The organism is Mesorhizobium sp. M0047 (genome assembly GCF_040323315.1).
GTDB lineage: Bacteria > Pseudomonadota > Alphaproteobacteria > Rhizobiales > Rhizobiaceae > Mesorhizobium.
This window is the reverse complement of record NZ_JAMYUW010000030.1, coordinates 1-57,427: the sequence shown is the minus strand read 5'-3', so window position 1 is coordinate 57,427 and position 57,427 is coordinate 1. Positions and strand designations below refer to the sequence as shown.

At 62.9% G+C, this 57,427-nt stretch carries 49 protein-coding genes (1 of these 49 cut by a window edge); 27 read left to right on the top strand and 22 right to left on the bottom strand.

The window, feature by feature from the left end:
* Positions 1-133: the beginning of a primosomal protein N' gene (locus NKJ89_RS24630; protein WP_352606317.1), read on the bottom strand. It extends 2,051 nt beyond the left edge of the window; the window shows 133 of its 2,184 coding nt (coding positions 1-133); it begins with the start codon at positions 131-133; its stop codon lies off the left edge, out of view.
* Between the two features lie 90 nt (positions 134-223).
* Between NKJ89_RS24630 and fsa the strand changes: the two genes are divergently transcribed.
* Positions 224-880, top strand: a complete 657-nt coding sequence (gene fsa / locus NKJ89_RS24625; RefSeq protein ID WP_023762502.1) for a fructose-6-phosphate aldolase — start codon at positions 224-226, stop codon at positions 878-880.
* A gap of 76 nt (positions 881-956) precedes the next feature.
* On the opposite strand, the gene NKJ89_RS24620 is transcribed toward fsa, so the two are convergent.
* The 3 genes from NKJ89_RS24620 to leuS form a co-directional block, all read right to left on the bottom strand.
* Positions 957-3,635, bottom strand: a complete 2,679-nt coding sequence (locus tag NKJ89_RS24620; RefSeq protein ID WP_352606315.1) for a DNA translocase FtsK — start codon at positions 3,633-3,635, stop codon at positions 957-959.
* Positions 3,636-3,926: 291 nt separating this feature from the next.
* Positions 3,927-4,505 carry an LPS assembly lipoprotein LptE gene (locus NKJ89_RS24615; protein ID WP_352606313.1) on the bottom strand — a complete coding sequence of 193 codons (579 nt, stop codon included), beginning with the start codon at positions 4,503-4,505 and terminating at the stop codon, positions 3,927-3,929.
* Complete coding sequence (gene leuS / locus NKJ89_RS24610; protein ID WP_352606312.1) at positions 4,492-7,116, bottom strand: leucine--tRNA ligase; 2,625 nt, start codon at positions 7,114-7,116, stop codon at positions 4,492-4,494. The genes NKJ89_RS24615 and leuS overlap by 14 nt, the downstream gene beginning before the upstream one ends.
* A 155-nt stretch (positions 7,117-7,271) precedes the next feature.
* On the opposite strand from leuS, the gene NKJ89_RS24605 reads away from it, so the two are divergent.
* The 5 genes from NKJ89_RS24605 to NKJ89_RS24585 all read left to right on the top strand — a co-directional run bounded on the left by NKJ89_RS24605 (position 7,272) and on the right by NKJ89_RS24585 (position 10,412).
* Positions 7,272-7,934, top strand: a complete 663-nt coding sequence (locus NKJ89_RS24605) for a YggS family pyridoxal phosphate-dependent enzyme (protein ID WP_352606310.1) — start codon at positions 7,272-7,274, stop codon at positions 7,932-7,934.
* A gap of 89 nt (positions 7,935-8,023) precedes the next feature.
* Positions 8,024-8,278, top strand: coding sequence for a type II toxin-antitoxin system Phd/YefM family antitoxin (locus NKJ89_RS24600; protein ID WP_023762507.1), 255 nt, complete (start codon positions 8,024-8,026; stop codon positions 8,276-8,278).
* A complete protein-coding gene (locus NKJ89_RS24595) occupies positions 8,278-8,679 on the top strand; it encodes a type II toxin-antitoxin system VapC family toxin (protein WP_352606308.1) in 402 nt (133 codons plus the stop codon). Before NKJ89_RS24600 ends, NKJ89_RS24595 begins: the two co-directional genes overlap by 1 nt.
* 148 nt (positions 8,680-8,827) lie before the next feature.
* Positions 8,828-9,247, top strand: a complete 420-nt coding sequence (locus NKJ89_RS24590) for a hypothetical protein (protein ID WP_352606306.1) — start codon at positions 8,828-8,830, stop codon at positions 9,245-9,247.
* Positions 9,248-9,362: 115 nt separating this feature from the next.
* On the top strand, positions 9,363-10,412 hold the full coding sequence (locus NKJ89_RS24585) for an aldo/keto reductase (RefSeq protein WP_352606305.1): 1,050 nt from the start codon (positions 9,363-9,365) through the stop codon (positions 10,410-10,412).
* A 48-nt stretch (positions 10,413-10,460) separates the two neighbouring features.
* Here the strand turns inward: NKJ89_RS24585 and NKJ89_RS24580 are convergent, their stop codons facing one another.
* The gene (locus tag NKJ89_RS24580; RefSeq protein ID WP_352606303.1) at positions 10,461-11,369 is read right to left on the bottom strand and encodes a LysR family transcriptional regulator; all 909 of its coding nucleotides are present in this window, start codon (positions 11,367-11,369) and stop codon (positions 10,461-10,463) included.
* Positions 11,370-11,488: 119 nt separating this feature from the next.
* On the opposite strand from NKJ89_RS24580, the gene NKJ89_RS24575 reads away from it, so the two are divergent.
* Together NKJ89_RS24575 and NKJ89_RS24570 are read left to right on the top strand one after the other, a co-directional pair.
* Positions 11,489-12,670 (top strand): MFS transporter, encoded by a 1,182-nt coding sequence (locus tag NKJ89_RS24575; protein ID WP_352606301.1) that lies wholly within the window; start codon positions 11,489-11,491, stop codon positions 12,668-12,670.
* Between the two features lie 56 nt (positions 12,671-12,726).
* Positions 12,727-13,761, top strand: a complete 1,035-nt coding sequence (locus NKJ89_RS24570; protein ID WP_352606299.1) for an aldo/keto reductase — start codon at positions 12,727-12,729, stop codon at positions 13,759-13,761.
* 34 nt (positions 13,762-13,795) lie between these two features.
* Here NKJ89_RS24570 and NKJ89_RS24565 read toward each other — a convergent pair whose 3' ends face one another.
* Positions 13,796-14,068 carry an usg protein gene (locus NKJ89_RS24565; RefSeq protein ID WP_031261216.1) on the bottom strand — a complete coding sequence of 91 codons (273 nt, stop codon included), beginning with the start codon at positions 14,066-14,068 and terminating at the stop codon, positions 13,796-13,798.
* Between the two features lie 315 nt (positions 14,069-14,383).
* On the opposite strand from NKJ89_RS24565, the gene acs reads away from it, so the two are divergent.
* Positions 14,384-16,339 carry an acetate--CoA ligase gene (gene acs / locus NKJ89_RS24560; protein ID WP_023762516.1) on the top strand — a complete coding sequence of 652 codons (1,956 nt, stop codon included), beginning with the start codon at positions 14,384-14,386 and terminating at the stop codon, positions 16,337-16,339.
* A 77-nt stretch (positions 16,340-16,416) separates the two neighbouring features.
* Here the strand turns inward: acs and NKJ89_RS24555 are convergent, their stop codons facing one another.
* The 3 genes from NKJ89_RS24555 to NKJ89_RS24545 form a co-directional block, all read right to left on the bottom strand.
* Positions 16,417-17,685, bottom strand: a complete 1,269-nt coding sequence (locus NKJ89_RS24555) for a class I SAM-dependent methyltransferase (RefSeq protein WP_023762517.1) — start codon at positions 17,683-17,685, stop codon at positions 16,417-16,419.
* Between the two features lie 356 nt (positions 17,686-18,041).
* Positions 18,042-19,520, bottom strand: coding sequence for a pilus assembly protein TadG-related protein (locus NKJ89_RS24550; protein ID WP_352606297.1), 1,479 nt, complete (start codon positions 19,518-19,520; stop codon positions 18,042-18,044).
* 329 nt (positions 19,521-19,849) lie between these two features.
* Entirely contained in the window at positions 19,850-20,719 is an 870-nt protein-coding gene (locus NKJ89_RS24545) for a transglutaminase-like domain-containing protein (protein WP_023762519.1), read from the bottom strand.
* Positions 20,720-22,070: 1,351 nt separating this feature from the next.
* Here NKJ89_RS24545 and NKJ89_RS24540 point away from each other — a divergent pair.
* Positions 22,071-23,246 (top strand): coiled-coil domain-containing protein, encoded by a 1,176-nt coding sequence (locus NKJ89_RS24540; protein WP_352606295.1) that lies wholly within the window; start codon positions 22,071-22,073, stop codon positions 23,244-23,246.
* 1,072 nt (positions 23,247-24,318) lie between these two features.
* Positions 24,319-24,984: an HAD-IA family hydrolase gene (locus NKJ89_RS24535; protein WP_352606293.1), complete on the top strand. Its 666-nt coding sequence runs from the start codon at positions 24,319-24,321 to the stop codon at positions 24,982-24,984.
* Between the two features lie 141 nt (positions 24,985-25,125).
* Here NKJ89_RS24535 and NKJ89_RS24530 read toward each other — a convergent pair whose 3' ends face one another.
* Entirely contained in the window at positions 25,126-25,347 is a 222-nt protein-coding gene (locus NKJ89_RS24530; protein WP_023762523.1) for a DUF1674 domain-containing protein, read from the bottom strand.
* Between the two features lie 105 nt (positions 25,348-25,452).
* Here NKJ89_RS24530 and htpX point away from each other — a divergent pair, with 105 nt between their 5' ends.
* From htpX to NKJ89_RS24515, 3 genes are all read left to right on the top strand, one after another.
* Positions 25,453-26,469: a zinc metalloprotease HtpX gene (gene htpX / locus NKJ89_RS24525; RefSeq protein ID WP_352487326.1), complete on the top strand. Its 1,017-nt coding sequence runs from the start codon at positions 25,453-25,455 to the stop codon at positions 26,467-26,469.
* Entirely contained in the window at positions 26,460-27,854 is a 1,395-nt protein-coding gene (locus NKJ89_RS24520) for an RsmB/NOP family class I SAM-dependent RNA methyltransferase (RefSeq protein ID WP_352606363.1), read from the top strand. Before htpX ends, NKJ89_RS24520 begins: the two co-directional genes overlap by 10 nt.
* A 148-nt stretch (positions 27,855-28,002) precedes the next feature.
* A complete protein-coding gene (locus NKJ89_RS24515; protein WP_352606291.1) occupies positions 28,003-29,727 on the top strand; it encodes a heparinase II/III family protein in 1,725 nt (574 codons plus the stop codon).
* 28 nt (positions 29,728-29,755) lie between these two features.
* Here NKJ89_RS24515 and NKJ89_RS24510 read toward each other — a convergent pair whose 3' ends face one another.
* A complete protein-coding gene (locus tag NKJ89_RS24510) occupies positions 29,756-30,064 on the bottom strand; it encodes a putative quinol monooxygenase (RefSeq protein ID WP_352606289.1) in 309 nt (102 codons plus the stop codon).
* 140 nt (positions 30,065-30,204) lie between these two features.
* Between NKJ89_RS24510 and purH the strand changes: the two genes are divergently transcribed.
* The gene (gene purH / locus NKJ89_RS24505) at positions 30,205-31,821 is read left to right on the top strand and encodes a bifunctional phosphoribosylaminoimidazolecarboxamide formyltransferase/IMP cyclohydrolase (RefSeq protein WP_352606287.1); all 1,617 of its coding nucleotides are present in this window, start codon (positions 30,205-30,207) and stop codon (positions 31,819-31,821) included.
* A 42-nt stretch (positions 31,822-31,863) separates the two neighbouring features.
* Here purH and NKJ89_RS24500 read toward each other — a convergent pair whose 3' ends face one another.
* The gene (locus tag NKJ89_RS24500) at positions 31,864-33,240 is read right to left on the bottom strand and encodes an MFS transporter (RefSeq protein WP_352606361.1); all 1,377 of its coding nucleotides are present in this window, start codon (positions 33,238-33,240) and stop codon (positions 31,864-31,866) included.
* A gap of 182 nt (positions 33,241-33,422) precedes the next feature.
* Entirely contained in the window at positions 33,423-38,237 is a 4,815-nt protein-coding gene (locus NKJ89_RS24495; RefSeq protein ID WP_352606285.1) for an NAD-glutamate dehydrogenase, read from the bottom strand.
* 135 nt (positions 38,238-38,372) lie between these two features.
* On the opposite strand from NKJ89_RS24495, the gene NKJ89_RS24490 reads away from it, so the two are divergent.
* Positions 38,373-38,936, top strand: a complete 564-nt coding sequence (locus NKJ89_RS24490) for a peroxidase-related enzyme (protein ID WP_352606283.1) — start codon at positions 38,373-38,375, stop codon at positions 38,934-38,936.
* A gap of 122 nt (positions 38,937-39,058) precedes the next feature.
* A complete protein-coding gene (locus tag NKJ89_RS24485; protein WP_352606281.1) occupies positions 39,059-39,382 on the top strand; it encodes a YciI family protein in 324 nt (107 codons plus the stop codon).
* Between the two features lie 4 nt (positions 39,383-39,386).
* Here NKJ89_RS24485 and NKJ89_RS24480 read toward each other — a convergent pair whose 3' ends face one another.
* Positions 39,387-40,001, bottom strand: coding sequence for a LysE family translocator (locus NKJ89_RS24480; protein ID WP_352606279.1), 615 nt, complete (start codon positions 39,999-40,001; stop codon positions 39,387-39,389).
* Between the two features lie 423 nt (positions 40,002-40,424).
* Between NKJ89_RS24480 and NKJ89_RS24475 the strand changes: the two genes are divergently transcribed.
* Positions 40,425-41,051: a DUF1062 domain-containing protein gene (locus NKJ89_RS24475; protein ID WP_352606277.1), complete on the top strand. Its 627-nt coding sequence runs from the start codon at positions 40,425-40,427 to the stop codon at positions 41,049-41,051.
* Between the two features lie 61 nt (positions 41,052-41,112).
* On the opposite strand, the gene typA is transcribed toward NKJ89_RS24475, so the two are convergent.
* Complete coding sequence (gene typA, locus NKJ89_RS24470) at positions 41,113-42,942, bottom strand: translational GTPase TypA (protein WP_352487331.1); 1,830 nt, start codon at positions 42,940-42,942, stop codon at positions 41,113-41,115.
* Positions 42,943-43,139: 197 nt separating this feature from the next.
* On the opposite strand from typA, the gene NKJ89_RS24465 reads away from it, so the two are divergent.
* Complete coding sequence (locus NKJ89_RS24465) at positions 43,140-43,421, top strand: hypothetical protein (RefSeq protein WP_352606275.1); 282 nt, start codon at positions 43,140-43,142, stop codon at positions 43,419-43,421.
* A gap of 92 nt (positions 43,422-43,513) precedes the next feature.
* Here NKJ89_RS24465 and NKJ89_RS24460 read toward each other — a convergent pair whose 3' ends face one another.
* Positions 43,514-45,088: an alkaline phosphatase D family protein gene (locus NKJ89_RS24460; RefSeq protein WP_352606273.1), complete on the bottom strand. Its 1,575-nt coding sequence runs from the start codon at positions 45,086-45,088 to the stop codon at positions 43,514-43,516.
* Between the two features lie 270 nt (positions 45,089-45,358).
* Positions 45,359-46,642 (bottom strand): MFS transporter, encoded by a 1,284-nt coding sequence (locus NKJ89_RS24455; protein ID WP_352606271.1) that lies wholly within the window; start codon positions 46,640-46,642, stop codon positions 45,359-45,361.
* A gap of 74 nt (positions 46,643-46,716) precedes the next feature.
* On the opposite strand from NKJ89_RS24455, the gene NKJ89_RS24450 reads away from it, so the two are divergent.
* Together NKJ89_RS24450 and NKJ89_RS24445 are read left to right on the top strand one after the other, a co-directional pair.
* A complete protein-coding gene (locus tag NKJ89_RS24450; protein WP_352606269.1) occupies positions 46,717-47,334 on the top strand; it encodes a TetR/AcrR family transcriptional regulator in 618 nt (205 codons plus the stop codon).
* 43 nt (positions 47,335-47,377) lie between these two features.
* Complete coding sequence (locus tag NKJ89_RS24445; protein ID WP_023760852.1) at positions 47,378-47,971, top strand: hypothetical protein; 594 nt, start codon at positions 47,378-47,380, stop codon at positions 47,969-47,971.
* A gap of 154 nt (positions 47,972-48,125) precedes the next feature.
* Here the strand turns inward: NKJ89_RS24445 and ppa are convergent, their stop codons facing one another.
* From ppa to NKJ89_RS24420, 5 genes are all read right to left on the bottom strand, one after another.
* Positions 48,126-48,659 carry an inorganic diphosphatase gene (gene ppa, locus NKJ89_RS24440; protein ID WP_023760853.1) on the bottom strand — a complete coding sequence of 178 codons (534 nt, stop codon included), beginning with the start codon at positions 48,657-48,659 and terminating at the stop codon, positions 48,126-48,128.
* 115 nt (positions 48,660-48,774) lie between these two features.
* Complete coding sequence (locus NKJ89_RS24435) at positions 48,775-49,281, bottom strand: GNAT family N-acetyltransferase (RefSeq protein WP_023760854.1); 507 nt, start codon at positions 49,279-49,281, stop codon at positions 48,775-48,777.
* A 117-nt stretch (positions 49,282-49,398) separates the two neighbouring features.
* Positions 49,399-50,037 (bottom strand): TPM domain-containing protein, encoded by a 639-nt coding sequence (locus tag NKJ89_RS24430; RefSeq protein WP_352606267.1) that lies wholly within the window; start codon positions 50,035-50,037, stop codon positions 49,399-49,401.
* An 8-nt stretch (positions 50,038-50,045) separates the two neighbouring features.
* Positions 50,046-50,888, bottom strand: a complete 843-nt coding sequence (locus NKJ89_RS24425) for a TPM domain-containing protein (RefSeq protein WP_352606265.1) — start codon at positions 50,886-50,888, stop codon at positions 50,046-50,048.
* A gap of 177 nt (positions 50,889-51,065) precedes the next feature.
* Positions 51,066-51,704, bottom strand: coding sequence for a LemA family protein (locus tag NKJ89_RS24420; protein ID WP_352606263.1), 639 nt, complete (start codon positions 51,702-51,704; stop codon positions 51,066-51,068).
* Between the two features lie 161 nt (positions 51,705-51,865).
* Here NKJ89_RS24420 and NKJ89_RS24415 point away from each other — a divergent pair, with 161 nt between their 5' ends.
* From NKJ89_RS24415 to NKJ89_RS24390, 6 genes are all read left to right on the top strand, one after another.
* On the top strand, positions 51,866-52,117 hold the full coding sequence (locus NKJ89_RS24415) for a hypothetical protein (RefSeq protein WP_023760858.1): 252 nt from the start codon (positions 51,866-51,868) through the stop codon (positions 52,115-52,117).
* Positions 52,118-52,130: 13 nt separating this feature from the next.
* On the top strand, positions 52,131-53,015 hold the full coding sequence (gene pdxY, locus NKJ89_RS24410) for a pyridoxal kinase PdxY (RefSeq protein WP_352606261.1): 885 nt from the start codon (positions 52,131-52,133) through the stop codon (positions 53,013-53,015).
* Positions 53,012-53,824, top strand: coding sequence for a DUF429 domain-containing protein (locus NKJ89_RS24405; RefSeq protein WP_352606259.1), 813 nt, complete (start codon positions 53,012-53,014; stop codon positions 53,822-53,824). The genes pdxY and NKJ89_RS24405 overlap by 4 nt, the downstream gene beginning before the upstream one ends.
* Positions 53,825-53,972: 148 nt before the next feature.
* Complete coding sequence (locus NKJ89_RS24400) at positions 53,973-54,617, top strand: carbonic anhydrase (protein ID WP_023760861.1); 645 nt, start codon at positions 53,973-53,975, stop codon at positions 54,615-54,617.
* Positions 54,614-55,045 carry a nuclear transport factor 2 family protein gene (locus NKJ89_RS24395; RefSeq protein ID WP_352606257.1) on the top strand — a complete coding sequence of 144 codons (432 nt, stop codon included), beginning with the start codon at positions 54,614-54,616 and terminating at the stop codon, positions 55,043-55,045. Before NKJ89_RS24400 ends, NKJ89_RS24395 begins: the two co-directional genes overlap by 4 nt.
* 97 nt (positions 55,046-55,142) lie before the next feature.
* On the top strand, positions 55,143-57,197 hold the full coding sequence (locus NKJ89_RS24390; protein WP_352606255.1) for a M3 family metallopeptidase: 2,055 nt from the start codon (positions 55,143-55,145) through the stop codon (positions 57,195-57,197).
* Positions 57,198-57,427: the final 230 nt, after the last annotated feature.

The following is a 57,427-nucleotide window of genomic DNA, read 5'->3' as shown; positions in this document are numbered from 1 at the left end:
GGCCGAGCGGCACGCGCACGATCGAGCCCGGCACCACGTGCATGCCGGTGGGCACGGCATAGGTGTAGGGGCGTTCGGCGGGCATCGGCACCAGCACCGGTGCGGCTGCGACAAAGGGCGAATCTTCGATCATGAGGCGTGACCTTGCCCTGACTTTGGTCTAGATCAAAGGCCGACCCCGAATGTGCATGGCATGCACATAAAAATCTTCAGGAGACCTGCCATGAAATTTTTTGTCGACACCGCCGATATCAAGGATATCCGTGAGCTGAACGATCTGGGACTGCTCGATGGCGTTACCACCAACCCGTCGCTGATCCTGAAATCCGGCGGCAAGATCTCCGAGGTCACCAAGCAGATCTGCGACATCGTCGAAGGGCCGGTGTCGGCGGAAGTGGTGGCCACCGAATTCAAGGCCATGATGGCGGAGGCCGAGACGTTGGCCAAGATCGCGCCCAATGTCTGCATCAAGGTGCCGCTGACGCTCGACGGGCTGAAGGCCTGCAAGACGATCCGCACCCAGATGAACCGTATGGTCAACGTCACGCTGTGCTTCTCGGCCAACCAGGCACTGCTGGCGGCCAAGGCCGGCGCTTCCTTCATTTCGCCCTTCGTCGGCCGTGTCGACGACACCGGCGCGGACGGCATGGAGCTGATCCAGGAGATCCGGCAGATCTACGAAAATTACGATTTCCAGACCGAGATCCTCGTCGCTTCGGTCCGCACGGTGAACCATGTCAAGCAGGCAGCCCTGATCGGCGCCGACGTTGTTACCGCGCCGCCGGCGACCCTGAAGGCGCTGGTCAACCATCCGTTGACCGACAAGGGCCTCGCCGCCTTCCTCGCCGATTGGGCCAAGACCGGCCAGAAGATCGGCTGAGCGATCCGATATCCGATACGAAAAAAGGCCGGGCATCCGGCCTTTTTTATGCGCCGCAGCTTGAAGCGACGGCCGATCAATCCGTGCCGTCATCGTCAGGCGCGGTTGCCGACGGGCGCCGCCCCATGATGATTTCGCGTTTACCGACATGGTTGGGTGCGCCGACCAACCCTTCCTTTTCCATGCGTTCGACCAGGGATGCGGCGCGGTTGTAACCGACGCCCAGGCGGCGCTGGATGTATGACGTCGAACACTTCTTGTCGCGCACCACCACCTTGACCGCCTCGTCGTAGATGGAATCACTGTCTTCGGCTGCAGCCGATCCCTTGTCGAAGACCGCGCCCTGGTCGGCTTCGACTTCTTCCTCATCCTCGTCGGCTGTCACGGTTTCCAGATATTCAGGCCGGCCCTGCGCCTTCAGATGTGCCACGACGTGCTCGACCTCCGCATCTGAAACGAAGGGACCATGCACGCGGGAAATGCGCCCCCCACCCATCATGTGCAACATGTCGCCCTGGCCGAGGAGCTGTTCGGCGCCCTGCTCGCCAAGGATGGTGCGGCTGTCGATCTTGGACGTCACCTGGAAGGAAATCCGGGTCGGGAAATTGGCCTTGATGGTGCCTGTGATGACATCGACGGAAGGGCGCTGCGTTGCCATGATCAGGTGAATGCCGGCAGCGCGCGCCATCTGCGCCAGACGCTGGATGGCGCCTTCGATCTCCTTGCCGGCGACCATCATCAGGTCGGCCATCTCGTCGACGATGACGACGATGTAGGGCATCGGCGCAAGATCGATTTCCTGCTGTTCGAAAAGCGGCTCGCCGGTGCCCTTTTCGAAACCGGTCTGCACCGTCATGACGACGGTCTCGCCCTTGTCGCGGGCAGCGGCCGCACGCTCATTGTAGCCATCGATGTTGCGCACACCGAGCCGAGCCATCTTGCGATAGCGGTCCTCCATTTCGCGCACCGCCCACTTTAGCGCGGTGACGGCTTTCTTGGGGTCCGTGACTACGGGCGTCAGAAGATGCGGAATGCCGTCATAAACGGAGAGTTCGAGCATCTTGGGATCGACCATGATCAGCCGGCATTCCTCCGGCTTCAGCCGGTAGAGCAACGACAGGATCATGGTGTTGATGGCAACCGACTTGCCGGATCCGGTGGTTCCGGCCACGAGCAGGTGAGGCATCTTCGCCAGTTCGGCGATGACCGGTTCACCGCCGATCGTCTTGCCCAGGCAAAGCGCCAACTTGCAGCTGGTCCTGCGGAAGCCCTCCGATTCGATCAATTCGCGAAAATAGACGGTTTCGCGCGTCTCGTTCGGAAGCTCGATGCCGATGACGTTGCGACCAGGCACGACGGCGACGCGCGCCGAAATCGCCGACATGGAGCGGGCGATATCATCGGCAAGCCCGATGACACGGGAAGATTTTACTCCCGGCGCCGGCTCGAACTCATAGAGCGTAACGACCGGGCCCGGGCGAACGTGAATGATCTCGCCGCGCACACCGAAATCCTCGAGCACGCTTTCCAACAGATCAGCGTTCTGCTCGAGCCGCTCCTGCGACATGTAGAAGCCTTGCCCCTCCGGGGGCTGCTGCAACAGCTCTTCCGAAGGAAGCTCATAAAGGTCGCCCGCCGTTGACAGCACAATATTCCCGGCCCTTGGCAAGCGCGGAGAGCGAGCAGCGGCGGCCCTGACAGTGACATCCACGCCGGCCGGCGCAGGAACGGCATCGCTTTTAGCAGCGAGGATTGCGGCAGCGTCGGCTCGGGGCGGAATGCCCGCAGATACGTCAGGCTGGACGACGGCCTGGTTCGAGTTAGCCGGCAAAACGTCCGGTAACGACTTCGATGTCTGACCTGGAAGCCATTCGATGACGCGAAACAGCGAGGTGGCATCGGTCACCATCGGCGAGCGGTTGTCGAGCCGCTCACGGGCGATGACAGGCGCTGCGACGACCGGTGCCGGCGAGGTTGGGCTGGCCTGCCGGGCCTGTGACGAAACATCGACCAGATAGGGCGCCATAGCCTCGAAGAACGCGTGATCCGAAAGATAGGGCCAGCGCAGTTTTTCGGCAGTGGCCGGTTTGATCGGCGCGCCCGGAGCGGCAGCCCCGCGCGCGGAAGCTCGTCCCGTTGCTGCCGTCACCGGAGCTACGATACCCTCCTTCTCTCTGGCCCGTCCCGGAAGAGCGAGAGCCGCAGCCGGCGTTGATGGTCTTTGCGTGGCGGCGCCGCGGCCTGCCAGCGGCTGGGAGGCCGGGGTTTTCACCGAGGCCGGCAACGCCAGCAGCGAGGGCGCGGAGGATGCCTCATCGACCATGGCTTGCGCGACTGTTTGCGGCGTGGGGAGCACGTCTGCATCGCCTTGCTCGACAAGACGCTCGTGCTGCGGGCGTTGCTTCTTGGCTTCATAGTCTGGTGTGCGGGTGAAACGCACGTTGGGCGCGAGGAAGAAGTATTCCTGCCAGGCAGGACTTTCGATATCACCGTTTTTCAAGGACGCGTTGCTCGCCTCCGCGCCCCTTGGCTCCATATAGGGCCGCCTGTTGCCGCCGAGATCGACAATCGGCACGGAATAGCCGACCTGGTGTGTGCCGGGCTGCCGGCCATCCAGTCCCTTGTGGGCCGGACGATCATGATCGCCTGTCGCGGCTGAAGACGTTCGCTGCCCGCCCTTGTCGCACTTCACCTCGGGATCATCGGGCGATGCTGCCTTCAACAAATTGACCCGGGAAAAACGCCTGGCTTCCATTCTCAAGACTCACTCTGAATTGCCTTCCGAGCAATAGGGAGCGAGTGGTTAACAGTTGCTTCCCGAATGGATCGCCGACGATCCTTGGACAGCAAAATCGTCGTGACAGCCTCTGCGAACGACGCAACCGAATCGTCATCTCACAGCGCACGCCGCTGGCGCGACCTGCCCGCTGTGCTGGGGCGGCTGATGGCGTCTCTTCGCGGCGATGCAGGATGTCTCTATCCGGGAACCTGATCGTGATCTCACGATCATCCCACCATGCTCGAGCCGCTAGAATGACAGGCCGTGCTAGCTGGCCCTGGCGTGCCTGACCAGATCCTGGGCGATGGACAATTGCAGCGCTTCGGCCAGTTCGCGCGCGGCTCGATTCTCGGCGTCGATCTGCGCCCGGTACGCGGCGAACTCCTGACGCGGCCTGTCGAAGGACGAGGTGATCGAACGCTTGCCGGATGCGATCACCACACCGGTCTTCACATCGGACAGCGTATAGTTGCCAGTCAGCGTCACGGAACCGGCGGTCGGTTCGTCCTCGTTGGTCCCAACCTGCACAAGTGCCGCGGATTCGACGGCTTCGGTCACGCCGAGATTGAGCGAATAGGCCGGTGAGGCCGGCTCGCCGGCACCTCGTCCAAACCCGAAAATCAGATTGTTGCGCACCTGCTGGGCATAACGCGAGTTGACCGGCTTGATGGCGATCGAAGCCAGTTCGGCATTGGCGCTCGCCTGCGAACCCGACAGCGACGCGCTCGAATAGAGCGGCCGCACGGTGCAGGCCGAGACAAGCGCGAGCGAGCCGACCAGGCCGGCGAACGCGATATGGCGCAGCACATGGCTCAGCCCTGTCTTTTCCCGATCAGGCAACGACATTGACGATCCTCTGCGGCACGATGATCACCTTGCGCGGAGCCTTTCCTTCGAGCGCTTTCTGCACGAAGTCGAGAGCCAATACCGCTTTTTCGACCGCACCTTGGTCCGCGTCGCGGGCAATTGTCAAATCTCCCCGCTTCTTGCCGTTGACCTGCACCGGATAGGTGACTTCGTTGTCGACGACCAGCGCCGGATCGAACGCCGGCCACGGCCGTTCGGCAACCAGATCGGTGCCGCTGAGCGTTTCCCAGCACTCCTCTGCCAGATGCGGCATGACCGGTGCGATCAGATGCACGAGAATCTCCACGGCCTGCCGGCAGGCACCCTTGAGTGCTGCATCAGCCTTGCCTTCGGCCACCTCGTTGAGCGGCGAGGTCAGCGCGTTGGCCAGTTCGTACATGCGGGCGATGGCGCGGTTGAAAGCCAGCTTCTCGATATCCTCACCGACCGCCTTCAGGATCTTGTGCGCGGCCTTGGAAACCACAGCGGCCTCGTCGCTGCCAGCCGCCGCGGGCTCGATGCCGGCCAACGTTTCGGCCGCCGTCGACACCAGGCGCCAGATGCGCTGGATGAAGCGATGCGCGCCGGCGGCGCCATCGTCGGTCCATTCAACGTCGCGCTCTGGCGGTGAATCCGACAGCATGAACCAGCGCGCTGTGTCGGCGCCATAGCCATCGGTGATGTCTTCCGGACTGACCGTGTTCTTCTTCGACTTCGACATCTTTTCGAGCGGGCCGATCGTCGCCGTCTCGCCTGTAGAGATCTCGATGGCGCGGCGCTTGCCGTCAACGTCTTCCAGCCGAATCTCGGTGGGCGCCAGCCAGCGGCCATTCGATGCCGAGCCGACGCGATAGGTCTCGTGCACCACCATGCCTTGCGTGAACAGCCCTTTGAACGGCTCGGCCAGATCGACATGACCGGCCTCGCGCATGGCACGGGTGAAGAAGCGGGAATAGAGCAAGTGCAGGATCGCGTGCTCGATGCCGCCAATATACTGGTCGACAGGCAGCCATTCATTGGCCGCCTTGGGATCAGTCGGTTCATGCGCCCAGGGTGCTGTGAAGCGCGCGAAATACCAGGACGAATCGACGAAGGTGTCCATCGTGTCGGTTTCGCGCCGCGCATCTCTACCGCATTGCGGGCATTTCACATGCCGCCATGTCGGATGCCGGTCGAGCGGATTGCCCGGCCGGTCGAAATCGACATCGTCGGGTAACTTGACCGGCAGGTCGGCTTTCGGGACCGGCACCACGCCGCAATCCTCGCAATGGATCATCGGGATCGGGCAGCCCCAGTAGCGCTGGCGCGAAATGCCCCAGTCGCGCAGGCGGAAATTCACCTTGCGCTCCGCCATCGGCCGGTTGCCGATGGTCTTCTGTTCCAGTAGCTTCGCCACCTCGTCGAAAGCCTGATCCGGCTTCATGCCGTCGAGGAAGCGCGAGTTGATCATCACGCCATCGTCGACAAAGGCTTGATCGATGATCTGGAAGCTTGCCGGATTCTCGCCTTCCGGCATCACCACCGGGATCACCGGCAGGCCGTATTTGTTGGCGAAGTCGAGGTCGCGCTGGTCGCCGGACGGACAGCCGAAGATGGCGCCGGTGCCGTATTCCATCAGCACGAAATTGGCGACATAGACAGGCAGCTTCCAACTGTCGTCAAACGGATGGACGACGCGGATACCGGTGTCAAAGCCCTTCTTCTCAGCCGTCTCAAGCGCCGCCACCGAGGTGCCCATATGGCTGATATCCTCGATGAACTTCGCCAGCGCCGGATTGCCTTCCGCAGCCTTCTTGGCCAGCGGATGATCGGCGGCGACAGCCATGAAGGAAGCGCCGAAGATGGTGTCGGGCCGTGTCGTATAGACTTCCAGCTCATGCTCGCCACCGACAGCATCTGCCAGCGGCCAACGGATCAGCAGGCCTTCCGAGCGGCCGATCCAGTTCTGCTGCATCAGCTTCACTTTTTCCGGCCATTCCTCGAGGCCGTCGAGCGAATCCAGCAGATCCTGCGCAAAATCGGTGATCTTGAAGAACCACTGCGTCAGTTCGCGCTGTTCGACCAGCGCGCCCGAACGCCAGCCGCGCCCGTCGATGACCTGCTCGTTGGCGAGCACGGTCATGTCCTCCGGATCCCAGTTGACCTTGGAGGATTTGCGCGTCACCAGCCCCTTCTCGACGAAATCGAGGAACAGCATCTGCTGGCGATGGTAGTAGTCGACGTCGCAGGTGGCGAATTCGCGCGCCCAGTCCAGCGACAGGCCCATGACCTTGAGTTGCTCGCGCATGGTGGCGATGTTTTGATAGGTCCATTCCTTGGGATGGACCTTGTTCTGCATCGCCGCGTTCTCGGCCGGCATGCCGAACGCGTCCCAGCCCATCGGGTGCAGCACATTGAAACCCTTGGCCCGCTTGTAGCGTGCCACGACGTCACCCATCGTGTAGTTGCGGGTGTGGCCGATATGGATACGCCCCGACGGATAAGGGAACATCTCCAGCACGTAGTATTTCGGGCGCGGATCGTCATTTTGCGCTTCGAACAGCTTCTTGGCGTCCCAGGCCTTCTGCCATTTGGGCTCTGACGCGCGCGGATTGTATCGTTCGGTTGCCATGGGATTATTTTCACTTAAAAGCATGCGCGAACTGCGGGCAACGGCTCGGCAGTTCAGGGAATGTGGTCCGGGTGTTCACCATGGTTTGGCAAACCCGTCAACCATATGGGTATCGCGTCTGACAAAAACGCGGGCCAAATCAGCAGGATTTGCATATGGGCGACGCCGTTCAGCAGTTTTTCACGGTCAAGGCCAGGATTGCCGCGGCGGAACAAGAGGCTGGCCGCCAGGCTGGAGCGGTGACGCTGGTCGCCGTTTCCAAGACTTTTGACGCCGCCGACATCCGCCCGATCATCGAGGCCGGCCAGCGCGTCTTCGGCGAAAACCGGGTGCAGGAAGCGCAAGGCAAATGGCCGGCGCTGAAGGAGGCATTTGCGGATATCGAACTGCATCTGATCGGCCCGCTGCAGTCGAACAAGGCGAAGGAGGCGGTGACGTTGTTCGATGTCATCGAGACGGTCGATCGCGAGAAGATCGCCGCCGAACTTGCCAAGGAGATCGCCAGGCAAAGCCATGCGCCAAGGCTTTATGTCCAGGTCAACACCGGCTCCGAGCCGCAGAAGGCCGGCATCGAGCCGCGCCAGGCCGTCGCCTTCGTCGCCCGCTGCCGCGATGTGCACGGGCTCGCCATCGAGGGCCTGATGTGCATTCCGCCAGCTGACGAAAATCCGGGTCCGCACTTTGCCCTGCTGGAGAAGCTTGGCCGAGAGGCTGGCGTCGCGAAGCTGTCGATGGGCATGTCCGGCGACTACGAGACTGCGATCGCCTTCGGCGCCACCAGTGTCAGGGTCGGTTCCGCGATCTTCGGCATTCGATAGCCATTGATAGTTGCAGTTCGAGTGCGGCATTTTTTGCTGCCTCACCGCAACAATGCTATATCTAGCCAAGCTAGCTAGGAAGCATTCTCATGAACTGGCATCTTCAGGACGCAAAGAACAATTTTTCCAAGGTGGTTCAACGCGCGCGCAGCGAGGGACCGCAGACGGTGACCCTGCGCGGCGAGCGCGCGGCAGTGGTGCTCTCTGCGGAAGACTACGACCGCTTGGCCGGAAAGAAGAAAAGCCTTGCTGAGTATCTTTTGACTGGCCCGGTCTGGGACGATGATTTCGCCGAGGAGGTCAACCGTCGCTCGGATACGATGATTCGGGATGTCGACCTCTGATGTACCTGCTCGACACGAACATCGTTTCGGACGTGCAGAGGCGGCTACCCAAGCCGACTGAATGGCTTACTTCGGTGGATCCGACATCGGTGAGCCTCAGCGTCATTACCCTTGGCGAGATCGAGCGTGAGATCGTCAAGCTACGCAAGGTCGACTCCGAAAAGGCAACGCGCCTCGATTTGTGGCTACGGGAGCTGCGGCGGGATAACGCCGACCGCATTCTTGCCGTTACGGAAGATGTCGCGTTGGCCTGGGGGCGCATCACTGCTGGTCGTACAAGGGGCAGCGCCGACACGCTCATCGCGGCAACCGCGCTTGTCCATGACCTCATTCTCGTGACCCGCAATGTTGCCGACTTTGATAATACCGGCGTGACGGTCTTCAATCCCTGGGTGATCTGACCCGTCCCACATTGCCACAAACCCCGGAGGTTGGATGCGGCAGCCGCGTCACAGCATCGCATTGCGATGCCGCGCCCCCTCCCTACCTCCGTCGGAGACCCTGAGCGACCGTCATGGCCGTTCCTTTGCAATGTCGAAGGAGGGCATCATGAACAACGAACACCTTTCCCACAAACAACCCCGTGACCGGCCTCACAACCGGCATGTCTCCGACCGGCTGCATCCAGATATCTATGGTGCGATGGCTGGACTTGCCGGATGGTACGCACTGTCCGCCTGGGCAGGCTTCGGCGGCAGCAGCTACGCCGATTATCTTCTCGTCGTCATGACCGGCTTCCTTGTTATGGCGGTGGCGTTGCCGGCCGTCGCCGGGCATGTCTGGTATCGGCACCGCCCGTGGACACCCGCGAGCATCGGCAGCTTCGAGGATTGGATCGCCGGCGAATTCGATCTCGGCCAGGGCAACCGCGTTGCCTCCAAGAGAGCGCTGCTCGAAATTCTGCTGCCGCTTGCCGCCGTCGCCTTCGGCATGACAGCCTTCGCGATCGTGGCGCTACTGGCCAGCTGACCGTCGGGCACGTCCAGGCATTGGCCAGATGAGAAATTCTTTGGGCCAACACTAGAAACGAAACGTACCGTTCCTATTTGTTTTGTGTCATCACAAACTCTCTGGAGCCTCCACCATGCGTTATAACCAGCTTGGAAATACGGGGATGTTCGTCTCCGAACTCTGCCTCGGCACCATGACCTTCGGTGCTGCCGGCGAAAATGCCCAATGGGGCCTGATCGCCAGCCTCGATCAGAAGGGCGTCAACGAGATCGTTGCCCGGTCGCTCGCCGCCGGCGTCAATTTCTTCGACACCGCCGACGTCTACTCCTTCGGCGCGTCCGAACGGCTGCTCGGGCAGTCGCTCAGGGACCTTGGTGTCGACAGACAGAATGTAGTCATCGCCACCAAGGTGCACGGCGCCATGGGCGAAGGCCCCAACCAGCGCGGCTCGTCGCGCGGCCACATCATGGATTCGGTCGACGCCAGTCTCGAGCGGCTGCAGCTCGACCATATCGATCTCTATCAGCTGCACGGCACCGACACCGTGACGCCGATCGACGAGACGCTGCGGGCGCTGGACGATCTCGTTGCAAGCGGCAAGGTTCGCTATGCCGGTGTCTCTAACTGGCAGGCCTGGCGCATCGCCAAGGCGCTCGGCATCGCCGACCGCAAGGGTTTTGCTCGCTTCGAGACCGTCCAGTCGTATTACTCGATAGCCGGTCGCGACCTTGAACGCGAGATCGTGCCGCTGCTCAATGAGGAGAAGCTCGGCCTGATGGTGTGGTCGCCGATGGCCGGCGGACTGCTGTCGGGTAAATACGGGCCCGGCGCACCGGGCAATGGCGAAGGGCGCCGCGCTTCCTTCAACTTCCCACCGGTCAACGAGGACCGCGCCTGGGCGGCTGTGGCCGTCATGCGCGAGATCGCCAAAAAGCATGACGTGAGTGTCGCGACAGTCGCGCTGGGCTATGTTCTGGCCAAACCCTTCGTGATGAGCGTCATCATCGGCGCGAGCCGCATGGAGCAGCTGGAGCAGAATCTTGCGGCGACGCAGCTGAGGCTCGACGCCGACGATCTTGTCCGCCTCGATGATGTCAGCGCCTTGCCGGCCGAATATCCCGGCTGGATGCTGGAGCGTCAGGCTGCCGGCCGGCGCCCAGCGCCGTTCACGCCGAAAGCATAACGCGGCCAATGCCGACATCTCGGGAGCCTGTGGGCTCCCGAGCGCCAGTCAGCTCAGCCGAACGCTCTCCACGAGAAAATCGAGAAAGGCGCGCACCCGCGCCGGCAGATGCCGGCCTTGGCCGACATAGACGGCGTGGGTGGCCTCCTCGTCGCCTGGATTGAAATCCTCGAGCAGCGGCACCAGCCGGCCGGCAGCGATATCGGCCGCCACATGCCAGCGGGCCAGCCGGGCGATGCCCGCGCCCGCCAGCGCCATCAGCCGCATTGCCTCGCCATCGCTCACCAGCGTATTGCCGATGATTGGAACCATGATGGAGTTGCCGGCCGCATCGAGAAATGGCCAGCCGTCGAGGTGCCGCACGAAACCGAAGCCCATGCGGTTGTGCCTGTCGAGATCGGTCGGTTTCAGCGGCGTTTCGTGCGTTTCGACGTATGAAGGCGCCGCGACGACGACCACCGGGCTTTGCCCAAGCTTTCGCGCCATCAGCCGTGATTCGCTGAGCGGCCCGGCACGAATGGCGACGTCAGCACGTTCCGCCATCAGGTCGATGACGCTGTCGCTCAGCACCAGATCGACCGAAATCTCGGGATAGCGCTCGAGGAAGCGCGGCAGCAGCGGGATCAGCCTGTGCACTCCGAAGGGAACGTAGCTGTTGACGCGCAGCCGTCCGCGCGGTGCCGCACCCGCCGCGGCCTCCTGCTCGGCCGCCGCCATGTCGGCGAGGATGCGCAGGCCGCTTTCGTAGAACGCGGTGCCTTCCGGCGTCAGTTGCAGTCTTCGCGTCGAACGGCTGACCAGCCGCGCGCCGAGCCGCGCCTCCAGCCGCCCGATCAGCTTGCTGACCGCCGACGGCGTCATCCGCAATGCGCGTGCCGCGGCGGAAAAACTACCGTCCTCGACGACACGCACGAAGACTTCGATCTCGCCGGAGCGATTGATGTCGGGCCTAGCCATCTGTGAATCTATTTCACAGAGAATATGCCCAGGGCAAGTCTGGTTCACAATGCGCTGCGACACGATCTTTCGGGCCGGGGCGCGGGACGGCGCTCGTCGCCATCGAAGTGGAAACCGCCATGCCTCTTGCTCTCTACGCCCTCGCCGCCGGTGCCTTCGGCATCGGTGTCACCGAATTCGTCATCATGGGTCTGCTGCTCGATGTCAGCAAGGATCTCGGCGTCACGATCTCGGCCGCCGGCCAGCTCATTTCCGGCTATGCGCTTGGCGTCGTCATCGGCGCCCCTTTGCTCACCATCGCCACCGGCAGCTGGCCCCGCAAGACCGTGCTTCTGGCACTGATGGCGATCTTCACGCTCGGCAATCTCGCCTGTGCGCTGGCCCCCGACTACTGGACGCTGATGGGCGCCCGCATCATCACCGCCTTTGCCCATGGCACCTTCTTCGGCGTCGGCTCTGTTGTCGCCACCGGACTGGTCGCACCCAACAGGAAGGCCTCGGCGATTGCGCTGATGTTCACCGGCCTGACCATCGCCAACATCCTCGGCGTGCCCTTCGGCACCTGGCTCGGCCAGACCTTTGGCTGGCGCGCGACCTTCTGGGCGGTGACCCTAGTCGGCATGGCGGCTTTCGCCGTTATCCTGGCACTGGTGCCACGCAGCCGGACTGCACCCGAAAAGAGCGACCTGCGCGCCGATCTCGCTGTGTTGCGCCGCACGCCCGTCCTGCTCGGCCTCGCCACCACCGTACTCGGCTATGCCGGTGTCTTCGCCGTCTTCACCTACGTCGCCCCGTTGCTGACCGAGATAAGCGGCTTCAAGGAAGCGGCGGTATCGCCTATCCTGCTCGTCTTCGGTGGCGGTCTCATCGCCGGCAATCTCGCGGGCGGCAAGGTCGCCGACCGCTGGCTGGTGCCCGCCGTGCTCGGCAGTCTCGTGGTGCTGGCCGTGGTGCTCGCCACCATGACCTTCGCCATCCACAGCCAGGTGATGGCAGTGATCTATGTCGGCCTGCTTGGCGTTGCCGCCTTCGCCACCGTGGCACCGCTGCAGATGTGGGTGCTGGACAAGGCGCAAGGTGCGGGCCAGAGCCTCGCCTCGTCGTTCAATATCGCGGCCTTCAATCTCGGCAACGCGGCAGGTGCCTGGCTCGGTGGCGCGGCGATTGCGCATGGCCTTGGCCTTGGTTCGCTGACCTGGGTCGCCGCGCTGCTGCCGCTCGCGGCACTCGCCGTAGCGGGACTGGCGCTGCGTCTCGATCGCCCCGGCACGCTCGGCGCCCCTGCCTCCGTCCAGTCGTGAATATCTGAACCGGATCGCTTTCGACATCCCTCGTCCACATCACCTGGAGCAAGAAAATGGACTATCGACGTCTCGGCGCATCGGGCCTGAAAGTGCCGGCACTCTCGTTTGGCGCGGGAACCTTTGGCGGTTCCGGCCCATTGTTTAGCGCCTGGGGCAACAGCGACGCCAGGGAAGCGCGGCGGCTGATCGACATCTGCCTTGAAGCCGGCGTCAACCTGTTCGACACCGCCGACGTCTATTCGAACGGCGCGTCGGAAGGGGTGCTTGGCGAAGCCATAAAAGGCCGGCGCGATGCCGTGCTAATCTCGACCAAGACCTCGCTGCCGATGGGCGACGGGCCGGCCGACTACGGCTCGTCGCGTTCGCGGCTGATCAAGTCGGTGGACGCCGCGTTGAAACGTCTCGGCACCGACTATATCGACCTTTTGCAGCTACACGCCTTCGATGCCGGCACGCCGGTCGAAGAGGTGCTGTCGACGCTGGACGAACTCGTACGCGCCGGCAAGCTGCGTTATGTCGGCGTCTCCAACTTTTCCGGCTGGCAAGTGATGAAGTCGCTGGGGGAAGCCGACAAGCACGGCTACCCGCGCTATGTCGCACATCAGGTCTACTATTCACTGGTCGGCCGCGACTATGAATGGGAGCTGATGCCGCTCGGCCTCGACCAGGGCGTCGGCGCGTTGGTGTGGAGCCCGCTCGGCTGGGGCCGCCTGACCGGCAAGATCCGCCGTGGTCAGGCTTTGCCGGAAAAGAGCCGGCTGCACGACACGGCAAGCTTCGGGCCACCGGTCGAGGACGAGCATCTCTACCGGATCATGGATGCCCTTGACGCAGTGGCGGAGGAAACCGGCAAGACCGTGCCTCAGATCGCCATCAACTGGCTGCTGCAGCGCCCGACCGTATCGTCTGTGATCATCGGCGCCCGCAACGAGGAACAGTTGCGCCAGAATCTCGGCGCCATTGGCTGGAATTTGACGCCGGAGCAGATGAAAAAGCTCGACGCCGCAAGCGAAGTCACCGCGCCTTACCCGTACTTCCCCTATCGCCGCCAGGAAGGCTTCGCCCGGCTGAACCCGCCGGCGGTTTGAGTTGGTAACCCCTGAACGGCGGCCCCGCCACCGTTTAGTGCAAGACGAACTCGCCATCCACCTTGCGCCATTCATTAGGCGCGATCAGCTTCTGGTGTGTGTAGCTGATCGAATGCAGCGGCCCGTCGAGCTTGGCCTTCCAGAATTCGATGAACTTGATCAGCACCGGAAACGTCGGCGCCAGGTCGTAGTCCTGCCAGATGAAGCTCTGCAATAGATGCGGATGGTCGGGGAAATGATAGAGAATCTTGGCCGTGGTCAGGCCATAGCCTTTGAACATCAGGTCCATTTCGGAATGGTCGCGCATGGCAGTCCTCTTGGGTGGTCTCTGGTTGAGTCTCCTTTCCTCCCAAGGTCAGAGTGTGCGCGCCGTTGCTTAACTGTCTATTGATTTTTCCTGATCGAGAACGGGTTTTCCGCGCGAAAACATGCAGTTAGCAGCGAGCTGATCTGAGTGCTGACAGCCTTGGATAGGGTCCCTGCGGCATCCCGCCGCGCGAATCCAACGTCTAATATTGCGATGACGGACGAACTGGTAATAATGCCGCCGAATTCGCGGCAGCTTTGCCGCGATCCCGCCGGCGTTTCAAGCCGGCGGATCGGTTTGGGAGGGAAGTCCGGAATGTCCGAGGTTCATGTCCATCGCGTCCAGCCGGCGTGGAAGAAAAACGCGCTGATCGACAATGACACCTACCTGAAATGGTATGCCGACAGCGTCAAGAACCCGGACAAGTTCTGGGGCAAGCACGGCAAGCGCATCGACTGGTTCAAGCCTTACAGCAAGGTCAAGAACACCTCCTTTGATGGCAAGGTCTCGATAAAATGGTTCGAGGACGGGCTGACCAACGTCTCGGTCAACTGCATCGACCGGCACCTGAAGAAGCGGGGCAACCAGACCGCCATCATCTGGGAAGGCGACAATCCCTACGACGACAAGAAGATCACCTACAACGAGCTCTACGAGCATGTCTGCCGGCTTGCCAATGTGATGAGGAAGCACGGCGTCAAGAAGGGCGACCGCGTCACCATCTACATGCCGATGATCCCGGAAGCCGCCTATGCGATGCTGGCCTGCACTCGGCTAGGCGCGATCCACTCGATCGTCTTCGGCGGCTTTTCGCCGGACGCGCTGGCCGGTCGCATCGACGATTGCAAGTCGACCTTCGTCATCACCGCCGATGAGGGCCTGCGTGGCGGCAAGCCGATCCCGTTGAAGGACAACGCCGACAAGGCGATCGACATCGCCGCGAAGGCCGGAACGAAAGTCGAAAAGGTGGTGGTCGTGCGCCGCACCGGCGGCAAGACCGGCTGGGTGGCCGGACGCGACGTCTGGTACCATGACGAGGTCGCGACGGTCAGGCCTGAGTGCAAGCCGGAGAAGATGAAGGCCGAGGATCCGCTGTTCATCCTCTATACCTCGGGCTCGACCGGCAAGCCGAAGGGCGTGCTGCATACCACCGCCGGCTACCTCGTCTACGTCTCGATGACGCACCAATATGTCTTCGACTACCATGACGGCGATATCTACTGGTGCACCGCCGACGTCGGCTGGGTGACCGGACACAGCTACATCGTCTACGGCCCGCTCGCCAACGGCGCCACCACGCTGATGTTCGAAGGCGTGCCGAACTATCCGTCGCAGTCGCGCTTCTGGGACGTCATCGACAAGCACAAGGTCAACATCTTCTACACCGCGCCGACGGCGCTGCGCGCGCTGATGGGCGCCGGCGATGCGCATGTCACCAAGACGTCGCGCAAATCGCTGCGTGTGCTGGGTTCGGTCGGCGAGCCGATCAACCCGGAAGCCTGGGAGTGGTATTTCAACGTCGTCGGCAACGGCAAGGTGCCGATCGTCGACACCTGGTGGCAGACCGAGACCGGCGGCATCCTGATCACGCCGCTGCCTGGCGCCACCGATCTCAAGGCAGGTTCGGCGACGCGGCCGTTCTTCGGCGTCAAGCCGCAACTGCTCGACGGCGAAGGCAAGGTGCTGGAGGGTGCCGCAGACGGCAATCTGTGCATCACCGATTCCTGGCCCGGCCAGATGCGCACCGTCTATGGCGATCACGATCGCTTCATCCAGACCTATTTCTCGACCTATAAGGGCAAGTACTTCACCGGCGACGGCTGCCGCCGCGACGCCGACGGCTATTATTGGATCACCGGCCGCGTCGACGACGTCATCAACGTCTCCGGCCATCGCATGGGCACGGCAGAAGTCGAATCGGCGCTCGTCAGTCACGACAAGGTTTCGGAAGCCGCCGTCGTAGGCTATCCGCACGACATCAAGGGCCAGGGCATTTACTGCTACGTCACGCTGATGGCCGGCGAGCAGCCGAGCGAGGAATTGCGCAAGGAGCTCATCGCTCATGTCCGCAAGGAGATCGGTGCCATCGCTTCGCCCGACAAGATCCAGTTCGCGCCCGGCCTGCCCAAGACGCGCTCGGGCAAGATCATGCGCCGCATCCTGCGCAAGATCGCCGAGGATGATTTTTCGGCACTCGGCGACACCTCGACGCTGGCCGACCCAGCCGTCGTCGACGATCTGATCGCCAATCGGCAGAACAAGAAGGCTTGATGCAAACCAGGCCTGCACTTGCACGGTCGATCGGCCGGCCAGCATCGAGGTCGGCGACACGATGCGTGTCCTGTAAGCTACCGGTACAGATCCGCCCGCGTCGGCGGCAGCCCGCTTGGGCCACGCGCGCGCTTGGTGGCGACGGTCTGGAAAATCTGCGCCGAGGCGCGCTCGAAGGTGATCGAACAGCCGGTCAGGTAGAGCAGCCACAGGCGTGCCTTCGGCTCGCCCACCTCGGCGATTGCCTCCGCGAAACGTGCACGCAATCGCTCGGCCCACAACCTGCAGGTGCGGGCATAGTGCTCGCGCAGGTTCTCGACATCGTAGATGAGAAAACCGTGCGCTTCGAGATTGCCGAGCGTCATGCCGATGGTGTCGAGTTCCCCGCCGGGGAAGATGTATTTAATCAGCGCCTTGTATTCCGGCCCCTTGCGCAAGGTCTTTTTCATGTCGCCCTTGCTGCGCCTGGTGATGGCGTGATGCAGGTAGATGCCGCCCGGATTGAGCAGGCGATGAACGGTCGAGAAATAAGCGGCATGGTTGGCAAGGCCGAGATGCTCGAACATGCCGATTGACGATATCTTGTCGAACGAGCCGGAGAGTTCCGTATAGGATTTTATCTCGATGGTGATGCGGTCCTCCAGCCCCTCGGCGCGGATGCGCTCACGGGCAAGACTGGTCTGCGCCTCCGACAGCGAGACACCATGGCCGATGACGCCATAGTTCTTCGCGGCATGGATGAGCATCGCTCCCCAGCCACAGCCGATGTCGAGCAGTCTTTCTCCAGGCTTCAGCCGGAGCTTGCGACAGATGTGGTCGAGCTTGTCGATCTGCGCTTGATCGATGCTGTTGGCGAAATCCTTGAAGTAGCCGCAGCTGTAGACCATGCGCTCGTCGAGGAAGAGCCGATAGAAAGCGTTCGAAATGTCATAGTGATGCTGGATCGCTTCCTGGCTTGAACCGCTGACGAAGGGATTGCGTCCTGAAAGATCGGTCCGCGCCGTCATCTGTTTCCTTGAAAACAGCACTGCCGGCAGGTCCCGCAGGATCGCCAGCTTCGGCAATGTCTTCAACTTCGTCCTGAGTTTGCCTTGCGAGGGCAAGGCGTAGAAATCGAACAGCGATCCCTCTTCGATGTCGACGGTCTTGGATATCCACATTTCGATCAGCGTCGAGAAGGTGGGGTGGCGGACCATCTGCCAGACGATGTCCTGGTCGTTGATGGTGAGCACGGGGCCGGTGACCGGGCCGATCCGTTCGCCGGTCCACAATCTGACCGCGAAGCCTGGCTTCAGCGTCTCGATGATCGTTCGAACGATCCGAGCTGCCTTGTCGGCTGCCTCCATGACAATCCTCCCTCGCTTCTAGCTTGGTCAGGTTGAGTTTGCCCGTCAGACCGGTCGGTCGCAATCCCGCGGAAAACCCGCTGGCGCCTTTTTCAACACGACGCCTTGCCATTTCCCAAATGAGACCCCATCATCTCGGTGTGTTCAACAAATCGAAAGGAGGTGATCCGATGTCGAGTGATTTCGTTTTCCAGAACGTGGCCTCAGCGGATTGCACTTTCGGGAAGCAGTCTTCCCGTTAAGGCGCGAAATGCGCGGCGGGTGACCTGATAGGTCACCGCCTTGGGCCGCGCCACGGACGGAAACACGGAAGGCCGCCGGCTTCGAAAGAAGAGGCGGCCTTTTCCGTTTGCGGACTACTGAGTCAACGCGACCTTTTCGGTGTTGCGGATGATTTCCTGAAAGGCGGCGTCCAATTCCACTTCGGTGGACACGTCGAAGAAATGTCTCTTGGCGGTTGAGGTGTCCTTCGATGAACAGCCCTTCAGCACCGCCTTCGCCTGATCCCGCTCGGTTGCCGACATGTCCTTGTCGTTCAGATCGAAGCCGATGGTGAAAATCTCGATGCCGTCATTTTTCATGTTACCGCACAACGTTTCGGCGTTGCCGCGCGCAAGGTTGCCCTGACTATTGTAGCTGCCCCCGACGCCAGCGAAGGCGGTGTTGAACTGGCCATCGGTCATCAGGATCGCGACCTTGGCGATCTTCTTCGGATCGGCATCCGAGGCGCCTTTGCCGAGACCGGCATTGTTGATCGCAGTGCGCCATTGCGGCGATAGCATATAATAGGTCCACTGGATGGCGATCGCGCCCGCCGTGTAACCATCGGCCCGGAAGTCGTCGATCGAATCCAGCAATGCGCTGGACTCGGCGGTCAGCGGGATCACTTTCGCATCAGGGCACCTGTTCATTCCCCCGCCACCGAGATGATCATCCCGGTTGACCAGGGCGTAATATTTCTTGCCGTTCCCGTCCGCCCGAACCGTGTCCGGGCCGTCGGCGCTCAAATCCGCATCGCCATTTTTGTCCTTGCGCTCCGTGGCGCAATTATCCGGGTGCGGCATCGCCGCGCCAACAATGGAGATGTAGTCGCTGAAGGACGGCAGCAAGTTTTTGCCCGTCTTGGCGACGAGAAGCGAACCGCCGGCGACCGGTGCTAGCTCGGAACTCCCTTGCTTCTCGGCATAGACGTTTTCAGCCAGCTTGCCGGCATTCACGCCAGATGCGTATGGCACAATCGCGACGCGAACGCGGGGGTTCTTCGGATCCTGGTTCCGGAGCATGGTCTGGACGGCGTTTTTCGCAGCTGCTTTCAGATCGCCGATCTTGTCGACGTTGCCCCGCTTCGCCATCGATCCTGTTATGTCGAGCATCATCGCCACTTCGATGGTCTTGTCCGAATAGAGCGCCGTCGTGGAAGCGGCGACGCGTCTCGCATCGCTCATGCCGAAAATCGGGAAGAACAAGGCAACATCGACATGGGCATCCACTTGGACCGTCTTGGCGGTCTTGTCGACGATCAGCCGGTCAAGGACGACCTGGCCAGCTTGTAGAATTCCGGCGGTATCGTTGGCGTCGAGAAAAGCCTTCACCGAATTGTTGGCATCGGCTTCCTTGATGACCCCAGTGGTCAGGTCGCGTGCCGTCGATGTCACCGCGGCGTCGATCACGCCTTGGAGGCTCGATTTGGCATTGTAGAGCTGCGAGATGTTGACCGAAAAGCCCGCAGCCAGCGCCAAGACCGAGGCGCTAAGGCCGAACAGGACTGCGAAATTTCCACCGCGATCCCTGGCGAACCCGCCGACCGCTTGAACAAGACCCCCGTAATTCCGCATCCTACAGCCCCCGCTTGCCTCGGCCTCGTCGCCGTGGACAGGGCAACGCAGGATTGCAGCCGGATGGCGCCGCTACGCCTCATAAGGTGAGGCTCCAACCGCCAACTCTTTGTTTTTGTTTGGCGTTAAGCTGCGCCAAGGTGAACGACCGGTAAACAGAAATCCGCGGGCGGCAGCGATGTTTACGAGCCGCTTACCATGATCAGCTACAGGGATCGCGCAATGCCAGACGACGTCCTGTTGCGGCACAGGGCCTCTGTGCCGAAGCGGACCAGCTGTTCCGAAACCGCCGCAGCACGCGAAATGGTCGGGTCCGACCCTCGCGGCTACTAAGCCAGCATCTGCGCGCTGACGGTCCTGTCGATGCCGCGATAGGGCGGGTTGAACAGATTGCCTTCCTGTTCGTAGGTCCACACCTTGAACAGGCTGAGCCGGTGCGGGCCGAAGCTGTGCAGCAGCGGCACGTCGGTGGCGTCGCGGCCGCGCGCGATGACGACGCGGCCGATCCTCGGCATGTTGTGGCGGGGATCGAATGTGTACCACTTGCCGTCGAGGAACACTTCCAGCCATGCCGAGAAATCCATCGGCGCCGGATCGATCGGCACGCCGATGTCGCCGAGATAGCCGTTCACATAGCGCGCCGGAATGTTCATGCAGCGGCACAGCGTGATCGCCAGATGAGCGTAGTCGCGGCAGACGCCGACGCGCTCCTCATGCGCCTGGGCCGCGGTGCGGGTCGAGCGCGCATAGCCGTAGCCGAACGACAACCGGTTGTGGACATAATCGACGATGGCTTGCACGCGCGCCCAACCAGGCGGGATTTCGCCGAAGAGCTGCCAAGCCAGATCACTTAGATGATCCGTCTCGCAATAGCGGCTGCCCAGGAGATAGCCGAGCACCTCGTCCGGCAGGTCCGCCACCGGCACTTCCCTGGCCACTGTGTTGACCTCGTCCGTCTCGCCGCTGTCCTCGATGACCGCGTCGTAGAGGATGCGAAAGCCGCCAGCGGGCGCGGTGAAGCGGCGGCAGCCATTGCCGTACGGATCGTGGTAGAGCCTGGTCGACACGGCAGGCGATGTCAGCAGCCGCGTCTGCCGCTTGATGTCGGCCTGCCTGTCCTTGTGGATCTCGAGCAGCGAAATCACCGGGGTGGGCGCAGTACATTCGATGGCGATTTCGTAGCCGAGCCGGATCAGCATCGCAGTCCCCCTTCGATTATCGCGGAAAGCAGTTTGTTGGAACGCGACAGAACGCGCTGTGGTTCCCATTGGGACGTCGCCTTTTCAACAAAACAGCCAGCTTGCGAATGGTTCGCCCAGCCATTTCCCTCGTAGGCTATCGGTGGCGAACTTACTGACCAAGACTTAGACCTACTGACCAACGTCGGAATGAGGTCCGCCCGACGGGACACCGCGCCGGCGGTCGAGGTGACCGCGTCGCAATATTTCGAGGAATGTCGCCGACGGCACGAAGAACAAAGTGCCGGTGATGGCGCGGCTGGGTGCCGCTGTTATGAATCTGGGTCGGGCCACTGTTATGAATATGGTGACGGTTGACCGTGGAGTTCTGTGACCTAGCTTAAAGCTCAGGATGGACCGTCCACAGCCGGAAATGATGGAACGGTACGCAAGATTTCTCGGGACGTTGAAATGCTGGAGGGACCTCGAGGCAAGTGACAAGTTCGCGAGCGATCCAAGGCTTGGCCAGCGCCAAGGTGAGGGCCAAAACACAGCTTCACGGGCTTAAGAATACACGCAAGACCGCACGGGCACGCCAATGCCAAATTATCTTGCTGAGATTTACGCAGACGACGCAGAGATTGCCGTACTGGGCGCGATAGCATTACTTGCGTCAGTGGGCATCTATCTTGTGCTCCGGCGCATCGTCATCGGAGTGCAAAGGCGACGTCGCCTAAAACCAGATGCCGACCTGAGCGAAGGCATATCCTATCCTCCCGGGCAGGCTCCTTGGGACTGGCAATGCCCGGTCGACCCTGCGACCGAGCGTGTACCTTCTTCTCAGCTTTCAGATCTCTCAGACACGGCACACCCGAATGTTCGGCCTTCGAATGCCAATTACCAGCAGTTCGGGGTGCGGGTCGAACATTTCGACGCAAGTTCCGAAGCTTGGGCGCGCTCGTCAGTGGCCCGGACCAGTGCTTTTGCTTCCACAACCCCGCAATCCGGCCGACTTGCGACATCCATCAGAGAAATCGCTGATTATGTTTATAGGCAGGCGGCGGTCAATTTTGCCGCTCTAAGCGAACCGGTGTTGTGGATTCTGAGCCGTGCGCCGACACAATTAGCCTTCGCGGAACGCGGGAAGCGAATCAGTGGGTCAGGGTCAGTATGGGACCAATTGCGTCGCAAGGCTGCTCAGTCGGTCAATCCGGCGCATCGCGGTTTGAAGACCACAGCTCAAACGGGACGATCCAGCCTGGATCCCGACCCGGCCATCGCGACGGCTTCACCCTCTCGCGTTCTCAGGCCGATCGGTCTTGTACTCCGTTTGGGCGCCGCAATCTGTCTGGCCGTGCCGCTTGGCTATGCGATGACGAGACAAAACTGGATCGAAAGAGCCCCCGCCATTTCGCCGGCGCAAGGCCACGCCAATCCGGAACCTTCGCGATCCTTCGAGCTTCCGGCGAGTGCTGCTCTAGGCATGCATGGACCAGCGCAGGGAGACGGGCGCACGAGTGTCGAATTGCTTAATCCGGACCTTAAGGCTGCTCGGGCGCAAGTCGGGGCAGCTCGTGCTCAGGCAGCCGCTGCGAAGGAATTGGCCGACCAGGAGCGGCGGGTGGCGGAAGGCGAGCGCGCCAGGAGCGCCGCTCTGCAGAAAGCGCTCCTCGAGTCGAGCAAGCAGATCGACGCGCTGAGGGCAACCATGGCAGCCGCCGACAACGCACGCGAGGAGCGATTGCGCAACGAACTCGCGGCAGCTCGAACCCTTGACGCATTTCGACGCATTGCGGGAGATGCCCGTACGCTGCTGCGCGAGACCGCCAACTATGTTTTTGTGGAGATGCCCGCTGCTCATCTGGAGCGTCAGCGATCGGAGCGGCTGGCGCGCGATTTATCGCGAGCGCGGGCGCAAATTGAACAGCTCGAGATCGAGACCGCCAAGGATCGTGCCAAGGCCAAGGTTTCGCTGGCGCAAGCGAGCGGAATGCTCGATGAGGAGCGCCGGAAGTCTGCGGATCTTCGTGGCGATCTCGCCAAAGTCAAACTGTCCAATGCCGCGCTCGTGAAGCGCGCGGACGCGGCTGAGCGGGGACGGACCGGTGCAGTCACAGCGAGAGAGCGTGCTGAACAGACTGCAGCCGAGACGGCACGGGCTCTGGACCGAGAACGCGCTGCAGCAGTTTCGATCCATGAGGATCTCGACAGAGTTCGCCGCGAGCGCGACGCCGCCCGAGCACTCGTGGCAGGGGTCGCCGACTTGAAGACGGCTCTGGACAAGCAACGTGAAGCCGCTGCTACTCTTGCCCGCGACTTGGCCGCCGCACGCGCCGACAATGACAGGCTCAGGACTGAGCGTCCCAGCGCGCAGATCGAGCCGCCGCTGAGGACGCGTTCTGCCCGCGCAGCAGCCGCGACCGGCCAAGTGAAGGCTGTCAGCCAGAAGACTGCACGCAGCAAGGTTCGCAATCCATCGCGGATGACCAGCGTGCGTTCCATCACACTTCCCTATTCGCTCAGGCCGAGACAAGCGACGTTGGAGTGATTTCCAAAACGACTGCGCGATCCCTCTTTGAGGCCCCGAAGGTCATAGCTACGCCGTAGGCCAGGATGAATCATCTCTTTCGAATTCGTCCTGCTCCCGTCGGCGAGGAGTTCTGTGCGATGCGCTATGTCAGTCCGATCACGCTGCCTGTCGCATTCAATTCGCATTTGATCGGCGCCCGCCGCGTCTCTACGTTGCTTTGCCGTACATAGTCGATGCTGACCTCAATGGGAGCCGAGATCGTATCTGGGCTCAGGCGATGTATGAAACCTGCGCTGCTGACGCGCACGCTGGTCGCACCGAACGGAGCGGCGGCCGACTCGATTGCATCATGGCAGGCGCGAACGACTTTATTCGGGACGCCCGGCCGCGCTACGATTGGACTGACCGTTGATGAATTGTTGCTGTCGCTGGAAGGCTGCAGGGTGGGCGGGAGGCCGAGCGGCTGTCCGCGGTCTGCGGACGGGACGATACTGGCCGTAGTTGGCGCTCCTACGGTCGTTGTAGTGGTACCGGTCTCGCCGTCGTCCGGCGGTGAACTGCCGCTGGGGCTGGGGTCGCCGCCAAGCCCTTTCTGCGGGCCGCCGTTGCGGCCTTCGCTGCGATGGCTGCCAGCGCCATGGCTTCCGCCATCAGTGCCTCCACCATTGTCAGCATGATGGCCGCCAGCGCCTTGCCCTCGGCCGTTCTGGTCGCCGGCTGCAGCGCCTGCGCCAGCTATCGCGATGGAGCAAACGACTGCGAGAAATGCCCAGCTGTATCCACGGTATTGACGCAAGACGACCTCCATAAGTGTGTCGGTCTGACCGTTCCGAGGCATGCAGTCAGAACGGCACAACCGCCGCTGCCCCCAAAAGGCAAACTCGCGAGTAATGCGCCCAGGGAGGCAATTAGGGGAGGAGTCCGGCGTAGCAAGGTCCCGGTTGCGCAATGTTGAGCCGACCTGGAGGAGTTAGCTATTCCAACTTTGCGGAGGGACCATCGAAAAGGTGACCCTCGCGCCTTCCCATAAGGATGCTGCGACGTTAGGTTCGGCGACCGCCACAAGCACTCCGGTGACTCAAGGAATACCATGTTCGCAGGCAGAAAATTCGCGGCCTTCCTCTTCGATATGGATGGCACGCTCATCAATTCCATCGCCTCTGCGGAGCGAGTGTGGAGCGATTGGGCACGCCGCCAGGGTCTGGACGTCGCCGCCTTCCTGCCGACGATCCATGGCGTGCGCGCGATCGAGACCATCACCGGCCTGGCACTCCCAGGCGTCGACCCGGCGCACGAGGCTGATCTGCAGCTGAAGGCCGAGGCGGCTGATCTGGATGGCATTCTCCAGATCCCCGGCGCCGTGGCGTTTCTCGACGCGCTGCCGCCCGAGCGCTGGGCGATCGTGACTTCCGCGCCACGCGAGTTGGCGCTGTTGCGCATGAAGGCTGCTGGCATCCCTGTCCCGGCCGTCATCGTCGCGGCGGAAGATGTTTCCCGCGGCAAGCCAGCGCCCGATTGCTTCCGGCTTGGCGCGGAGCGGCTCGGCTTCGACGCGCGCGACTGCCTTGTGTTCGAGGATGCTCCGGCTGGCATCGCCGCCGCCGAGGCAGCAGGAGCCGCGGTCATGGTCATCAATGCCACGCACCAGCATCCGTTGCAAACGCAGCATGCCGCAATCGCCGGCTACGACATGATCGGCATCACCTTGGACGAAGATGGCTGGATCGCGCTCGAGCCGCAGCGCAGCGCCGCTTAGGGTGTGTTGAGATTCAGGTCAGGCCGAGTCGAAAGCGGTGGTTTCCGAGAACCGGAGCGGAGCGTACTTAAAGTACGTGAGCACCGGAAGCGCAGGGAACCGCCGTTTGCAGACCGGCATCACCTGAATATCAACATACCCTTAGAAGTCGCTGGTCAGGCCCTTTACCTCCCAATCGCCATAACGACCGGGCTCCTTGCCGCCGCGGCCGCCGATTTCCTTCGGCGCCGCTGCTTCCTTCTCCAGATATTCTATACGTCTTGCTTCGGCTTCCGCGAGCGCACGTCTGGCTTCCGGCGTCAGTGCCTTTGGCGCGACGTCATCGCCGGGGTCGACATCGGTTTTGCTGGGCTCGTCGTTCATGCGATATTTCCAGTGGATTGAAACAGGACCAGGCGTTTCCCATCATATAGCGATGAACCCACAACGATCGACCCTTTTTCGCTCCCATCTGGACAGGAGCAGACGATGAACACACTTCGCACCGCCATGCTTCTTGCCGCGATGACGGCACTGTTCATGGGCGTCGGCTTTTTGATCGGCGGAACCGGCGGCATGATGATCGCGCTGCTGATCGCCGCCGGCACCAATCTCTTCAGCTACTGGAACGCCGACAAGATGGTGCTGTCGATGAACCGCGCCGTCGAGGTCGACGAAAGGACCGCCCCCGAATATTACGCCATCGTCCAGTCGCTGGCCAAGCAGGCCGGCCTGCCGATGCCGAAGACCTACCTGATCGACAATCCGCAGCCGAACGCCTTCGCCACCGGCCGCAATCCGCAGAACGCGGCGGTCGCTGCGTCCACAGGTCTGTTGCAGGCTTTGACGCATGAAGAGGTCGCAGCTGTCATGGCGCACGAACTCGCCCACGTGCAGCACCGCGACACGCTGACCATGACGATCGTCGCCACCTTCGCCGGCGCCATCTCGATGCTCGGCAATTTCGCCTTCTTTTTTGGCGGCAATCGCGACAACAACAACCCGTTCGGCTTTGTCGGCGTGCTGGCGGCGATGATCGTGGCACCCTTTGCCGCGATGATCGTGCAGATGGCGGTCAGCCGGACCCGCGAATACGAGGCCGACCGGCGCGGTGCCGAAATCTGTGGACACCCCCTCTGGCTGGCATCGGCCCTTGACAAGATCGCCCGCGGCGCCGAACGCATCCGCAACCCCGATGCCGAGCGCAATCCGGCGACCGCGCATCTCTTCATCATCAATCCTCTTTCCGGCGAGCATATGGACAGTCTGTTTTCCACCCACCCGAACACAGAAAACCGCATCTCTGCTCTCCAGGCGATGGCGCAGCAGATGCAAGGCGGCGGCACTCAAGTTCCGCGCCGGGCCCAGACGCCGCGAGCAGACGAACAGCGGCCATCGGGCCCATGGGGACAAGCCGCGCAGCCCGAACAGCCGGCGGAACCCGCCAAGCCGAAATCCAACCCATGGGGTCGCAACCCGACCGGGCCCAAGGGCCGGTGGTCGTGAGCGTGGCGGACCGAGGGCCTCGACGCACGGTTTCAGGTGACCAGGAACACAGAGACGGCGGCGACTTCGTTGCCGGCCTTGCCGCCCGCAAAGCCGCCGCACGACTGCTTGCCGCCGTCATTGACGCAAGGACACCTCTGGACGGGTTGACCGACCACGAGAACGGCCATCCGCAATACAAGGCGCTCGACCTGCGCGATCGCGGCCTCGTGCGCGCCATTCTGGTTACAGCACTGCGCTATCGCATGACCATATCAGGGTTGCTGGCGCGGCGCCTGGAGAAGCCGCTGCCACCCAACGCGACCGCGCTGTCGCACATATTGCATGTCGCGGCTGCACAGATCCTGTTCCTCGACATTCCCGACAGCGCCGCAGTCGACCTGGCCGTGACCCATGCCAAGTCCGATCCGCGCACGGTGCGCTTCTCCGGCCTGGTCAACGGCGTGCTGCGCACGTTGGCGCGTGCCAAGGAAACGGAACTTCCTGCCGCTCTCGCCGCTACCGACGAAGCGCCCAAATGGTTTTCCGACCGGCTGAAGGCAACTTACGGCAATGACAAGACCCGACAGATCCTGGCAGCCCACCGCGTCGAGGCGCCGGTCGACTTTTCGGTCAAGGCGGATCCCAAGCTTTGGGCCGAAAAGCTCGGCGGCATCGTCCTGCCGACCGGCACGGTCCGGGTGGAAAGGCTTGCCGGGCCCGTCACCGAACTGCCCGGTTTCGCCGACGGGGCCTGGTGGGTCCAGGACGCCGCGGCCAGTCTGCCGGCCCGATTGTTCGGCGATGTCAGCGGGCTTCATGTTGCCGATCTCTGCGCGGCCCCCGGCGGCAAGACCGCACAGCTCATTCTTGCCGGCGCCAAGGTTACCGCCGTCGACACCTCGAAGAACCGGCTGGTGCGGCTAACGCAAAACCTCGACCGTCTCGGTCTGTCCGCCGAGATCGTCCAGGCCGACCTGCTCAAATACGAGCCGAAGGAATTGTTCGACGGCGTTCTCCTCGACGCGCCCTGCTCGTCGACCGGAACGGTGCGGCGGCATCCCGACGTGCCATGGACCAAGACGGTCGCCGATGTGGAAAAACTCGCGGACCTGCAACGCAGGCTGCTCGCCCGCGCCGTCACGCTGGCGAAACCCGGCGGCAGGATCGTCTTTTCGAACTGTTCGATCGACCCGCTCGAAGGCGAGGACCTCTATCGCGCCTTTCTGGCCGGCACGGCTGGAATAGCCAACGATCCGGTGCAGCAAGGCGAAATCGCCGGCATCGATCCATTCCTGACGCCGCACGGCACGCTGCGCACCACGCCCGCCGACCTCGACCTTGGTTCGCCCGGGATCTCCGGTCTCGACGGCTTCTTCGCGGCTCGCATCCGCCGAGCCGACTAAGGATTTAACTGCCCGGAGTTACCGGCTTTTTTGGCGATGATTGGGGTCAAAACCGAGTGAACCGGCATAGTGCCATGGAATTCGCCTTCGCACGAGTCTTGCAATCATGTAAACTCGACGTCGGGGTATTGGACTATCAGGAGGGGTTTTGGCACTTGCTGCCAGCAGCACGACGCGTCTGTGGACGCTTGTCGCGAAGGAGTTCTGGCGCAAAACGCGCCGGCGCCTGCGTGCCGGGCCGGTCTACCGCTGGCGCTATTTCGGCCGCACGCCGGAACGTGTGCTGATCGCACCGCCGGACCTGCGCCTCGCTGACCCACAGATCGCACTCGAGATCTACTACGGGCGCTATCCCCTGTCGGGGCATCTGGTCGAGACCGGCGGCAAGTCGCCTTTCCAGATCAACGTGCCCAATCATGGCTGGCAGAAAACGCTGCACGGGTTTCGCTGGCTGCGCCACATGCGCGCCGCCGGGACCGAGCTTGCCGCCGCCAATGCCCGCGCCCTGGTTTCCGACTGGATCGTCATTCATGGCAGCCATATTTCCGGCGTCGCCTGGGAGCCCGGCACCGCCGCCAAGCGCATCATCGCCTGGCTACAGCACTCCTCGGTCGTGCTGCAGGGGGCCGAGTTCCCCTTTTACCGCGCCTTCCTGAAATCGCTCGCCGTCCAGATCCGCTACCTCAGATCGATGGCGCGCGAGATGCCGGACGGCAAGGACAGGCTGCGTGCCCGCATCGCGCTCGCTTTCGCGGCTTTGTCGCTGCCGGCACCGGCATCGGCGCTGCGCGGCGCGACCCGCAACCTTGCCGCGGAACTCGACCGCCAGATCCTAGCCGACGGCGGCCATATTTCGCGCAACCCAATGGTCGTCCTGGAAATCCTCGCCGACCTTCTGCCGCTGCGGCAAACCTATGCCAATCAGGCGGAAACGCCGCCGCAGGCGCTGATCGGCGCCATCGACCGCATGCTGCCGGCGCTGCGCTTCTTTCGCCATCAGGACGGCAGCCTCGCCCGCTTCAACGGCATGGGCGCCACCATCCACGACCGCATCGCCACCATCCTGCGCCACGACGACACCGCCGGCGCGCCACTGCTGCATGCGCCACATTCCGGCTATGAGCGCCTGTCGATGGGCGGCGTGACGGTCATCGCCGACACCGGCCTACCGCCGCCGGTCGATGTCTCCAACGCCGCACACGCCAGCTGTCTCGCCTTCGAACTGTCGTCCGGGCGCCAGCACTACGTCGTCAATGCCGGCATCGACACCTATGGCGCGGCTGAATTCCGGCCGCTGGCGCGCGCCACCGCCGCGCACTCGACCGCCACCATCAACGATACCTCGTCGGCACGCTTCAGCCATTCGCTGCGCGTCAACGACCTGCTCGGTTCGCCGCTGATCGGCGGCCCGCAGCATGTTCAATGCAAGCGCATCGACCAGAAGGGCGTTCAGGGGTTCATCGCTCGCCATGACGGTTATGTCGCGCGTTTCGGTTTCTTGCATGAACGCGAACTGAAGCTCTCCTCGAACGGCAATGTGCTGGTCGGCAGGGATCGCTTCCAGCGGCCCGGCAATGCGTCGATCCGCAACAACGGCCGCGACTTCGTCACCGTCCGCTTCCACGTCCACCCCGACATCAAGCTGTTGCAGGATGAGCATGATCGCCTGGTGATGACCGCCGATCAGGCCGACAACTGGGTATTTACTTGCGCCGAGGTGGTGCCGGAGGTTGAGGAATCGATCTATTTCGCCGGTCTTGGCGGTCCGCGCCGCAGCCGCCAGATCGTGCTTGCCTTCAAGGCCTCGGAAGTTGCCGAAGTCCATTGGCAGCTGACGCGCACCAGCATCGCCGGTTACCCGGAAAACAACTGAGCCTGCCGTGCGAAAGCAGCCGGCCCGCTCAAGCTTGCTGCGGGACACCGAAAGCGTCGTAAGTGGTGAGCGAGGGCGGACCGGCGAATGCGAAGCGGATCTTGTCGACCATCGCCGCCGCCTGGCCGCTTCGGTCATAGCGCTCGGCATCCTCGACGGTGTTCCACACTGTGATCGCCATGAATGTGTCGCTCGCCTGATGTTGCTGCAGCAGCACGGCGCTGATGTTGCCGCTTGCGGCGCGGATGGCGGGGATCGCCTTGGTTTCATAGATCGCCCGCAATTGCTCGGTCGTGTCCGGCAACGCCTTGAATTGGCCAACGCGCACAAACGCCATCGATTCTTCTCCTCCACCAGCAAGACAAGCTTATATATGGGCCAGCAAATTGCATACGAAAACGTCGGCGCTTGATTTCCGGGCGTCATGTGCTACGGCCCCCGGATGCTTCAAATCAAGTCGTGAAAGGCCGCCAGCCCATGGCCGTCGCCGCCAAGAACATTCCAGCACCTGACCTCGTTCCGGTGCGTCGCGCCCTGCTCTCCGTTTTCGATAAGACGGGCCTTCTCGATTTCGCCAAAGCGCTGGCAGCGGCCGGTGTCGAACTGGTCTCGACCGGCGGCACGGCAAAGGCGATCGCCGAGGCCGGCCTCGCCGTGCGCGACGTCTCCGAGCTAACCGGTTTTCCCGAGATCATGGATGGCCGGGTCAAGACCTTGCATCCCAGCGTGCATGGCGCGCTGCTTGGCGTGCGCGACGACCCGGATCATGTGGCTGCAATGCGCAAGTACGGTATCGAGCCGATCGATCTCGTGGTGTCCAATCTCTATCCGTTCGAGGAGGTCCGCCGCTCCGGCGCCGATTACGCCTCGATCGTCGAGAACATCGACATTGGCGGACCGGCAATGATGCGCGCCTCGGCCAAGAACCACGCCTATGTCGCCATTGTCACCGATCCCGGCGACTACGCCTCGGTGCTGAACGCGCTGGAAATGAACATCGGCTCGCTGTCGCTGGATTTCCGCAAGAAGCTGGCGGCCAAGGCCTTTGCCCGCACCGCCACCTATGACGCGGCAATCTCCGGCTGGTTCGCCGAAGTGCTTGAGATCGAGCACCCGACATGGCGCGCCTTCGGCGGCAAGCTGGAAGAGGTCATGCGCTACGGCGAGAACCCGCATCAGAGCGCCGGCTTCTACCTCAATGGCGACAAGCGGCCCGGCGTCGCCACGGCGCAGCAGTTGCAGGGCAAGCAGCTCTCCTACAACAACATCAACGACACCGACGCCGCCTTCGAACTGGCCGGCGAATTCGATCCCGACCGTTCCGCCGCGGTTGCCATCATCAAGCACGCCAACCCGTGCGGCGTCGCCGAAGGCATCTCGCTGAAGGCGGCCTACGCCAAGGCGCTGGCCTGCGATCCGGTCTCGGCCTTCGGCGGCATCGTCGCTGTGAATCGGATCCTCGACGCCGCGGCCGCCGCAGAAATCGTCAAGACCTTCACAGAGGTGATCATCGCGCCCGGCGCGACCGACGAGGCAGCGGCAATCGTCGCGGCAAAGAAAAATCTGCGCCTGCTGGTCACCGGCGGCCTGCCGGACCCGCGCACGTCAGGCACGACGGTCAAATCAGTCGCCGGCGGGCTGCTCGTCCAGTCCCGCGACAACGCCGTCGTCGACGACCTGGAGCTGAAAGTAGTGACCAGGCGCGCGCCGACGCCGGCCGAAATGGCCGACCTCAAATTCGCCTTCCGCGTCGCCAAGCATGTCAAGTCCAACGCCATCGTCTACGTCAAGGACGGTGCCACCGTCGGCATCGGCGCTGGCCAGATGAGCCGGGTCGATTCCTCACGCATCGCCGCGCGCAAGGCGCTCGACGCCGCCGAGGCCGCGGGCCTTGCCGAACCGCTGACCAAGGGCTCGGTCGTCGCTTCCGACGCCTTCTTCCCCTTCGCCGACGGACTGCTGGCCGCGATCGCCGCCGGCGCCACTGCCGTCATCCAGCCTGGCGGCTCGATGAACGACAAGGACGTGATCGCCGCCGCCGACGAGCACGGCATCGCCATGGTGTTTACGGGCGTGAGGCATTTCCGGCATTGAGCGTTCTTCCTTTTCCCTTGTGGGAGAAGGAGGACGCTGTTGCTATTCGCTTGGCCGGTCCGCCGGATAAGGCGTCTTGATCAGGATCGCCATGCCGAGCCCAAGGAACAGCGCGATGACCGCCATGCCGAGGCGCGCCGAGCCACTGGCAAGGGTGACGGACGCGACCATGAACGGCGCCAGGAAGCTGGTCGCCCGCCCCGCCAGCGCATAAATTCCGAAATAGCGGCCGGATTCGGCGGCGGTAACGCTGCGCGCCATGTACGAACGCGACGACGCCTGCACCGGCCCGAAAGCCACGCCAATCAACAGGCCGAAGAAGATGTAGGCCTTTTCCGCCGCCGTACCGAACAGGCCGCCACTGTCTGGCCCGGGCATCATCCAGAGGCCGAACAAAGTGTAGCCCGGTCCGGTCGAGACGATGCCGATCGTGGCGATGCCGAGCAGGACCAGTGAGATCATCACGATGGTTTTTGAGCCAAGCGCCGTGTCGAGACGGGCCGCAACCAGGCAGCCGAAGATGGCGACGACATTGAGAATGATGCCGAAAATGCCGATCTCGGTGATCGACCAATGGAACATTGCAGCCGCAAACGTACCACCCAGCGCCAGCAGAGCGTTGACGCCGTCCTGATAGATCATGCGGGCGACAAGGAAGCGGAAGATACCGCTGCGCTTGCGCACCTCGCTCAGTGTTGCTTTCAACTCAGCCAACCCCTCTCGCACCGCCGGGCCGATCGGCAGCCCCTTGAGGGCGTCGGGCGTGAAAAAGAACATCGGCAGGATGAACAGGAAGTACCAGCCGGCCGACAACGGCCCGGTGGCGCGGGCATCTTCGCCGAGCTTCGGATCGAGCCCGAACAGCGGGTCGATGCCGATGATCGTCTTGCCCGTCTCCGGCGAACCGGCCAAGCAGGCGACGACGAAGATCAGCGCGATCATGCCGCCGAGATAACCAATCCCCCAGGCCATGTTGGAGATCCGGCCGATCTCGCTCTTCGGCACCAGGCGCGGCATCATCGAATCGTTGAACACGGTCGAAAACTCGGCCGCGACCGACGCCAGCGAGAACAAGAACACGACCAGGAAAAGGTTCGAACCGGGAGCCGCGAACCAAAGCAGGCTAAGGCTGGTGACCTTGACCGCGGCGAAGAACGCGATCCACGGCTTGCGTGGACCGGTCTGATCGGCGATCGAGCCTAGGATCGGCGACAGCACGGCGATGACCAGGCCCGCCGCGGCGATGCCGTAACCCCAGGCCGCCTGGCCGGTTTCCGGATCGCTCGCCATGCGCGAGACGAAGTACGGCCCGAAGATGAAGGTGGTGATGACCGTGAAGAACGGCTGCGCGGCCCAGTCGAACAGCATCCATCCCCAGATACCACGTCCAGACGCACGCTGCACTGCCTCTACCGCCATGATGATCCCCCCGGCCGTGCCCGTATCGGGCGCCATGTCTGCATTTTTCCAGCATTCATGTAAACATCAAGCATTGCGCCGCTCTCCCGGATCGCGAGATAGGTGCCAGCATTGCGGCCATATCCCTTCCCTCGTCGCTATGCGGGGAGAAGGTGACGACAGCCGGATGAAAACAAACCAACTCACATCCCCGTCAAATCGCTCATCAACCCGGAAGCGACCGACAGCCGCGACACGGTAATGTCGCCGCCTTCGGTCAGCGCCTGCAGCCGCTCGCGGATGCGCGCCACCCGCTCGCCGCCGGCTTCCAGCCAGGCCGCTACCGGATCGGCTGCCTTGGCATGACCGGTGAGTGCCGCCACCGCGATGCCGCGCCGCGCGGCACCTATCGTGTCGGTGGCGCGCGAAAGGGCCAGCTGGTCGTAATAGTCCGAGGGCGTGATCGAGCGTGCCGCGTCCTCGACACGCGGGATGCGGAAGGCATCGCTGACGGCGAAGAATGCCGTGGCCGCCGCGACGATGTCGGCGCCGGCGGTGCGCGCCGTCAACGCGATATCGGGGATGAGTTCCGCCACCTCGCTCAACGCCAGCTGCGCGGCCAGCCGTTCCGGCGCGCCGCTCTTGAACAGCCCGTGCCGCTTCTCCTCGATCCGCTCGCGCGAGAAGGCCGGCAGCAGCGAAACGAGCTTGGGCTCCAGCGCCTTGCGGGCTTCCAGCAGTTCGGCGATGCGCTGGCTAAGGGCTGCCGTGCTGGCATCGTTCTTCAGATACCAGCCGCTGGTCACATAGATCAGCCGGCTGACCATCTGATAGAGATCGAGCTGCACCTGGCCATCGATCTGGTTGTCGAGCGCGTCGATCTCGCGATAGAGCGCCGGCAAGGCAAAGCCGTCGCGCACCACGGCGAAGGTGCGCACCACGTCGGCGGCGGTGCGCCCCGTGGCTTCCTGCAGCCGGTTGACGAAGGAAGGGCCGCCGCGATTGACCAGATCGTTGACGACGACCCGTGTAATGATCTCCCGGCGCAGCCGGTGGCCGTGGATTTCGGCGACATATTTCTTCGCCATGCGATCCGGGAAATAGCCCATCAGGTCGCGGTCGAAATGCGCGTCGTCCGGCACGTCGCTGGCGACGATGTCGGAAAACAGCACGATCTTGGCATAGGCGAGCAGCACGCCGAGCTCGGCCCTGGTCAGCGGTTCGCCGCGCGCTTCGCGATCGGCAAGCGCCGCCGGCGACGGCAGCGTCTCGACGGCGCGGTCGAGCAGGCCGCGCGCCTCCAGCGCCGTCATGAAACGGCTCTGATGCGCGATGTCGGCGAGGCCGCGCTTGCGGGCGATCGAAAGCGCCAGCGTCTGCTGGTAGTTGTTGGACAGGACAAGTGAGCCGACCTCGTCGGTCATCTCGGCCAGCAGCTTGTTGCGTGCCGAGCGCGTCAACGATCCCTTGCGCATGGCGGACGCCAGCGCGATCTTGATGTTGACCTCGACGTCGGAGCAGTTGACGCCGCCGGAATTGTCGATGGCGTCGGAATTGCAGCGGCCGCCATTCATGCCGAACTCGATGCGCGCGCGCTGCGTGACGCCGAGATTGGCGCCCTCGCCGATCACCTTGGCGCGCACGTCCAGCGCGGTGATGCGGATAGCATCATTGGCGCGGTCGCCGACCTCGGCATTGGTCTCGGTCGAAGCCCGCAAATATGTGCCGATGCCGCCGAACCACAGAAGATCGACCGGCGCCTTCAGGATGGCGGTCATGATCTCGACCGGCGTGGCGGTCGTCTTGCCGAGGCCGATCGCTGCTGCCGCTGCCGCCGGCAAGGAGATCGACTTCTGGTTGCGCGAGACGATGATGCCGCCTTCCGACAGTTTGGTCTTGTCGTAGTCCTGCCAGCTCGAGCGGGGGAGCGCGAACATGCGCTCGCGCTCGGACATCGACGCGGCCATGTCCGGATCTGGATCTATGAAGATGTCGCGATGGTCGAAGGCAGCAATCAGCCGGGTCTTCGGCGACAACAGCATGCCGTTGCCGAAAACGTCGCCCGACATGTCACCGACACCGACGACAGTGAAAGGCGAGGTCTGGATATCGCGGTTGATCTCACGGAAATGCCGCTTGACGGCTTCCCATGCGCCCTTGGCGGTGATGCCCATCTTCTTGTGGTCGTAGCCGGCCGAGCCGCCGCTGGCGAAGGCGTCGTCGAGCCAGAAACCGTGCTGCTCGCTGATGGCGTTGGCGGTATCGGAGAAGGTCGCCGTGCCCTTGTCGGCGGCAACCACGAAATACGGATCGTCCGGATCGCGGCGCACGACGCCGGCCGGCGGGATGACACCCTCAAGGCCGATATTGTCGGTGATCGACAGCAGGCTGGAGACGAAGTTCTTGTAGGCCGCGGTGCCGGCCTCGAAGATCGCGTCACGGCCGGCGGTCATCGGCAGCTTCTTCGGGTAGAAGCCGCCTTTGGCGCCGACAGGCACGATGACGGCGTTCTTGACCTGCTGCGCCTTGACCAGGCCGAGCACCTCGGTGCGGTAGTCCTGGGCGCGGTCCGACCAACGCAGGCCGCCGCGCGCCACCGGGCCGAAGCGCAGATGCAGGCCCTCGACTTCGGAACCGTAGACGAAGATCTCCCGCCACGGCCGCGGCGCCGGCAATCCGTCCACCGCATACGAATCGAGCTTGATCGCCAGCGACTGGCCTTTCTCTTTCGTATCGGCGACGAAATGATTGGTGCGCAGCGAGGCTTCGATCAGATTGAGATAGCGCCGGATAATGGTGTCGTCGTCGATGTTGGGAACGTCTTCCAGCGCATCCTTGATCTTGGCCTTGAGGTGCTTTGCCGCCACCACGCCTTCGGTCTCGGCTGTCGGGCCAAGCCTGGCGATGAACAGCGCATGCAGGCCGCGCGCGATGTCGGGATAGCGATTGAGCGCGGCGGCGATGAAATCCTGGCTTTGCGGAATGCCAACCTGCTGCAGGTAGCGGCCATAGGCGCGCAGAACGGTGATCTCGCCCGACCACAGGCCCGCGGTCTGGGCAAGGCCATTGTAGCCGTCATTGTCGACGTCGCCGCGCCAGACGGACAAGAACGCGTCCACGAACAGCGCCCCGCCATCGGTCAGATCGATCGGTTTGCCGTAGCTGTTCTCCAGCTCCATGTCATGGATGAAGACCCGGCCGGGGTGATCATCGCTGATCTGGCCGGACTGGCCGTCGCCGACCTCGAAGGTGCGTTCGCTGATGACGCGGAAGCCGATGTTTTCCAGCACCGGCACCCGCCGCGACAGCGCCACCGGGCTGCCGTGGTGATAGATCTTCAGCGCTGCCTGGTGCGGCTTCTGCTCGCCATGGCGATAGTAGTCGATGGCAATCGGATTGCTGGCGCTGATTTTGGCAATCCGCCCGGCATCGGCCAGCGCCACCGCCGCGCTGAACGAATCGCGGTAGCTTTCCGGCAGCCGCGCGGCGATGCTCTTCAACGTCTGGTCGGCACCATTGGCCTCCGCCGCATCTGAAAGCGCATCTTCCCAGGTGCGCACGATGTCGCGGATCGCGGCTTCGATCGTCGCTTGCTCGACCTTCGGCGTCTTGCCGCCGGAACGGCCGATGATGAAGTGCACGCGCGCCAGCCCGCCTTCTGGGAAGGCCGGGTAATAGGCAGACAGCCGGCCTTCGAACACAGTTTTCAGATAGAGGCCGATCTTCTCGCGCACCACGCTGTCGTAGCGGTCGCGCGGCACGAAGACGAGGATCGAGACGAAGCGGTCGAACTGGTCCGCGCGCACCAGCGCCCGCACGCGCGGTCGCTCGACGAGGCCGAGAATGGCGACGGCGTGCTTCCTCAGGATCGGCACCGGCACCTGGAACAACTCGTCACGCGGATAGCTTTCCAGCACATTGATCAGCGCCTTGCCGGAGTGGTCGTGGCGGTCGAAGCCTGACTTGGCGATGATGGTTTCGGCTTTGGATCGCAGGTAGGGGATCTTCATCACCGAGCGCGTGTAGGCGGTCGAGGTGAACAGGCCGACGATGCGCAATTCGCCCGCCAGCGTGCCTTTGGCTGTGTAGGTCTTGACGCCAATGTAATCGAGATAGATGCGGCGATGCACGGATGACTTGGCATTGGCCTTGGTGACGATCAGCGGCTCCGGCCCATGCAGGAAGGCGCGGATCTCAGGCGTTGTCGTCACGGCTTCGGTACCGCGCCTGAGCACCAGCACATCGGGATCAGCGAGGATGCCGAGGCCGGGTTTGTCGGCGCGCTCCAGCGTGCCGCTTTCCTCGCCGCCGGTGTATTTGAACTCGCGCATGCCGAGGAAGGTGAAATTGTCGTCGCGCAGCCACTCTAGGAAAGCGATCGCCTCGGCAACGCTCTTCTTGTCGAGCGGCACCGCCGAATAGCGGAATTCGGAAATCGCCTGATCGAGGCGGGCCAGCATCGGTCTCCAGTCGTGGACAGCGGCATGAACCTGGCCGAGCGTCTTGCGCAACCGCTCGGTCAATCCGCTCGCCTGCTCCGCGGTCAGCCGCGGTATGTGGACATGGATGACGCTCAGCCGGTCGTGGCTGCCGTCATCCTTGGCGAAATTGCCGTCGCCGAGGATTTCGTCCACACCGTCTTTGCCGTGACGAACCACGATGACCGGATGGGTGACCAGCATCGGTTCGCCTGATGTCTCGGTGACTTCGCCAAGGATGGAATCGAACAGGAACGGCATGTTGTCGTTGACGACCGTGATGACCGTCACCGGGCGGCCGTCTCGGACAACGCCGGAATCGGCATCGACGGCGATGACGCACTCGCCTTTTTTGTGAATGGCTATTGCCTGGCCGGCGAGATCGGCGGCGCGTTCGAGATCGGCCATTTCATAAGTGGCGAGATCTTCAGCCGGCGCGCGGGCGAGCAGATAGTCGGCAAGCCCGGCTGGCCTTTCCTCCGCTTTTGCCGCTGCCGTGATTTTTTTCTTCGGCTTGCTCGCGGATTTCACGCTGGCCATGAGGCACTTCCCTCCCGTCAATGCTTTTACGACTATGGTAGCAGATGACCGCTGTTTGGCGACAAAGGTTTGACGGCTTGCAAAGAAATATCGGAATTCGGCAAAAAGACGCCGACCAACGAGGAGAAATGGCCCATGACTGGCAAAATCACCGCGCTTGACCTTGGCCTGGGAGAACTGAGCGAGGCGACAAAAAACTATTTCGCCAAATGCGAAGAGAAGCTCGGCCTCGTTCCCAACGTGCTTCTCGCCTACGCCTTCGACGACAAGAAGCTGCGTGCTTTCACCGTCATGTACAACGACCTGATGCTCGCAGACTCCGGCCTGTCGAAGCTGGAGCGGGAGATGATCGCGGTCGCCGTCTCTTCGATAAATCATTGCTACTATTGCCTGACCGCGCATGGCGCGGCGGTGCGCCAGTTGTCCGGCGACCCGGCGCTCGGCGAAATGATGGTGATGAATTTCCGCGCCGCCGATCTCTCGCCCAAGCAGACCGCAATGCTCGAATTCGCCGTCAAGTTGACCGAGGAGCCGGCGAAGATTGTCGAGGCCGATCGGGCAGCACTGCGCAAGGCCGGCTTCACCGATCGCGATATCTGGGACATCGCCTCGACCGCTGCCTTCTTCAACATGTCGAACCGGGTGGCCGCGGCGATCGATATGCGGCCCAACGACGAATATCACGCCATGGCGCGGTGACCTGGCGACAGGCCCTAAATTAGCTGTTTCGCATTCTCGTTGCTTGTTTGCCGGTTTGGTCCGATGATCGGCAGGCGGCATGGCCGCATGTCGGTTCGATGCCGCTGATCAAGGAGGAGAACATGGCAAAATTTCTCTACGTCTATCACGGCTCCGGGAAGATGCCGACCGAGGAGGCCGAACGGAAAGCAGCAATGGACGCCTGGAACGGCTGGTACGGAAAGCTCGGCTCGGCCGTGGTCGACGGCGGCAATCCGGTCGGCAAGTCGAAGATGGTGCTACCCGGCGGCAAGGTCGAGAACAATGGCGGCAGCAATCCGACCGCCGGCTACACCATCGTCGAAGCGAAAGACATCGACGATGCCGTAGCCAAGGCCAAGGATTGCCCGATCCTGATGGACCCGGCTTTCAGCGTCGAGATCGCGCCGATCATCGAGATGATGTGACGGGTTACGACCGCGCCGCGATCGCCGCTGCCGCGCCGGCCATCGTCGTGGCACTGATGCGGTTGGCGATCTTCATGGCGCGCTTGCTCCTGAGGAGCTTGCGCGCCTGTGACGCGGCGAGCACCCAAGCCAGATCGATGGCGACCAGCACCACGGCCATGGTCGCCGTCAACTCGGCCCAGCCGACGATGCTGACCGAAGCGAGGTCGATAATGGTCGGCAGCAGCGCCAGATAGAACATCATGATCTTGGGATTGCCGAGCGTCACCGCCATACCGGCGAAGAACAGCCTTGCCGGAGAATCCTCGCGCGGCATCTCGCCCTCTTTCGCATCGACAGGTGCAGTCCACATTTTCCAGGCAAGGTAGGCAAGATAGGCGACGCCGACCCATTTCACGACGACAAACGCGAAATGGAAGGTCTGCGCCACCACAGCCAGCCCGAATACCGCCAGCGACAGCCAGATGCCCTCGCCGATCCACATAGCAAGCAGGAACGGGAACACGTCGCGAAAGCCTTTCGAGATGACGCGCGCGACGAGCGCCGCGATCGATGGACCGGGCGAGCCGGCGGCAACGAACAAAGCGGCGGCGAAGATCAGGAGCGATGTGAGGTGCATGGCAGTGCCTTCAACGTTAGAGAGCGAAGGATAGCCGATTAACGGCGATTTGGAACCCTGCGGCTTGCAGCGAAATTTCGCCCTTTGAAGAGGCGTTTGCGTCGCCCCTCATTGCCCGCCCGGCATCTCGCGGCTAGAAAGGCCGCCGCGAAACAATTTTGAGCTTCACTTTGCCTACGTAACCGCCGGTCTCGTCAACTCCCCCACACACTGCATGACGCCGCATTCGCGGTGTCTGTGTTCATTTCCATGTGTTCCTCTGGGCGGCGGTTCGAGACCGGTTTGGCACTGCTGAACCGCGTCGCGCGGCTCTTGCCCGTGACACCTGATTTCCAAAAACCGCAGCCTACCGCCACGCCGTGCCCGCATGGGCATCTCGACATCGCCGCCTGATGAACTTCCCGACGGGAAGGGCTTATCGGCATGTCTGGATTTCTGCGCATCGGCTGGGCGATCGCGCCCAAAATCGCACCTCGACCGCTCATCAACTGCAATCGCTGCGGCACTGTGAAAGCCTATTGCAGCAGCGGAAAGTTCCGCGTCAACGCCAACGGCAAGCGCATCGATGTCTGGCTGATCTACCGCTGCATCGACTGCGACAATTCCTGGAATTTCGGCATTTTCGAGCGCTGCAACCGCCGCGACATCGAGCCTGCTTTGCTGCAGGCGCTCGAAAGCAACGATCCGGGGCTGGCCCGCCGCCATGCCTTTGATGTCGTCGCACTGCGAAACCGGATCGGGTGCATCGAGGAATTTCCCGATGTCGCCGTTCACAAGCACAGGCTTGGCGGCACAAGGGAGACGGCTACCGCGCTGGAGCTCCAGCTTCGCCTCGAAATGCCGACGTCCCTGCGACTCGATCGGCTGCTCGCCGGCGAACTCGGCATCTCGCGATCACGGCTTCAAGCGCTTGAAAAGGGACGTTTGCTGCTCGTTCATCCGGACGGTGCCAAAGCCTTGCGCAAGCCCGCCCGCCAGGGAGCGACTATCCGCATAGATCTGGCCGGTGAGGTCGACCAGGACGACATCATGTCGGCTGCCGGTGGATGAACGAAAGAGGGGCGGAGCATTGGTCTGCTCCGCCCCTCTCAGCCGTTTGGAATAAAGAAGCTTATGCCGCGCCGACCGCCTTGGCCGACTTCTCGAACCGCTTGCGCTCGTTCGGGTCGAGATAAAGCTTGCGCAGGCGGATCGTCTTCGGCGTCACTTCGACCAGCTCGTCGTCCTGGATCCAGGCCAGCGCGCGTTCCAGCGTCATGCGGATCGGCGGGGTCAGCTTCACCGCTTCATCCTTGCCGGCGGCGCGGATATTGGTCAGCTTCTTGCCCTTGAGCACGTTCACTTCGAGATCGTTGTCGCGGCTGTGGATGCCGATGATCATGCCCTGATAGACCTTGACGCCCGGGTCGATGACCATCGGGCCGCGGTCTTCCAGGTTCCACATGGCGTAGGCCACCGCCTCGCCCTGTTCGTTGGAGATCAGGACGCCGTTGGTACGCCCCGGCAGTTCGCCCTTGTAGGGCTCGTAGGCATGGAACAGCCGGTTCATCACGGCCGTGCCCCGCGTGTCGGTCAGCAGTTCCGACTGGTAGCCGATCAGGCCGCGCGTCGGCGCGTGGAAGACGATGCGCTGGCGATTGCCGCCGGACGGGCGCAGTTCCACCATCTCGGCTTTGCGCTCCGACATCTTCTGCACGACGATGCCGGCATGCTCCTCGTCGACGTCGATAACGACTTCCTCGATGGGTTCCTGCAACTCGCCGTTCTCGCCCTTCTGCATGACGACGCGCGGACGCGACACGGCAATCTCGAAACCCTCGCGGCGCATCGTCTCGATCAGCACGGCCAGCTGCAATTCGCCGCGGCCGGAGACGAAGAACGAGTCCTTGTCGGGCGATTCCTCGATCTTCAGCGCGACATTGCCTTCGGCTTCGCGCAGCAGACGGTCGCGTATGACTCGGCTGGTGACCTTGTCGCCTTCTGTGCCGGCCAGCGGACTGTCGTTGACGAGGAAGGACATGGTCACCGTCGGCGGATCGATCGGCTGCGCATGCAGCGGCTCGCTCACCGCCGGATCGCAGAACGTGTCGGCGACGGTGCCTTTCGAAAGGCCGGCAATGGCAACGATGTCGCCCGCCTGGGCCTCTTCGATCGGCTGGCGTTCGAGGCCGCGGAAAGCGAGGATCTTGGAAATACGGCCAGTTTCGACCAGCGTGCCGTCATGGTGCAGCACCTTGACCGGCTGGTTGGACTTCAGCGTGCCTGATTCGATGCGGCCGGTGATGATGCGGCCGAGGAACGGATTGGCTTCCAGGATGGTGCCGATCATGCGGAACGGGCCGGGATGCACGGTCGGCGCCGGCACATGCTTGATGACGAGGTCGAACAGCGGCGCCAACTGCTGGTCCTTCGGTCCTTCCGGATTTTCGGAAACCCAGCCGTCGCGGCCTGAACCGTACAGAATCGGGAAGTCGAGCTGTTCATCGGTGGCGTCGAGCGCTGCGAACAGGTCGAACACCTCGTTGACCACTTCGACATGGCGGGCGTCCGGGCGGTCGATCTTGTTGATGACGACGATCGGCTTCAGGCCGACCTTGAGCGCCTTGCCGACGACGAATTTGGTCTGCGGCATCGGCCCCTCGGCAGCGTCGACCAGCACGATGGCTGAGTCCACCATCGACAGGATGCGTTCGACCTCGCCGCCAAAATCGGCGTGGCCTGGGGTGTCGACGATGTTGATGCGGGTGTCCTTCCAATCGACCGAGGTCGCCTTGGCCAGGATGGTGATGCCGCGTTCCTTTTCGAGGTCGTTGGAATCCATGGCGCGTTCGGCGACGCGCTGGTTGTCCCGGAAGGAGCCGGATTGGCGGAGCAATTGATCGACGAGGGTGGTTTTTCCATGGTCGACGTGCGCGATGATCGCGATATTACGGATTTTCATGTTCTGGTCTCGGAAGCGTTGCAGGCAGCAGGCCAAAAGGCGCTGCCTCTTTCGGTTGCGGGGCTCATACAGGGTTTTTCGCAGTTGCGAAAGAGGAGGCGCGCCACCAAATACTCATCAAATCTTAAGCATCTGCGTGTGAGATGATTCCGTTAACCAAGGCGGGAACCTTTCCGGGCCCGGGCAGTTCGAAGATCATGACAGATAGACTCAACCGATTTTGGCCGCTCATCGCATCCGCAGCCTTTGCAATCCTGCTGGCCGCCAACGCCGCGCAGTCGGCTGCGACGCTGCGCGAGACGCGCCCGGTTGCGCAGTCCGGCACGCAGACAGCCGAGCAGGTCTTCGCCGACGCACCCGACGGTGTCGACCCGATGGTGACCGGCCCGGTCAGCGCCTCCTTCAAGCAGCGGCAGGACACCGCCAACTGCGACAACGCCGTCTGGCCGAACATTCCGATGGTCTGCTACCCGGACTAAGACGGCGCTTCACCCCCGCCCCGTCTCGCCAGCTTCGCTTCGCGAAGCCGCCGCGTCGACCCTCCCCACGAGAGGGAGGGTGAAAAGTGCGTTTATGCCGACCGCACCGGGTCGAGCGTCACCTTGTAGAGTTCGTTGTCGTCGCGATCCATCAGCCGCACCGTCATCTGCTCGCTGGCGCCTGAAATGTCGACCAGCCCGAAGAATTGCAGGCCCGCCGATGGCGGCAGGTTCTGACCCTGTTCGGCAGTCGGCGCCTTGATGAACTTTAGCTCCGGCCCGAATGTCATGTCAAAATCGTTGGGGCCGAACGTTCCGGCGTGGATCGGGCCCGAGACGAATTCCCAGAACGGATTGAAATCCTGGAACTGCGCCTTGTCCGGGTTGTAATGGTGGGCGGCCGTGTAATGCACGTCGGCGGTCAGCCAGACTGTGTTGCTGATGCCGGCGTTTTTGATGAAGCGCAGCAGGTCGGCGATCTCGAGCTCGCGTCCCTTTGGCAACCCGTTATCGCCATTGCTGACCGCTTCGGCGCCGACCTTCTTGGTGCCGTCATCCCAGACGACGAGGCCGAGCGGCATGTCCGCGGCGATGATTTTCCAGGTCGCCTTCGAATTCGCCAGCTCGCGCTTCAGCCATTTCGTCTGCTGTTCGCCCAGCATGCGCGATTGCGGGGTCATCTCATCCTGCATGTCCGGACCGTTGGGGCCGCGATAGGACCGCATATCGAGAAAGAACACGTCGAGCAGCGGCCCGTAAGCGATCTTGCGATAGACACGGCCGGGCTCGGAGGGTTCATAGCGGATCGTCGTCATCTCATGGAAGGCGCGCGCCGCGCGGGCCGCCAGCACGTGAATGGATTTCTCCGTATAGCGATTGTCGGCGCTGAGATTCTTCGAATCCGACCAGTTGTTCAGAACTTCGTGGTCGTCCCACTGGTAGAAGGTCGGGCAGATGGCGCTCAAGCCGAGCACGTTCCGGTCCATCATGTTGTATTTCCACTGGTCCCGGTATTCGTCCAGCGTCTCGGCGACCTTGCGCTTGCCGTCGATCAGCACGACGTTCTTCCACTTGCCGCCACCGGGCAGGTCGACCTCGTCCTTCATGGCGCCGTCGGCATAGATGGTGTCGCCCGAGTGCAGGAAGAAATCGGGCGTATGCCTGCCGATCGTGGCGTAGGTCTTCATGCCGGTCTCGTCGATGCCCCAGCCCTGGCCGGCCGTGTCGCCCGACCAGGCAAAGCGGATGTCGCGCTTCGAGGCCGGCGCCGTCCTGAAGCGGCCGGTGATAGGCTCCGAAACGGCGTTGATGTCGGCGAGATCGGCTGATGTCATGCGGTAGAAGATGTCCTGGTCGGAAGCGAGGTCGGTGAGCAGCCGTTTGACGGTGTAATCGCTGGCCGGCGACGTATCGAGCGGTGCCAGGCGCGTCGCATTGGCGAAATTCTCCGTCGACGACACCTCGAACATGACGCGCGACGGGCGGTCGGTGCGCGTCCAAACCATGCCGCTGGTGGCGTCGACATCGCCCGACTGGACGCCATGGGTGAAGGCCGGCCGCTGATTGGCGCGCGAATAGTATGGCAGTGCCAGGCTCGAAACGCCGGCCAGGCCAACGGCGCTGGCGGACGTGACGAAGGCGCGGCGGGTCATCGAAAGCTTGTTCATGGCTGTTTCCTGGATGGCTTGAACGGTGCCACCAGGATCCAGCGTCAATGTTTCAGGCGCATCTCGGGATGATGAAGGTTTGATAACAGTGAACAGGGTGATCTCCCCCCTCGAGGGGGAGATGTCGCCGAAGGCGACAGAGGGGGTCGCCGCGCATAGAGCGCCGACCTCCATCTGCACCAGGAGGCAGAGCCCGGTCGGACCGACCCCCTCTGGCCGCTTCGCGGCCATCTCCCCTCAAGGGGGGAGATTAGCGCTCCGCCGTCGCGGCTAAGCCGCTCTCGGCTCCGGTTCAAACGCTGGCCGGCTTGTATTGATCAGCAGCGAGATACACGCCGCGGCAATTGCCGTCATGCCGGCAATCAGGAAGGCCAGTTCGTAGTTGCCTTGCAGCTCGCGCATGGTGCCGCCGAAAGCGGCGGCGGTGGCCGCACCGATCTGGTGGCCGGCGACGATCCAGCCGAATACGATCGGTCCGCTGCGATCGCCGAACGCCTCGTTGGCGAGCCTCAGCGTCGGCGGCACGGTGGCGATCCAGTCGAGGCCGTAGAGCACCGCGAAGATGATCAGGCTGGTCGCCGAGAAGCCGGAATAGGGCAGATAGATCAGCGACAGGCCACGAATGCCGTAATAGACGCCAAGCAGCTTGCGCGGGTCGTAGCGGTCGGTAAGCCAGCCCGACAGTGTCGTGCCGATCAGGTCGAAAATGCCCATCATCGACAGCAGGCCGGCGGCCTGCACCTCGCCGATGCCCATGTCGCCGCAGAACGCGATCAGATGAGTGCCGACCAGCCCGTTGGTGGTGAAGCCGCAGACGAAGAAGGTGGCGAACAGATACCAGAATACCCTCGTGCCGGCGGCGCGGCGCAACGTCGAGAACGTATGCGCGAGGAAATTGCCCTGTGACGCGGGCGGAGCCGGCGGCACGTCGTCGGCCTCGGCGCCGTAGCGCACCATGCCGATCGAGGCCGGCCGTTCCGGCACCAGCAGCCAGACCAGCGGTATCAGGGCCGCGGTGGCGATCGCCACCGCAATGACGACCGGCTGCCAGCCACCCGACTGCGCCAGCGCGGCGATCATCGGCAGGAACACCAGCATGCCAGAGGCGCTTGAGGCCGACATCAGTCCCATGACAAGGCCGCGATTGGTCTTGAACCAGCGATTGACGATGGTGGCGCCGAGCACGCTGGCGACAGCGCCGGAACCAATGCCCGAGAACACGCCCCAGGTGATGAACAGATGCCAGGGCTTGGTCATCAGCAGGCTGAGCGCGGTGGAGCCTGACATCACCATCAGGGAGGCGAGCAGCGTGCGGCGCAGCCCGATGCGCTCCATCAGGGCCGCGGCAAACGGACCGGTGAGACCGTAAAGCAGGATGCCGACACCAGCAGCCAGCGAGATGACGTCTCGCCGCCAGCCAAAGCTGTTCTCCAGCGGCAGCATCATGACGGCGGGTGCGGACCGCAGGCCGGCCGCGACCAGCAGGCAGAGAAAGATGATGCCAACCACGACGAAGGCGTAGCGCTGGCCAAAGGGACGAGATTGAGTTATCATGTTACTGACCGGTACGTTGCAGGGTGGGAACAGGTATACGTACCGATCGGTAACATTGTCAATCGAGTCACACGATGCCAACGGACAAAAATATTGATCTGACCATCAGCGACGGTCATGCGTCGGCGCCGCCGAAAGCCGCCAAGAAGATTCTCGATGTCGCCTATGATCTGTTCTACCGGCGCGGCATCAGGGCGATCGGCGTCGACGAGATCGTCAAACGCGCCGGCGTCACCAAGCCCAGCCTCTATCGCAGCTTCCCCTCCAAGGATGAACTGGCCGCTTCCTATCTCAGGCAATACGACCGTGAATACTGGGAGCGTTTCGATGAGGCTGTCGCCGCTCATCCCGGCGACCCGCGCGCGCAGATCAAGGCCTTCCTGACCCGCATCGGCAAGCGAACGCAAGTGGCGGACTATCGCGGCTGCGGCATGACCAATGCGGCGGTCGAATATCCCGATCACAGCCATCCGGCCCGCGTGGTCAGCGAGGCCAACAAGCAGGAACTGCGCCGCCGCCTGCGCGCCATGGCGGTTGCGATGGGCGCCCAAGACCCTGACACGCTCGGCGACGGCCTGCTGCTCCTGATCGAGGGCGCCTATATCAGCGGTCAGTTGTTCGGGCTCGGCGGTCCGGCAAAAGCGGTCGCCCGCAACGCCGATCTGCTGATTGAAGCCAGCTTGAAGAAATAGCATTTGGCGCTACGCTGCGATGGCCTGCAACGGAGTGTCCGCGATGCGCAGCCTGCTGATTCTGCTCACTCTCGCGGGCTTCTGCCAGGCCGCACACGCCGACGGCATTGCAAGCGCCTACACCGATCTCGACTCGAAGAAGGACTGCGTGACTTACGCGCAGGCCGAGGAAGGCGACGGCGACTGGGCCGACCTCGCCTGTTCGGGCTACCGCGGCTATCCTGTGCTGATTGCCTATGACGATGCTCGTGAATCGCTGTTCTACGGTTTTCCGCCCGGTGGCGACATGACGACCGTCTGGGAGAGCTTTTCCGGTTTCAATTCATCCGGAGCCAAGATCGAATGGCGCGTCGAGACCAAGGGCGAGACCGCAGTGCCCTTTGCCGTCATCCATCGCCGCACGATCAGCAACCCGGATGACGAAAAAAAGTCGACCGAAGTGTTGCTCGTCGCCAAAGTCGGCCAGATGGAGGCCCGCGACGGCTGCACGATCGGCCTGGTGCTGGCCACCGGCAACCCCGCCGCCAACGATCAGGCGCGCAAGCTTGCCGACGACAAGGCGCGAACCTTCGCCTGCGGCAAGGACAGGCACACCGTCATCGGCAACGTGCCGGCTTTCGGCCGGGTCGACAACTGACACGGTGGGAATTGGCCATCGCGCCCGTAGCTTCGTCATCCACGGGCGGGGCAAGGAGCGCAACGACACGATCCGCGGAATCTGTTCCGCCGCGAAGTTCGGCTAGCTTCACGGCATCGATCCTCGGGCCAAGCCCGAGGATGACGAAGCGCGGTTACTTGCTCGCCTTGGCCCGCTCGATCGCGTCGACGATCATCTTCCTGGCATATTTGGAATCGTGCCAGCCTTCGATCTTGACCCATTTGCCGGGCTCGAGATCCTTGTAGTGCTCGAAGAAGTGCTGCACCTGCTGGCGGGTGATGTCGGGCAGCTGGGTGTATTCGGTGACGTTCTCGTAACGCAGCGTCAGCTTCGGTGACGGCACGGCGATGATCTTCTCGTCCTGGCCGGCATTGTCTTCCATGATCAGCACGCCGATCGGCCGCACGTTGATGACGCAGCCCGGCACCAGCGCGCGCGTGTTGCAGACCAGCACGTCGATCGGATCGCCGTCGCCCGACAGCGTGTGCGGCACGAAGCCGTAATTGCCGGGGTAGCGCATCGAGGTGTGCAGGAAGCGGTCGACGAACAGCGTGCCGGCCTCCTTGTCCATCTCATACTTGATCGGCTCGCCGCCGATCGGCACCTCGATGATGACGTTGACGTCCTCAGGCGGATTCTTTCCACTGGCGATGGCTTCTATGCGCATGGCTTTGTCCCTCTCTCGATAAAAGATCGATAGCGGGCGGCGCGCCATGGTGCAATGCGGCGAATGGTGCCTAGGATCCGATCGGAACACGCGGACGGCCGGAAAGGCCGAGGTGTCATTCCCAGACGAAAGCGACCTTCTTCAGCGCCTTCTGCTCGAAGATCTCGACGCCTTCGGCGACATCGCGTCCGCCGGCGCTGGCATAGAAGGCGAGCGCGTTCTGGTTGTCTTCCAACGCCCAAACCACCATGCCTTTCAGCCCGTGATCGGCCAGACGGGCCCTGGCTGCCGCGAACAGGCGACTGCCGAGCCCGATGCCCTGATATTCCGGGCGCAGGTACAATTCGTAGATTTCGCCTTGCTGCTTGAGCTCTCGGGCGCGGTTCTTGCCGATCGTCGCATAGCCGGCGACCTTGCCGCCGATCTCCACGACCAGAACTGTGGCGGCGCGGCGAATCGCATTCGCCCACCAGTCGGCGCCGCGTCGGTTGATCATCGATGTCAGGGTGCGGTGCGGAATAATGCCGGAATAGGCACCGCGCCATGCCTCCAGATGCACCTCGGCGATGGCACTGGCATCGCGCGGGTCGGCCTTCCTGATGTCGATCGTCAGCGTATTCATGATTTGTTAACCATAAACCCGCATCGCCCGATTGCAAGAGTCCGGGCGGCCCGCCGCAGGCTTTCTCACAGGCGATCATCGCCTTGGTGAGGCCTTCAATGTCTCTGTGGAAAGGGCTCAAATCTCTACGAGATGATCGTCCAACTCGTTGCTGTCGCCCAACGTGACCGGGAAATGCTCGGCAAGAACCGCCCCCACCTGCTCGATGGCCTTGACGAAGCCGTCGGCAAGGCGGTCGTCGCTGGCATGCGCGGTAAGGTCGCGCACGACGCCATCCCAGACAGGCTGGCCGACCTTGGCGTCGATGCCCGAATCGGCGACCACTTCGGCATAGCGTTCTGCGATCGAGACGAAGATCAACACCCCGGTGCGCGCCGTGGTGCGGTGGACGTTGCGGGCGAGGAACTGCTTGACCGCGTTAGCGTGCGCGGCCTGGTAGCGCAGCCGCCTTGGCACCAGATGGATGCGCAGGCCGGGCATCGCCCACAACATCGCCAGCACGCTGGCAAGCGCCAGAAGCTGGGCAAGGACAAAATGCGGCAGCCGGATCGACAGCCACCAGGCTTCCAGTCCATAGCCGACGGCCAGACTGACGATCAGCATGCATACTGTCGCCATGAAGGCAGCCGGGAAGAAATACCCATCGCTGGCGTGCGCCACGACGCAGTAGATTTCGCCGTCGGTCTTCTCCTCGGCGGCGCGGATCGCGGTTGCGATGCGCTCATGATCCTGCGGGCTGATTGGTCGTGTCGCCATGATCTGTCTCACCAGCTTCCTGAAGAACCGCCCCCACCGGATGAGCCACCGCCGCCGGAAAACCCGCCGCCGCCCGAGGACCAGCCACCGCCGGAACCTCCCGACGACCAGCCGCCACCGGAGGACCGCCGGTGTGGCTCGAAAGTCATGCCGAGCCAGCGATAGCGGCCGGGCCCAAGCTTCTGGCCGAAGATCGGCGGCAGGACCGAAGCCGCGATGCTGCCGAAGAAGATGATCGCCCAGATGCTGATGAAGACGCCGAAGAACAGGTCATCGGAATTGAAGGGCGCCTGCTGGTTGCGCTTGCCCCGCGCTTCCAATTCCTCCGGATTGCCTTCCAGCACCATGATCATGTCGTCGACGGCCTTTTCTATGCCGCCGGAGAAATCGCCGGCGCGAAAGGCCGGCACCATGTCGTTTTCGATGATCAGCTTGGTGTGCAGGTCCGTCAGCGTGCCTTCCAGCCCGTAGCCGACCTCGATGCGCATCTTGCGGTCATTTTTCGCCACCAACAGAAGCACGCCATTGTTTTCCTTCGCCTGGCCGAGTTTCCAGAAGCGAAACAGCCGGTTGGCGTAAGGTTCGATCTCTTCGCCATCGAGGCTGGGAATCGTCGCGACGACGATCTGATCCGAGCCTTTCGTCTCGAAATCGGCAAGCTTCTGCGTCAGCGCCGCCTTCGTCGCCGCATCGATGATGCCGGCATTGTCGACGACACGGCCGGTCAGAGCGGGAAGTTCGGCGGCGAAGGCGGTGATGGGGAGGAAGAAGAGGCTGGCAAGAAGGCTAAGAAAGGAAAGGTAGGTGTTCCGCGGCGCCCTCCTCTGTCCTGCCGGACATCTCCCCCTCAAGGGGGGAGATTGGACGTCACACCGGCCTTCGCCAATCACCGACGCAGAAGGATGAGCAATGCGCTCGAAACTGCCAATCTCCCCCCTTGAGGGGGAGATGTCCGGCAGGACAGAGGGGGGTGTTTGCACGCCAGCAGTCCGTGATTTCGCGAGATTTATTCCGATGGCAGTCGACGATCACCCGCCCTGCTTCGTGCCGAAATCGACCTTCGGCGTCAGTAGCTTGTCGTCTTCGATGGTGAAATTGGCGAAGGGCTGGTTGCTGCGGAACCAGAAGGTCGCCCACAGCACCGAGGGGAAGGTCCTCAGCGTCAGATTGTATTCCTTCACCGCCAGGATGTAGTCGCGCCGCGCCACCGCGATGCGGTTTTCGGTGCCTTCAAGCTGCGCCTGCAGCGCCAGGAAATTCTGGTTGGCCTTGAGGTCGGGATAGTTCTCGACCACAGCCAAGAGCCGCGACAGTGCGCTGGTCAGGCCGGCCTGGCTGTCCTGGAACTTCTTGAACGCTTCAGGATTGTTCAACGTTTCCGGCGTCACCGTGATCTGGGTGGCCTTGGCGCGGGCTTCGACGACCGCATCGAGCGTGTCCTTTTCGTGAGAGGCATAGCCCTTGACCGTCTCGACCAGGTTGGGGATGAGGTCGGCGCGGCGTTGATACTGGTTCAGCACCTCGCTCCATGCCGCCTTGGCGTTTTCCTCTGCCGTCGGGATGGTGTTGTAACCGCAGCCGGCAAGCAGCGGCAGCACGATCGCCATCATCAGGATGGCAGGAAGCGTGCGGAACATGGACGGCGGGGCAATGCGCTGGGCAAACATGAAGGGGTCCCTCGGTAGAAGTTGCGTGCGAAGCATTACCACAATCGGCACACAAGAAAATGACCTCGGCGGGCACGGTTATCGACACGTTACCGTCAGCCGCAAGGCCCTGTAATTGGCAAGGCGAACGCGGTAAGGTCCTGTCGAAACAGGACATCACCATGGCGGAACGCCAGGACAGCGAGAAGGAATCGCGCCGCATCCTCGAGCGCGTTGCCCAAGAGACGGATCCGGCCGGCAACTCGTTTGTCGCGCGGGCCACGAAAGGCATGCACGATCACGTCACCGCGGCCGATGCCGATCGTGCCGATCCGATCGAAGTCTGGGGCACCCGCATTGGCCGGACACTTGGCCTGCTGCTGGCGCTGGGCCTGATGGTCTGGCTCGTGCTTTACGTCATCCGGGGCAGTTAGGAATCAAGCAACAATGAGCGCCGAACAAACCGACGCGCCGCGTGCGGTCATCGTCATTTCCAGCCATGTCGCGCGCGGCTCGGTCGGCAATCGCGCCGCCGTGTTCGCGCTGGAGACGCTGGGCTTCCCGGTCTGGGCAGTACCGACGGTCATCCTGCCCTGGCATCCCGGCCATGGGAGGGCGACGCGCATCGTGCCGCCGCTCAACCAGTTCAAGGCTTTGATGGCCGATCTGGAGCGCGCGCCGTGGCTGGGTGAGGTCGGCGCCGTGCTATCCGGCTATCTCGGCGAGGCCGGCCAGGCCGAGGCGGTCGCCTCGCTGGTCGCCGCGGTGAAGGCAAGGACGCCTGACGCCGTCTATATCTGTGATCCGGTGATGGGTGATTCGGGCGGCCTCTATGTGCCCGAACCGACCGCCATCGCCATGCGAGACCGGCTGATGCCGATCGCCGACATCGCCACCCCCAATCGCTACGAACTGGAATGGATGGCCGGCGCGCCTTTGCCCGACCTGAAATCGGTGATCGCGGCCGCCCTCCATGCCGGACCATCGACCATGCTGGTCACCTCGGCGCCGTCGATGATGACGGGCGGTACCGGCAATCTTATGCTCGATGGCAGCCAGGCCTTGCTGGCCGAGCATCGCCTGATCAACAAGCCGCCGAATGGCCTGGGCGATCTGACCGCAGCGGTCTACCTTGCGCGCATCCTGTCCGGTCAGCCGCCGATCAAGGCGCTGCAGTCGACGACGGCGGCGGTCTACGAGATCCTGGCGCGCACCGCCAAGCGCGGCGGCGACGAACTGCAGCTCGAAACCGATGCGCAGAGCCTGTCGCACCCGATGGCAATGGTGCAGCTTCGCCACCTCACGCATCCAGGGCGGGACCGCCGGGCGTGATACCGACTAAGACCGTTCTTGTCGGCGTCGACGGCTGCAAGGCCGGTTGGATCGCCGTCCGGCACGACCCCGGTTCGACACTTCGTAACCCCCGTTCGATACTTCGTAACCCCGGTTCGATTGCTTCCGTCGCGGTCTTTGCAAGCTTCGCTGCCTTACTTGCCTCGCTCCCCGACGATGCTGTCATTGCTGTCGACATGCCGATCGGGCTGCCCGAATTTTCGAGCAAAGGTGGGCGCGGCCCCGAAGCGCTGGTGCGCCCGCTGCTTGGGGCACGCCAATCCAGCGTCTTCTCGATCCCGTCCCGCGCCGCGCTCTATGCCGACACCAGCGACTTCACCACCATCGAAGCCTGGTATGCCGCTCACATCAGGGCAAGCGAGGTGGCCAAAGCCACATCCGACCCGCCGCGCGGCGTTTCGATCCAGGCGTTCGGCATTTTTGCCAAGATCCGCGAGATCGACGCACTGCTGATTGCGCGGCCCGATTTGCGCGGCCGTGTGTTCGAATCGCATCCGGAGGTCGCCTTCTGCCGGCTGAATGGCGATCAGGCCATGCGGCTGCCGAAGAAGATCAAGGGCAGCATCAATCCGGACGGCATGGCGGAACGCAAGGCGCTGCTCTGCCGGCACGGCTATGAGATGGGCTTCCTCGACCAGCCGCCGCCACGCGGTGCGGCCGCCGATGACTTCCTTGACGCGGCGGCGATGATGCTCGTCGCCGGCCGCATCGCCGATGGCGAGGCACGGCCGTATCCCGACCCACCGCTCATCGATCGTGTTGGCATACCGGTTGCCATTTGGGCGTGAGGGTGCCTGCGAGAGTCGCGCTTCGTGCCTGGCTTTTTACGACGAGCTCCTACAATTCTGCATTGCTCGTGACGGGCTTTTGCCGCTAGAGGCTTGTCTCGACTGCAACGAGCTGCCGCCTCCAACCCCGGAAAGGCCTTAGCCGCCCATGCCTCACCTCCCCGACCATCTCCTCGCCGGCTATCGCAATTTCATGAGCGGCCGCTACCTCACCGAGAGCGGACGCTATCGCGAGCTCGCCCGCGAAGGCCAGGCGCCGGAGACGATGATCGTTGCCTGTTGCGATTCCCGCGCCGCACCCGAAGCGATCTTCGACGCCGGACCTGGTGAACTCTTCGTGGTGCGCAACGTCGGCAATCTTGTGCCGCCCTACGCGCCTGACGGCGAATTCCATTCGACCTCCGCCGCGCTCGAATTCGCCGTGCAGAGCCTCAAGGTCAAGAACATCGTCGTCATGGGCCATGGCCGCTGCGGCGGCATCCGCGCTGCGCTCGACACCAATTTCGCACCGCTGTCGCCCGGCGACTTCATCGGCAAGTGGATGAGCCTGATCGCGCCGGCGGCGGAAACCGTCTCCTCCAGCACCTTCATGACGGCGACCGAGCGCCAGACCGCTCTGGAGCGCATCTCGATCCGCTATTCCATTGCCAATCTCCGGACCTTTCCGTGCGTCTCGATCCTCGAGGGTAAGGGGCGGCTGTCGCTGCACGGCGCCTGGTTCGACATTTCGACTGGTGAACTCTGGGTGATGAACAAGGAAACCGGCGATTTCGAACGGCCGGAGCTGGGATGAAGAGAGCGCGCAAGGCGGTGAATATCAGGTCGATCGTTTTGACGGCGGCCGCGCTGCTGATCGCGACTATTACCGCCCGCGCCGATGACCGCGCCACCATCAGCCGCTGGTATTCGGCGTTGCTGGTCGCCGACCGCACCGAGCTGTCCGACCTGCTCTCCGACGATGTCCGCATCAAGCTGGACGATCTCGGAATTGTGCAAAGCAAGCAGGAATTCATCGCCTCGATCAACGAATGGAAAGGCGCGGTTGCCGGTACTTCCATCCGGCACCGGATCGAGAAGAGCGAAGGCAACGTCACCACGGTGGTCGCCTGCTACGACTTTCCCAACAACGACATGCTGATGCAGGAAACTTTCGCGGTGGCCGACAACCGCATCACCGTCAGCTCGCAAGCGGCGATCGCCGAGAACTGCGACGGCTTTTGAAGCGGATATCGGACACCTGCTGTATTGCGGGTCCGCCGGTCGCGTCCTACATCGGTAGCGACCCACCCTGCCTGCCTTCACCAGCGAAAGACCGTCCATGCATTCCACGAAAGCCGTCGACCTCGCCTCCCATCCGCTGACTGCGTGGCAAGGACCGCTCGGCCTGCCCGATTTCACGCGCATCGGCGACGGCGATTTTTCCCCGGTCTTCGATGCGGCGCTGAAGGCGCATGAGACCGAGATCGAAGCGATCGCCGCCAACGAAGATATGCCGACCATCGAGAACACGCTTGCCGCGTTGGAACTCGGCGGCGAGGCGCTCGACCGTGTCTCGTCGATCTTCTGGTGCCGCGCCGGCGCCCACACCAATGAAGCGATCCAGGCCCTGGAGCGCGACATCTCGCCAAAGATGTCCAGGCATTTCTCGGCGATTTCGATGAATGAGAGGCTGTTTGCCCGCATCGACGATCTCTACCAACGCCGCGAGAGCCTGAAGCTCGACGCCGAGACCCTGCGGGTCCTGGAAAAGACCTGGAAGGGTTTTGTACGATCCGGCGCCAAGCTCGACGCCGACGGCAAGAAACGGCTGGCAAAGATCAACGAGGAGCTGTCCTCGCTCGGCACGACTTTCGGCCAGAATGTGCTTGCCGACGAGCGCGACTGGGCGCTGTTCCTCGACGAGGCCGACCTGGCCGGCCTGCCGGACTTTCTGAAAAGCTCGATGGCCGAGGCGGCCGAAATGCGCGGCCAGAAGGGCCGCTATGCCGTCACCCTGTCGCGCTCGATCTATGAGCCGTTCTCGACCTTCTCCGAACGCCGCGACCTGCGCGAGACCGCTTTCCGCGCCTTCACCATGCGCGGCCAGAATGGCGGCGCCACCGACAACACAACCGTAGTGCGCGACATGCTGAAGCTGCGCGCCGAAAAGGCAAAGCTGCTCGGCTACGGCTCCTTCGCCGCGCTGAAGCTCGACGACACCATGGCCAAGACGCCGGAGGCGGTGCACGCGCTGCTTGATCCAGTGTGGGAGAAGGCGCTGGAAAAGGCAGCGGCCGACAAGACCGACCTGCAGCGGCTGGCGACGCAGGTGGGCAGCAATGAAAAATTCGCCGCCTGGGACTGGCGCTTTTACCAGGAGAAACTGCGTGCGGAGAAATTCGCCTTCGACGAGGCCGAACTGAAACCCTATTTGCAGCTCGACCGGATCATCGACGCCTGCTTCGACGTGGCGACACGGTTGTTCGGCATCACCTTCGAAGAGAAAAAGGGTATCGCCGCCTGGCATCCCGACGCGCGTGTCTTCGTGGTTAGGAATGCCGATGGCAGTGAGCGCGGCCTGTTCCTCGCCGATTATTTCGCGCGGCCGTCAAAGCGCTCCGGCGCCTGGATGAGCGCGCTGCAATCCGGCTATGGGCTCGCCCACGGCTCGAAACCGGTGATCTACAACGTCATGAACTTCGCCAAGCCGCCGGTGGGCGAGCCGGCTCTGCTGTCGGTCGACGAGGCGAAGACGCTGTTCCACGAGTTCGGCCATGCGCTGCACGGCATGCTGACCGACGTCACCTGGCCGTCGGTCGCCGGAACTTCGGTCAGCCGCGATTTCGTAGAACTGCCGTCGCAGCTCTACGAGCACTGGCTGACCGTGCCGGCTGTGCTGGAAAAGCACGCGTTGCATGTCAAGACCGGCAAGCCGATGCCCAAGGCGCTGCTCGACAAGATGCTGGCCGCGCGCACGTTTGGCGCAGGCTTTGCCACGGTCGAATTCACGGCCTCTGCCTTGATGGACATGGCCTATCATGCGCGGCCGGACGCGCCGCAGGAGCCGCTTCGTTTCGAAGCCGAAACGCTCGAAAAGTTTGATATGCCTGATACCATCGCCATGCGCCATCGCACCCCCCATTTCGGCCATGTCTTCTCAGGCGAAGGCTATTCGGCCGGCTATTACTCCTACATGTGGTCGGAAGTGCTCGACGCCGACGCCTTCGCCGCCTTCGAGGAAACCGGCGACCCCTTCAACCCAGCGCTCGCCGAGCGGCTACGCAAGAACATCTATGCCGCCGGGGGTTCGAAGGACCCGGAGGAACTTTACACGGCGTTTCGCGGCAAGATGCCGTCACCCGAAGCGATGATGGTGAAGCGGGGATTGGTGTGATTAGCCAATCTCCCCCCTTGAGGGGGAGATGGCCGGCAGGCCAGAGGGGGTCGGTCCGACTGGGCTCGAGCTGCTCCGGTAGAAGAAGGCCGAGCCCGGTCGGACCGACCCCCTCTGTCGCCTTCGGCGACATCTCCCCCTCAAGGGGGCAGGGCTATCGCATATGAGTAAAGAGGCTAAGCAGGTTTTGATCGGCCCATCGTGCCTTGAGTCGTTTGTGGCTGAGCGGG

What these genes read in the sequence shown, in the direction of transcription:
- htpX (WP_352487326.1), top strand. Translation starts at nt 25,453, where the DNA reads ATGAACACACTTCGCACCGCCATGCTTCTTGCCGCGATGACGGCACTG.
- NKJ89_RS24605 (WP_352606310.1), top strand. Translation starts at nt 7,272, where the DNA reads ATGGGCGACGCCGTTCAGCAGTTTTTCACGGTCAAGGCCAGGATTGCC.
- NKJ89_RS24490 (WP_352606283.1), top strand. Translation starts at nt 38,373, where the DNA reads ATGACTGGCAAAATCACCGCGCTTGACCTTGGCCTGGGAGAACTGAGC.
- typA (WP_352487331.1), bottom strand. Translation starts at nt 42,942, where the DNA reads ATGAAAATCCGTAATATCGCGATCATCGCGCACGTCGACCATGGAAAA.
- NKJ89_RS24400 (WP_023760861.1), top strand. Translation starts at nt 53,973, where the DNA reads ATGCCTCACCTCCCCGACCATCTCCTCGCCGGCTATCGCAATTTCATG.
- NKJ89_RS24475 (WP_352606277.1), top strand. Translation starts at nt 40,425, where the DNA reads ATGTCTGGATTTCTGCGCATCGGCTGGGCGATCGCGCCCAAAATCGCA.
- NKJ89_RS24480 (WP_352606279.1), bottom strand. Translation starts at nt 40,001, where the DNA reads ATGCACCTCACATCGCTCCTGATCTTCGCCGCCGCTTTGTTCGTTGCC.
- NKJ89_RS24620 (WP_352606315.1), bottom strand. Translation starts at nt 3,635, where the DNA reads ATGGAAGCCAGGCGTTTTTCCCGGGTCAATTTGTTGAAGGCAGCATCG.
- NKJ89_RS24575 (WP_352606301.1), top strand. Translation starts at nt 11,489, where the DNA reads ATGCCTCTTGCTCTCTACGCCCTCGCCGCCGGTGCCTTCGGCATCGGT.
- NKJ89_RS24455 (WP_352606271.1), bottom strand. Translation starts at nt 46,642, where the DNA reads ATGATAACTCAATCTCGTCCCTTTGGCCAGCGCTACGCCTTCGTCGTG.
- NKJ89_RS24445 (WP_023760852.1), top strand. Translation starts at nt 47,378, where the DNA reads ATGCGCAGCCTGCTGATTCTGCTCACTCTCGCGGGCTTCTGCCAGGCC.
- NKJ89_RS24500 (WP_352606361.1), bottom strand. Translation starts at nt 33,240, where the DNA reads ATGGCGGTAGAGGCAGTGCAGCGTGCGTCTGGACGTGGTATCTGGGGA.
- pdxY (WP_352606261.1), top strand. Translation starts at nt 52,131, where the DNA reads ATGAGCGCCGAACAAACCGACGCGCCGCGTGCGGTCATCGTCATTTCC.
- NKJ89_RS24430 (WP_352606267.1), bottom strand. Translation starts at nt 50,037, where the DNA reads ATGGCGACACGACCAATCAGCCCGCAGGATCATGAGCGCATCGCAACC.
- NKJ89_RS24540 (WP_352606295.1), top strand. Translation starts at nt 22,071, where the DNA reads ATGACGAGACAAAACTGGATCGAAAGAGCCCCCGCCATTTCGCCGGCG.
- NKJ89_RS24535 (WP_352606293.1), top strand. Translation starts at nt 24,319, where the DNA reads ATGTTCGCAGGCAGAAAATTCGCGGCCTTCCTCTTCGATATGGATGGC.
- NKJ89_RS24600 (WP_023762507.1), top strand. Translation starts at nt 8,024, where the DNA reads ATGAACTGGCATCTTCAGGACGCAAAGAACAATTTTTCCAAGGTGGTT.
- NKJ89_RS24510 (WP_352606289.1), bottom strand. Translation starts at nt 30,064, where the DNA reads ATGGCGTTTGTGCGCGTTGGCCAATTCAAGGCGTTGCCGGACACGACC.
- NKJ89_RS24450 (WP_352606269.1), top strand. Translation starts at nt 46,717, where the DNA reads ATGCCAACGGACAAAAATATTGATCTGACCATCAGCGACGGTCATGCG.
- NKJ89_RS24485 (WP_352606281.1), top strand. Translation starts at nt 39,059, where the DNA reads ATGGCAAAATTTCTCTACGTCTATCACGGCTCCGGGAAGATGCCGACC.
- acs (WP_023762516.1), top strand. Translation starts at nt 14,384, where the DNA reads ATGTCCGAGGTTCATGTCCATCGCGTCCAGCCGGCGTGGAAGAAAAAC.
- fsa (WP_023762502.1), top strand. Translation starts at nt 224, where the DNA reads ATGAAATTTTTTGTCGACACCGCCGATATCAAGGATATCCGTGAGCTG.
- NKJ89_RS24420 (WP_352606263.1), bottom strand. Translation starts at nt 51,704, where the DNA reads ATGTTTGCCCAGCGCATTGCCCCGCCGTCCATGTTCCGCACGCTTCCT.
- NKJ89_RS24580 (WP_352606303.1), bottom strand. Translation starts at nt 11,369, where the DNA reads ATGGCTAGGCCCGACATCAATCGCTCCGGCGAGATCGAAGTCTTCGTG.
- NKJ89_RS24555 (WP_023762517.1), bottom strand. Translation starts at nt 17,685, where the DNA reads ATGGAGGCAGCCGACAAGGCAGCTCGGATCGTTCGAACGATCATCGAG.
- NKJ89_RS24545 (WP_023762519.1), bottom strand. Translation starts at nt 20,719, where the DNA reads ATGCTGATCCGGCTCGGCTACGAAATCGCCATCGAATGTACTGCGCCC.
- NKJ89_RS24570 (WP_352606299.1), top strand. Translation starts at nt 12,727, where the DNA reads ATGGACTATCGACGTCTCGGCGCATCGGGCCTGAAAGTGCCGGCACTC.
- NKJ89_RS24550 (WP_352606297.1), bottom strand. Translation starts at nt 19,520, where the DNA reads ATGCGGAATTACGGGGGTCTTGTTCAAGCGGTCGGCGGGTTCGCCAGG.
- NKJ89_RS24495 (WP_352606285.1), bottom strand. Translation starts at nt 38,237, where the DNA reads ATGGCCAGCGTGAAATCCGCGAGCAAGCCGAAGAAAAAAATCACGGCA.
- NKJ89_RS24595 (WP_352606308.1), top strand. Translation starts at nt 8,278, where the DNA reads ATGTACCTGCTCGACACGAACATCGTTTCGGACGTGCAGAGGCGGCTA.
- NKJ89_RS24465 (WP_352606275.1), top strand. Translation starts at nt 43,140, where the DNA reads ATGACAGATAGACTCAACCGATTTTGGCCGCTCATCGCATCCGCAGCC.
- NKJ89_RS24460 (WP_352606273.1), bottom strand. Translation starts at nt 45,088, where the DNA reads ATGAACAAGCTTTCGATGACCCGCCGCGCCTTCGTCACGTCCGCCAGC.
- NKJ89_RS24530 (WP_023762523.1), bottom strand. Translation starts at nt 25,347, where the DNA reads ATGAACGACGAGCCCAGCAAAACCGATGTCGACCCCGGCGATGACGTC.
- NKJ89_RS24390 (WP_352606255.1), top strand. Translation starts at nt 55,143, where the DNA reads ATGCATTCCACGAAAGCCGTCGACCTCGCCTCCCATCCGCTGACTGCG.
- leuS (WP_352606312.1), bottom strand. Translation starts at nt 7,116, where the DNA reads ATGGCAACCGAACGATACAATCCGCGCGCGTCAGAGCCCAAATGGCAG.
- NKJ89_RS24590 (WP_352606306.1), top strand. Translation starts at nt 8,828, where the DNA reads ATGAACAACGAACACCTTTCCCACAAACAACCCCGTGACCGGCCTCAC.
- NKJ89_RS24615 (WP_352606313.1), bottom strand. Translation starts at nt 4,505, where the DNA reads ATGTCGTTGCCTGATCGGGAAAAGACAGGGCTGAGCCATGTGCTGCGC.
- NKJ89_RS24565 (WP_031261216.1), bottom strand. Translation starts at nt 14,068, where the DNA reads ATGCGCGACCATTCCGAAATGGACCTGATGTTCAAAGGCTATGGCCTG.
- ppa (WP_023760853.1), bottom strand. Translation starts at nt 48,659, where the DNA reads ATGCGCATAGAAGCCATCGCCAGTGGAAAGAATCCGCCTGAGGACGTC.
- purH (WP_352606287.1), top strand. Translation starts at nt 30,205, where the DNA reads ATGGCCGTCGCCGCCAAGAACATTCCAGCACCTGACCTCGTTCCGGTG.
- NKJ89_RS24415 (WP_023760858.1), top strand. Translation starts at nt 51,866, where the DNA reads ATGGCGGAACGCCAGGACAGCGAGAAGGAATCGCGCCGCATCCTCGAG.
- NKJ89_RS24435 (WP_023760854.1), bottom strand. Translation starts at nt 49,281, where the DNA reads ATGAATACGCTGACGATCGACATCAGGAAGGCCGACCCGCGCGATGCC.
- NKJ89_RS24395 (WP_352606257.1), top strand. Translation starts at nt 54,614, where the DNA reads ATGAAGAGAGCGCGCAAGGCGGTGAATATCAGGTCGATCGTTTTGACG.
- NKJ89_RS24585 (WP_352606305.1), top strand. Translation starts at nt 9,363, where the DNA reads ATGCGTTATAACCAGCTTGGAAATACGGGGATGTTCGTCTCCGAACTC.